The sequence below is a fragment of the Kitasatospora sp. NPDC059722 genome (genome assembly GCF_042733235.1).
Classification (GTDB): Bacteria; Actinomycetota; Actinomycetes; order Streptomycetales; family Streptomycetaceae; genus Kitasatospora.
In genome coordinates, this window is the sequence record NZ_JBHWGD010000038.1 from 6,725 (window position 1) to 61,748 (window position 55,024).

Here is a 55,024-nt window from a genome sequence, read left to right on the forward strand (position 1 = left end):
TTTGCCAGCTGCCACCACTTTTTATTCTTGTTGGTTGGGTTGGCGCGGTTGTTGTGGTTTTTCTCCGCCCGCCCCACGTCCACGCGGGGGGCCCCGGGCCGGTCGCTGTTTTCCCGCCCCCCGTTCTCGTCGCGGGCCTCAGCTCCGGTCAGCGCCGGCCGGCGGGGGCGTCTCCGGCGGCGGTGTGGCCGCGCCCGGCAGCCGGACGGTCGCGACGGTGCCGCCGTCCGGGCCGGCCGGTGCGAGCGCGACCTCGCCGCCGGCCGCGCGGACCGTGCGGGCGACGATCGCCAGCCCCAGGCCGGATCCCGGCAGTTGGCGGGCGGACGGGGAGCGCCAGAAGCGGTCGAAGACGTGCGGGAGGTCCTCGGCGGCGATGCCGGGGCCCTCGTCGCGGACGGCGAGTTCGCCGTCCGCCAGCGAGACGCCGATCCGGCCGCCGGGCGGGCTGAACTTCACCGCGTTGTCCAGCAGGTTGATCACGGCGCGCTCCAGCGCGTGCGGATCGGCGCGTACGTACCAGGGCGTCAGGTCGGCGCCGAACACCAGGCCGGGGCCGCGCAGTTCGGCCCGTTCGACGGCCCGGGCGGCGATGTCGTGCAGGGCGACGACGGGCAGCGGCTTCGCGCCGCGGGCGTCGGCGGGCCGGGACAGTTCGAGCAGGTCGCCGATGAGGGTGGAGAGTTCCGTCATCTGCGCCTTCATGTGGCCGAGGATCCGGGTGAGCGTCGCCTCGGGCAGCGGGCGGCCGGACTCCTGGCTGCGGATGAGCAGGTCGACGTTGGTGCGCATGGAGGCCAGCGGGGTGCGCAGTTCGTGGCCGGCGTCGGCGATCAGCCGGGCCTGGCTGTCCAGCGAACCGGCGAGGGCGGTGCTCATCGCGTTGAAGGCCTCGCCGAAGCGGGCGATCTCGTCGTGGCCGGAGACCTCGATCGTCACGCCCGGCTCCTGGGTGCGGGCGATGTGCTGGGCCGCGCGGGTGAGGCGGTCGACCGGGCGCAGGGCGGTGCGGGCGATCCACAGGGCGCCCGCGGCGGCGAGCGCGATGACGACGGCCGCGGCGCCGGCGGTGATCAGGGCGAGTTCGGTGAGCGCGTCCTGCACCGGTTCGAGCGGCTGGGCGAGCGCCACGGCGGCGGTGGAGGCGGCGTTGTCGAATATCACCGGACCGAAGCTGACCACGTAGACCCGCACCGGGGTGCCGTCGACGGTGTGGCCGTCGCGGAACAGCGAGGCAGCGTGCGGGCCGCTGCTCCCGCTCTGCGCGACGGGCAGGTCGTCCGGGGTGGCGACCACGGCGCGGGGGTCCTTCTGCGGACAGGAGGTGCCGTCGGCGACGATCACCGTGGGGACGGTGTCCCCCCTGGGCATCCAGGGCTGCCCGGCCGCGCCGTTGCACCAGTCGTTCAGCGCCTTGATCTGCGCGCCGCTCGGCGGCCGGTCGCCCGGCATCCACGCGTGCGACAGCGTCTGGTCGACCTGGTTGACCATCTCGTCGCGCGCGACGAACCAGCCGGCCACCGCGCAGGCCACGACCGCCAGCGAGACCGCGGCCGCGGTGAAGAGTGCGAGCCGGCCGCGGAGCGTCATCCGGCCGAACCAGTGGGCCGTGCCCGGTCTCTCCCTACCCGGTCTTTCCTTGTCCTCTGCCGTCATGGCTCCCATTCCCCCGGGTGTTCGTCCATCGTCGGGCCACGATCCACCGCGACCGTGAGACGGCGATGAGAGCCGGCTGACGTGGAGATCAAGACTGCGTCCGGTGGAGTGGCCGGAATGGTCGTTCGTTGACGATTTGTTCGGCGTGCGGGCCTTCGGCGTGCTGCGATGGCGCCGGTCGGGTGCGGTGGTCGGGTGCGGTGGTCGGGTGCGGTGGGCGGAGGCGGGCGGATGGCGGTCCAGAGCGGCGGGCGGGCGGTGGAGCGTGGGGTCGACCGGCTGAAGCCGGGGTCGGTGGGGCTCGTGGGGGTGGTGTTCATGGCGGTCGCCACCGCCGCTCCGATCACCGCGATGACCGGGAACCTGCCCATCGTCGTCGGGCAGGGCAACGGGGCCGACGCGCCCGCCGCGTACGTGGTGGCGACGCTCGTGCTCACCGTGTTCTCGGTCGGGTACGTGGCGATGGCCCGGCACATCACCGCGGCCGGTGCGTTCTACGGGTACGTCTCGCACGGGCTCGGACGCGTGGTGGGGATGGCGGCCGGGCTGCTCGCGCTGCTCGCGTACGTCGCCTTCGAGGCCTCCGTCGTCGGCTTCTTCGCGTACGCGCTGCGTGGGCTGGTGCGGGCGCAGCTGGGCGTGGACCTCGGGTGGGGGTGGTACGCGGCGGCCGGGCTGCTGGTGATCGGGGTGATGGCCTGGTTCGACCTGCACCTGACCGCGCGGGTGCTCGGGGTGGCGCTGGTGCTGGAGGTCGGGGTGCTGGGGGCGGTGTCGCTCGCGGTGCTGGCGGCCGGCGGCGGGCCGGACGGGATCGTCGGCGAGGTGGTGAATCCGCTGAACGCGCTGAAGGGGGTGGGGGGTTCGGGCGCCGCGGCGGCCGGGCTCGGGCTGTTCTTCGCGTTCACGTCGTGGGTGGGGTTCGAGTCGACGGCGATGTACGGGGAGGAGTCGCGCGATCCGAAGCGGGTGGTGCCGCGGGCGACGCTGGCGTCGGTGGTCGGGGTCGGGCTGTTCTACGTGTTCGTGTCCTGGATGATCGTGTCCGGCAACGGGGTGGAGCACGCGGTCGCGGTGGCGAGCGGTGCGGTGCCGGGCAAGGACGGGAACAGCCTGTTCTTCGACCCTCTGGGCGCGCACCTCGGGGCGTGGGCGGTGCGGGTGTTCCAATGGCTGGTCGTCACCGGGTCGTTCGCGTGCGCGATGGCCTTCCACCAGTGCGCGGCGCGGTACCTGTACGCGATCGGGCGGGAGCGCTTCCTGCACCCGGCGCTCGGGCGCACGCACCCGCGGCACGGTTCGCCGCACGTCGCCTCGGTGGTGCAGTCGGGGATCGCGGCGGGGCTGGTGCTCGCCTTCCTGGCGGCCGGTATGGATCCGTACCTGCACCTGTACACGCTGCTGGCGCTGCTGGGGACGATGGCGATCCTGATCGTGCAGACGCTCTGCTCGTTCGCCGTGGTCGGGTACTTCCACGTGCTGGGGAGGCACCCGGAGACCAGGCACTGGTTCCGGACGCTGACGGCGCCGGTGGCGGGCGGGGTGGCGATGGCGGGGGTGGTCGCGCTGCTGGTGGTGAACCGGGGCACCGCGGCGGGCGCGGCCGCCGGGACGCTCCTGTTCCGGTTGATCCCGTACCTTGTGATCGGCGCCTTCGCAGGCGGGATCGTGCTGGCGCTCGTCATGCGGTGGCGGCGGCCGGAGCTCTACGCGCGGATGGGGCGGATCGTGTTGGAGGATGCGGCGGAACGTGATTGACGGTCCGTCAGGTCTCTTTGGGGTTGACGGTTCTCAGGTGCGGTGGACGGGCAGCGCGTGCTGGGCGGCGGCCAGCAGGTCGTGCATGCGGTGGCCGAAGTCCTCGGTGTCGGTGGCCGGTTCGGGGAAGACCAGGCGGACGTCGCGGTGGCCGTGCGGGTGGTCCAGGCGCAGCACCAGGCCGTAGCGGTCGAGGGCGAGCGGGCGCACGGCGGGGCGGCCGGCGAGGAGTGCGGGGTCGAGCAGCCGGGTGAGGACGGCGAGCGCGTCGGCGTGGTCGTCGGCGAGGTGGGTGAGCAGGCCGGCCTCGGTGCGGGCGAGCGGGTCCGCGGTGACGAGGGCGAGTTCGGCGGCGGTGACGGCGCCGGTGCCGTACGGGGTGGACAGGACGGCGTGGGCGGTGTCGACGCGCAGGTGGACGCTGAGGCCGTCGTCGGCGAGGTGCGCCAGGCGCAGTCGGCCGGCGAGGGAGAGGCGGCCGCGGACCCGGTCGCGGACGGCGACGGGGGAGACATCGGTGACGTCGAGGACGACGGCGAGGCCGTCGGGCGCGTCGACGGCGGCGAGGGTCAGCGGGGCGTCGATGGGCGCGCGCAGCCGGAGCCGGGAGCCGTGGACCGCCACCGGGCTGGCGAGGTCGTGGTGCTCGCCGAGGGCGCGGACGGTGAGCGACGCGGTGGCCGTGAGCAGGCTGTGGACCCGCTCGGCGGTGGTGGGCTCGGCGGCCTCGTCGGCGGGGTGCTGGCGCGCGGTGGCCATGCGGACCTCCTGTTAGTTAGGTGAGCCTAACCTAAGGGTGGCGGGCGCCGGTGGCAAGCGGCGGGCCCGGACCGCGTGAAGCGTCCGGGCCCCGGCTGGCGGCCACTTCTTCCGCGGCGCGTCAGGAGACGACGGCCTGTGCGTCGATCTCGACCAGCATCGGCTCCTGCGGCAGCTCGACGAAGATCGTGGTGCGGCAGGGCTTCACGCCGCCGGGCTTGATGTTCTCCGCGATGAACTCGCCGTAGACCTCGTTCATCGGCGCGAAGTCGGCGCGCTTGGCGAGGTAGACGCGGAACATCACGACGTCCTCGATGCTCGCCCCGCCGGCCTCCATGATCGCCTTGACGTTCTCCAGCGTCCGCCGGGTCTGCGCCTTCACGTCCCCGTGGTACAGGTACTCGCCGGTGGCGGGGTCCTGCGGGCCCTGGCCGGAGACCTGGAGGATCGGGCCCTTGCGCACGCCCTGGGAGAACAGCCAGGCCGGGGCGGGTGCGCCGTCGGTGCGGATCTCGGTCTTGTCGCTCATGCTCATCCTCTGCTCATCATTTTGACGAAGTGTCAGATCTGTTCCGGTCGGCCGCAGTCGGCCGAGATGGCGCGGGTGGTGGCGAGCAACTGCGGTAGCAGGTCCAGCACTTGCTCGTACGAGAGGAGGACGTCCGGCACCGAGATCGACGCGGCGGCGACGACCCGGCCGCTCGCGTCCCGGACCGGTGCGGCCACGCAGTTGATGAAGGCCTCGTGCTCCGCGTGGTCCTGCGCCCAGCCCTGTGCGGCCACCCGCTCCAGCTCGGCGAGCAGCGCCTCGGGCGACGTGAGGGTGTTGGCCGTGTGCGGGGTGAAGTCGACGCCCGCCACGACCCGGCGCCGCTCGGGCAGCGGCAGGTCCGCCAGCAGCACCTTGGAGACGGCGGCGCTGTGCAGCGCGGCGCGCAGGCCGATCCGGGAGTACATCCTGACCGGGTGGCGGGAGTCGAACTTGTCGATGTAGACGACCTCACCGCCCTCGTACGCGGCCAGGTGGACGGTCTGGCCGGTGGCGGCGTTCAGCTCGGCCAGGTGCGGGGCGGCGATGCGGCGGATGCCGCGCTGCTCCAGGGCGAGGCCGGACAGGGCGAACAGGCCGGCGCCCAGGTGGTAGCGGTAGCCGGCGTCGCGGTAGACGAACCGTTCCGCTTCGAGGCTCTGGAGCAGGCGCAGCACGGTCGTCTTGTGCACGCCGAGCACCTCGGCCAGCTGGTCGAGGGAGCGCTCGCCCTCGCCGAGCTCGGCGAGGATGCGCAGGGCGCGGCTGACGGTCTGGCTCATCGGGCTCCGCTCGGGGTGGTCCGGCTCCGGTCCGGGGTGGTCGGGTCCGGGGTGGTCCGGTCCGGTGCGGTCCGGCTCGCCCGGGAGCCGAGCGCGGGGCTGCTGATGGCGCTCGCCGTGACGCGGGTGGCGGCCCAGGCGGCGGGGGCGGCGTCGAGCAGGGCGGCGACGACGGGCGCGGGCGGCAGCTCGGCCTGGTCGCCGTGGGTGGTGAGCGCGCAGGCCGCGCTCAGGTGGCCGAGGCGCAGCCGGCGGCGCTGGTCCAGGCCGCGGAGCGTGCCGGCGAGGTAGCCGGCCGCGAAGGCGTCGCCCGCGCCGGTCGCCTCGACGACCTCGACGGCGAGGGCGGGTTCGGTGACGGCGGAGCCGTCCCGGCCGAGCGCGGTGACGGCCCGGGCGGCGTCCTTGACGACGATGGTGGCGGGCGACGGGAATCGGCGCCGTAGGACGGCCGGGTCGCCGGTGCCGAACGCGGCCTCGGCCTCGTCGGCGCCGAGCAGCAGGACGTCGGCGGCGTCGAGCAGTGGTGGCAGGACGGCCGGGTCGCGGTCGCGCCAGAGTGCGGGGCGCCAGTTGAGGTCGAAGCTCACCAGGCGGCGGGGGCTCGTGGGGGTGTTCGGGGTCTTCGGGGCGTCCGGGCTCGTCGGGCGCGTCGGGCGCGTCGGGCTCGTGGGGTTGTTCGGGTTCGTCGGGGTGTCCGGGTGGCTCGGGCGTGGGCCGACGAGCAGGGCGCGCAGGAGGGCGAGGCAGTCGTCGGAGAGTGCGGCCGTGATGCCGGACAGGTGCAGCAGCCGGGCGCCGGCCAGCAGGCGGGCGGCCGTCGGATCGTCCAGCAGGGCGGGGGAGAGTGCGGCGGCGGCCGAGCCGCGGCGGTGGTAGTGCAGGCGGCTGCGGCCCGGGCCGAGGTCGTGGTGGTGGCCGGTGGATCCGCCGACCTCCTTGAGGTAGAGGCCCGTCGGCCGGTGCGGGTCCACCGCGACGGCCGAGACGTCGACCCCGCGGGCGGCCACCTCGGCGACCAGGCGGCGGCCGAAGCCGTCGTCGCCGACCCGGCTGATCCACGCGGTGGGCACGCCAAGCGCGGCGAGGGCCCCGGCGACGTTGGACTCCGCGCCGCCGACCGACAGCCGGAAGGTGTCCACCGCCTCCAGCGGGCCCGGGCGGTCCGGCAGCAGGACGGCCATCGACTCGCCCACGCAGACGGCGGCCGGCGGGCCGGGGCGCGCCGGGCCCGGGGTGTCCTGTGGCGGCATCTGCTGGGCTCCTCGTCTGCGACTGTGCCCGGGGCGCTGGCATCGGACCGGCTCCGACGGCTTTCGACGGCCTTCGACGGCTTTCGACGACTGAGGTCGGTTCCGCTCACCGTGGTCCGGGGGCGGTTCCGTTGACCGTGGTCCGGCGCCGATGCTAGAACCGTGATGCCAGCATGTGCAACCCTCGTTGCGCATGTTGCAACCTGGCTGATGGAGGAAGACAGTGGGGCAGACCTTCGCACGCGGCGCATTCGCCTGCGCCGGCACCGGTCCCGGCATCGACGCCGCCGCGGTCGCGGCGCTCGCCGACGAGGTGCTGGACTGGCGGTTCAAGGCGGTCCCGGCCGACGGGCACGGCCGTACCGTCCGGGACTGGCTGGCCACCGGGCCCACCCTGAGCGGGCTCGGCACCCCGCTGCTCACCCTCGACGCCGCCGCCCTCGACCACAACCTGCGCACCATGGCCGACTGGTGCGCCAAGGCGGGCGTCGCCCTCGCCCCGCACGGCAAGACCACGATGGCGCCCGCCCTCTGGAAGGCGCAGCTGGACACCGGCAGCCACGGCATCACCCTCGCCAACCTGCCCCAGGTCCGCGTCGCCCGCGCCTTCGGCGTCCAGCGGATCCTGCTCGCCAACACCCTGCTCGACCCGGTCGGACTGCGCTGGCTCGCCGGTGAACTCGACGCCGACCCGGAGTTCGGCTTCGTCTCCTGGGTGGACGGCGTCGAGAGCGTCCAGCTGATGGACGAGGCGCTGCGTGCCGCCGGGGCCGAGCGGCCCGTCGAGGTGCTCGTCGAACTCGGCGGCCCCGGTGGGCGGACCGGCGCCCGCGGCGTCGACGCGGCCTTCGAGGTCGCCGCCGCCGTCCTGCGCGCCCCGACCCTGCGGCTGGCCGGCGTCGGCGGGTACGAGGGCGCGCTCGCCCACGACGCGACGGCCGAGAAGCTCGCCACCGTCCGCGGCTACCTCAAGGCGCTCGCCGACCTGCACGGACGGCTCGCCCGCGCCTACCCCGACGACGCGCCGCCGATCGTCTCGGCCGGCGGCAGCGCCTACTTCGACCTGGTGGTCGAGGAGTTGGCCGCGCTGCCGGACGCGTTGACCGTGCTGCGCTCGGGCGCCTACGTCGCGCACGACGACGGCTTCTACCGCGGCATCTCGCCGCTCGTCCGGGGCGCCGGGGACGCTCCCTTCCGGGGTGCCCTGCACGGCTGGGCGCGCGTGGTCTCCCGGCCCGAACCGCAACTCGCCCTGCTGGACGCCGGAAAGCGCGACCTGCCCTTCGACGAGGGCATGCCGGAGCCGCAACTCGTACGCGGGGGCACCGGATTGACCGACACAGTGGCCCGGATCACCGCGCTCAACGACCAGCACGCGTTCCTGCGGGACGCCGGCGACCTCGCACCCGTCGGTGCGGTGCTGCGCCTCGGCGTATCCCACCCGTGCACCGCCTTCGACAAGTGGACCGCGATCCCCGTGCTGGACTCCGCGGACGCGGCCGAGCCCAAGGTCACCGGGCTGGTCAGGACGTTCTTCTGATGAACCAGGGCGAGGGCGGGGAGCCAGGCGGGGCGGTCGTCTTCCGTGGCGCGACCGTCGTCGACGGCACCGGCGCGGAGCGCTACCGGTCCGACGTCCGGATCGCCGACGGGCTGATCACCGGGATCGGGGCCGGGCCGGACGGCGGGCGCGGGGTCGGGCCGGACGGCGGGCGCGTCGTGGACGCCGACGGGCTCGTCCTCGCCCCCGGGTTCATCGACATGCACGCCCACTCCGACCTCGCCCTGCTACTCGAACCCGAGCACCCGGCCAAGGTCACCCAGGGCGTCACCTGCGAGGTCCTCGGGCAGGACGGACTGTCGTACGCCCCGGTGGACGACACCACCCTGCCCGCGCTGCGCCGCCAACTCGCGGGCTGGAACGGCGATCCGGCGGACCTCGACTGGGACTGGCGCGACGTCGGCGGCTACCTGGACCGCCTCGACCGCACCCGGGCCGCCGTCAACGCGTGCTACCTCGTCCCGCACGGCTCGCTGCGCATGCTCGCCATGGGCTGGGCCGACCGCGCGCCGACCCCGCTCGAACTCGACCGGATGCGCCAGGAGTTGGCGCGCGGGCTGCTGGCCGGGGCGGTCGGCATGTCCAGCGGGCTGAGCTACACGCCCGGGATGTACGCGGACACCGCCGAGCTGGTCGACCTGTGCACGGTGGTCGCGGCCTACGGAGGTTTCCACGCGCCGCACCAACGTTCCTACGGTGCGGGTGCGTTGGAGGGGTACGCGGAGATGGTGGAGATCTCCCGGCGGAGCGGGTGCGGACTGCACCTGACCCACGCGACGATGAACTTCGGCGTCAACGCGGGCCGGGCCGGGGAACTGCTGGACCTCGTCGACGCGGCGCTCGCCGACGGCGTGGACCTCACCCTGGACAGCTATCCGTACCTGCCGGGATCCACCACCCTGGCGGCCCTGCTGCCGAGTTGGGCCACCGAGGGCGGCCCGGCCGCGACCCTCGCCCGGCTCGCCGACCCGGCGGCGTGCGAGCGGATCCGGCACGCGGTGGAGGAGACGGGCAGCGACGGCTGCCACGGCGTGGTCACGGACTGGGCGACGATCCAGGTCTCGGGCGTCCGCTCGGCCGAACTGGCGGACGCGGTCGGCCGGACGGTCGCCGATCTCGCCGCCGAACGGGGGAGCGGCGGCACGGACGTCTTCCTCGACCTGTTGCGGCGGGACGAACTGGCCACGACGATCCTCCAGCACGTCGGCCACGAGGAGAACGTCCGGGCGATCATGCGCCACCCCGCGCACACCGCGGGCAGCGACGGGTTGCTGGTCGGCGCCCGTCCGCACCCGCGAGCCTGGGGCACGTTCCCGCGCTACCTCGGCCACTACGGCCGGGAGTTGGGCGTGCTCACACTGGAGGAGGCGGTGGCCCGGATGACCGGGCGGCCCGCCGCCAGGCTCGGGCTGCACCGGCGCGGCCGGATCGCGCCCGGCTACCACGCGGACCTGGTGCTCTTCGACCCCGAGCGGGTCCGCGACGCCGCCACCTTCGAGCAGCCCCGGCTGCCCGCCGAAGGCATCGAGCACGTCTACGTCAACGGCACCGCCGTCGTCCGGCAGGGCCGCACCACGGGCGCCAGGCCCGGGCGGGCCCTGCGCCGCACCGATCGAGGAGCCCGAGCCCTGTGACCTCCCCCGCGCCTTCCCCCCTCTCCGCTCTGAGCGACGACCGGGTCCTCGCCGTGGTCCGCGCGCCGCGGATCCCGGATGCCGCCGCGCTGTGCGCCGCGCTCGCCGACGGTGGCATCACCTGGACCGAATTCACGTACACCACACCGAATGTGACGGAGTGCCTGTCCGCCGCCTCCAAGGCCGGGTGGCGGGTCGGAGTGGGGACCGTCCTGACCGCGGAGCAGGCCGAACGCGGGGTCGCGGCCGGGGCGTCGTTCCTCGTCACCCCCGGCTGCCGGCCCGAGGTGGCCGCCGCCGCGCACGCCGCCGGGGTGCCGGTGGTGCTCGGCGCGCTCACCCCGACCGAGGTGGCCCACGCGGTCGACCTGGGCGCGGCGGCCGTCAAGATCTTCCCGGCGAAGGCGTTCGGGCCCGGCTACTTCAAGGACCTGCTCGGCCCGTACCCGGACGTCCCGCTGGTCGCCTCGGGCGGGGTGAACGCGGGCAACGCCGCCGCGTTCCTCGCCCACGGTGCGTTCGCGGTCTGCGCGGGCACGGACGTGGTGCCGCCGGACGCCGTCGCGGCGGGGGACTGGGCGGAGATCACGCGCCGGGCCCGGGCGTTCACGCAGGCCTGCGGACGGTAGGGCGGGGCGCGCGGTGGGCTCGCCGCCGGGGTCCCGGTCGCGAGGTCGGCGCGCTGGTGCGGCGCACTGTCGGGGCGGGCGGGATTGCGCGAGAATCGGGGGACCCGGCCCCGGACCCGGCAGGAGGACCCAGCCCATGACCTCGACCCGCCCCGGCCCCGACTGGCTGGCCGACGCCGTCCTCTACCAGATCTACCCCCAGAGCTTCGCCGACTCCGACGGCGACGGCATCGGCGACTTCGGCGGCATCGCCGAGCACCTCGACCACCTCTCCTGGCTCGGCGTCGACACGGTCTGGCTCAACCCCTGCTTCGCCTCGCCGTTCCGCGACGCCGGCTACGACATCACCGACTACTTCACCCCCGCCCCGCGCTACGGCAGCACCGACGGCCTGGTCGCCCTGGTCGAGGCCGCCCGCCGCAAGGGCATCCGGATACTGTTCGACCTGGTCGCCGGCCACACCTCCGACCGCCACCCCTGGTTCCTGGCCGCCGTCGACGACCCGGCCGACCATCGCTACATCTGGTCCGACCGGCAGACGGACGGCTTCGTCGCCTCGCCCGGCAGCCGTCCCGGCTTCTACCGGCCGAACTTCTTCGACTGCCAGCCCGCTCTCAACTTCGGTTATGCGCGCCCGAGTTCCGACGAACCCTGGCGCCAGCCGGTGGACGCGGACGGGCCGCGCGCCAACCGGGCGGCGCTGCGCGACATCATGTCCCACTGGCTCGGCCTCGGCGTGGCGGGCTTCCGCGTCGACATGGCGTACTCGCTCGTCAAGGACGACCCGGACCGGACCGAGACCGGGAAGCTCTGGACCGGCCTGCGCGACTGGCTCGACCGCACCCACCCGCAGGCCGCCCTGTTCGCCGAGTGGGGCGACCCGGCCGCCGCCCTCTCGGCCGGCTTCCACGCCGACTTCTTCCTCCACTTCGGCGGCGCCGACCGCGGCCTCCCGCTGCGATCCCTCTGGAACAACAACGGCGGCACGGTCGAGGAGTTCTGGCACCAGGACGCGTGCTACTTCGAGGCCGACGGCCGCGGCACGCCGCAGGTCTTCCTCGACGCGTGGCGCTCGGCCGCCGAGCTCACCGAGGACAGCGGCCACATCGTGCTGCCCACCGCCAACCACGACTTCTCCCGCCTTGCGACCGGTCCGCGCACCGCCGAGGAACTGCCCGCCGCCTTCGCGTTCCTGCTCACCTGGCCGACCCTGCCCGCCGTCTACTACGGCGACGAGATCGGCATGCGGTACGTGCCGGGCCTGCCCGACACCGAGGGCAGCGTGCTCGGCCCGCGCTACAACCGGGCCGGCTCGCGCACCCCGATGCAGTGGACGCCCGGCCCGACGGCCGGCTTCTCCGCCGCCGCACCCGAGCGGCTCTACCTGCCCGTCGACCCGGACCCGCACCGGCCGGACGTGCTCACCCAGCGCGCCGACCCGACCTCGCTGCTGCACACCGTCCGGCGGCTGATCGCGTTGCGGCGGGCGCACCCGGGGCTGGGTGCGTCGGGCGGGGTGGACGTGCGGTGTGCCGGGTACCCGCTGGTGTACACGCGGTCGGGGCGGTACCTGGTGGCCGTCAATCCGCGGCGGGAGCCCGGTGCGGTGCCGCTGGGGGAGGCAGTCCGGGCGCTGGACGCCCAGGGCGTGCGGGTCGTGGACGGGGAGCTGCGGGCGGACGGGTTCGGGTACGGGGTGTTCGAACTGGTGTGAGTCCGGGTGCTTCGGGGCCCGCTTCCGATCGACCTCGGATAGTTGTAAGCTACATCCATAGATGGTTGCATTTACCACCTTCATTGGTTGTATGTGCCACTTATCTCTTCACATAGCACAGTGTCACCGCGTCATCGGAGGACGGTACGAACGCCATGAGCAGCACACCCCGGAACCCCGCCGCAGCGCCCGCCCTGGGGCACTCGCTCAAGCACCTCGCCGTCCACCTGATCACCCCGCTGCTGATGTGCCTCGGCATGGCGCTCGCCTACCAGGGCGCCTTCCACCAGCCCGAACCGCACCACCTCAAGGTCGCCGTCGTCGGCACCACCCCGCAGGCGCAGGGCCTCGCGCAGGCGATCCGCGCGAAGGCCGGGGACGCCCTCGACGTCCGCACGCTGCCCGACCGCGCCGCCGCCGAGCAGCAGCTCAAGGACCGCGACCTGGTCGGCGCGTTCGTGCCGGACGCCCGCAGCCCCGAACTGATCGTCGCCAAGGGCAACTCGGACACCTCGGTCGTCGCCGCCACGGCGGTCTTCACCGGAGTCACCGACCGGCAGGGCGTCCCGCTGCACGTCACCGACCTCACGACACCCGCCAAGGGCGACCCGACCGGCCAGGGACTGTTCTTCCTCCTGGTCGCGCTGAGCATCGGCTCGTACGCGAGCGTCGCCGTGATCGGCGCGGCAGGCGCGGCGCTGGGCATGCGGATCCGGGCGCTCGTCGGCCTCGCGGTCTCGCTCGTCGTGAGCGTGATCGGGATCGTCACCGCAGGCCCGGTGTTCCACGTCGTCGACCACGACGCGGCGGCGGTGTGGGGGCTCGGCTGGCTCTACTCGGCGGGCGTGGTCTTCATCGGCATCGGTCTGCACACCTTCCTGAAGAAGTGGACCACGCTCACGATGATGGTCCTGTTCGTGATGCTCAACTTCACGACCTCCGGCGGCATCTACCGCCCCGAGCTGCAGAACGCCTTCTTCGGCACCCTGCACGGCTTCTGGACCGGCGCCGGCTTCCTGGAGGGGGCGCGCAGCATCCTCTACTTCGACGGCGGGGCCGGCCTGGGCGGGCACGTTCTGACGCTGGTGGTGTGGCTCCTGCTCGGTGGGGCGGCCATGGTGGCCGCGGCCCTGTACGAGCGGCGCGGGCGCCGTCCCCTGGAGGCTGCGCGGGGTGAGGAGGCGGACGTCGAGGCCGAGGAGGAGATGGAGGAGGCGGTCGCGGTCTGACCGCGGACGGATGAGGACTTCGCCCGGTGTCAGGGCATCGGCACCGGGCGGGGGATCGACGGCCCGCGCCCGGCCCTGGACAAGCCGGGTGTGGGCTGCTGCGTTCTCGTCGCCGTGGCCGCTATCGACTCAGGGTCTCTTGGCGGACGGCGGGCGGGTGAAGCAGCAGTCCCCGCACACGCCGGCGCCCGGGCCCACGCGGTAGTACAGGCAGCAGCTGCGGCGCTGGAACGCCGTGCCGTGCGGGCCCGTGCGGAGTGTGCCCGACCCGGCGAGTGGCGGCTGGTCCAGCAGCTCGGCGACCAACGTGCGGGCGGCGTCCGGGGCGTGACCGTCCAGGACGCGCAGAGTGCCGGCGAGGGCGGACGCGGAATTGCCGACCAGCAGTCGGGCGGAGAGCGGGACGACGGCGCGGACGGCGGCGGCGAGGGGCTCCAACTGGCCGTCGACGATGGCGTCGTGGATTTGCTGCGGGAGCGTCCCGGTGGCAGACGGGCCCTGCGGTGTCCGCTGTGGCGTCCACAGGTCCATCGGGCCCTGGTCGGGGATCCGCATCCACGCTTCCTCCAGTGACGGCACCGCCCCGAGCAGGACGGCCGCGCCCACGCCGACCGACCAGAACCGCGCGGCCAGGCCCAGGTGCAGGATCGACGCGGCGACCCGGAGCTCGGTGGTGCCGAGCCGCCGCGCCACGACTTGCACCCGCGCCGCCAGCGGTCCGTCCGGTCCGCCGTCGTACAGCTCCCGCAGCGGCCGGTAGCCCGGCGGCGGGGTGTCGTCGGCGGAGGTGGCCGTGCCGAGGGCGAAGTACGGGCCGACGGCGGCGAGCCGGCGGAGGTCGGCGGCGGGCGCGGGGTTCACCGGCCATCCCCTGCGTGGCCGGTGAACCCCGCGCCCTGGTCGGAGGGTTCGGAGGGTTCGGAGGGTTCGGAGGGTTCGGGGTGTTCGGCGCGTGCGGCGCGCTCGGCACGTACGGGGTGTGTGGCACGTACGGGGTGTGTGGCACGTTCGCCGTGCCGGTCGCCGGACGGGGTGGTGCGGGCGGTCATCGGGCGGGCCTCCGAGCTCGGTCGGGCGGCCCGGCGGGCTCAGCCCCGCACGGTGAAGCCGCCGCTGGTGGTGGGGAGGAACGCTACCGTGCCCTGGCAGTCGGACACCGGCGCGCCGAACATGCCCCACACCCAGCCGACCCGGCCCGCGTGCCGCCCGTTCCCCTGCACGGTGAGCGCCACCTTCGCGCCCACCGGCGTCCGGCCCGGGAACCACGGCGCCTCGCCGCTGGTCACCACGCCGGTCGCGATCGCCTCCCGGCCGCCGACGCCCAGGCAGGTGATGTCGCCCGAGAAGTCGGCGACCAGCCGGCCGTCGGTGTGGACGTGGGTGACGTGGAAGTGCCCGCGGGTGGTGCGGGGGTCGGTGTTGACGTCGGCGTGGGCGTCCACCTCGATCCGCACGGCGTCGCCCTCGAAGCCGGTGAACGTGGTGGTCAGGACGGTCCCGGCGGCGCCGTGGACGCTGACCGGCCCGAAGTCGTCGGAGTGGGTGTCGGAGGGCGTGCCGGCGGTGGCGCTCGCGGGCGCGGCGGCGGTGATCGTCGCGGCCAGGAGGCAGAAGGCGGCTGCGGCGGTGGCGAGGCGGCGGTTCATGGTCCGTCCTCCTGTGGGCGGGTTGCGTGTGGGCGGGTCGTGTGTGGGTGGGACGCGGTGGCAGGTGCGTCGGGAACCACTCTGCTCGGTGCGGGTCTGCCAAACCTCCCGCTGTGGAGTGGAGTTGCCTCCATCGGGAGGAGGAGGCCGAATCCCCCGGCATCCCCCGGGAGAGCTGCCCGTAGGCTCGCGTGTGTGCGTACCGATCTCCCGTCCGGCGTCGGCCGGTTCCGTCGTGTGCCGGCGCTGATGGCCGGGGTGGCTTTGCTGCTGCCCGTCGTGCTGGCGCACCCGGGCGAGCACGGGGCGGCGTTGCTCGTCGCCGTGATGGCGGCGGTGGTGACGGTGGCCGCGCTGCTTTCGTGGCCTGCTGGGCGGATCGCGCTCGCGGCCGGTGCGGGGGCCGTGGCAGGCCTGTCACTGCTGCTCGACGTCGGGTACTCCGGGCCGTACCGGCTGCCCGCGTTCTGGCTGCCGTTCGAGTGGCTCGCGCTGCTCGCGGTGCTGTTCCGGGTCGTGCGACGGGTGCCCGGGCGGTGGGTCGGCGTGGTCGGCGTGGCGGTCGGGTGCGCAGCTGCGCTCCTGCCACTGCGCTTCACCCTGCGGATGCCGCACGGCAGTTGGGCGGGGTCGCTGATCGCGCTCCTGCTGGCGCTGCTGCCTGCCCTCGGGGTGGCCGGGGCCTCCCTCTACCTGCGCGTGCTGGACGCCCGGCGGGAACGCGCCGTCGACCGGGCGCGCCGCGAGCAGCGGCTCGAAGTCGCCCGCGGGCTCCACGACTTCGTCGCCCACGAGATCACCGGGATCGTGCTGGAGGCGCAGGCGGGCCAACTCGGGCCGCAGGACGGGGAGGAGACGGCGGCCCTGTTGCGGCGCCTGGAGGAGGCGGGCCTGCGGGCGCTCGACTCGATGGACGAGATGGTCGGTGCGCTGCGTGACCCGCAGTCCGGCGAGGCCGTCCGGGAAGCGCGCCGGTTCGGGCCGGCCGACCTGCCCGAACTGGTCGCGCGCTTCGACTCGGCCGGGGGCACGCGCGCCACTGTCCACCTGCCGCCGGACCCGGATGCCCTGTTGGCAGCCGAGGCCGGGGCCACCGTGTACGCCGTCGTGCTGGAGGCGCTGACGAACGTCCGCCGACACGCTCCGGGGGCGGGTGCGGTGGTCGTTCGGGTGAGTGGCGCGGTGGGGACGGAGGTCGAGGTTTCCGTGACGAACGACGGCGGTTCTCCTGTGCGGCGGGGCCGCAGGCTGCTGCGCCGCCGCCCCGGCGCGGGCGGCACGGGCCTGGTCGGTCTCACGGCGCGGGTCGCCGCCCACGGCGGGACGCTCATGGCCGGGCCGCACGGAGTGGGTGGCTGGCGCGTCGTGTGCACGCTGCCGGGGCGGTAGCGAGGCGTGTGCTGGGCGCGGGAGGGGATGGCGGCCGGCGAACGGCGAACAGAAAACAGATGACAGATAACAGATGTTGAAAGTTGTCATCTGTTATCTGTTCGCCGTCATCCGTCCGGCCCCGCCCCCGCCCCCGCTCCGTCAGAGCTCGCGCCCGCCGCCGCGGGAGCCGCGCGGGCGGGTGAGCGTGAAGCGGTCGACGGGGACGAGGTCGCCGTACGGGCCGCTGACGGAGTAGTAGGTGACGTTGATGCTGGTGTCGCCGCCGCGTTCGCCCGGGTCGACCTCGAACGCCGCGAAGCCGTACGGGTTGTCGGCGTCGCGGAAGGCGGACCACGGCGCGTCCTCGATCACGTACACCGGCGGGCGCTTGCCGGTGGCGGGGTCGACCGCGCCGACGCCGGTGATGACGCGGGCCTTGGCCGGGCTGAAGAACAGGTGGTTCGAGGGGGCGGAGGTGCCGCCGCCGCCGATGACCATGTGGACGGTGCCCCGGGTGGTGTCGATCGTCCCGGTGTCGGTCGCGACCGGGATCGGCGTGCGGGTGTCGGTGGGCTGCTGGCCGCGGATCGGGTGGGAGCGCTCGTAGTGGTGCTCGTGGCCGCAGACGACGAGGTCGACGCCGTACCGGTCGAACAGCGGTACCCAGGATTCGCGGATGCCGAGGTCGGCGCCGTTGAACTTGTCGGCGGTGGAGATCACCACCTGGTGCATGCAGACGACGATCCAGTCGATCTCCGGGTCGGCGTCGGCGGCGGCCAACTCGCGTTCCAGCCAGCGCTGCTGGGCGCCGCCGGAGTAGCCGTGGACGTAGGAGTTGCCGGCGTCCTGGTAGGCGACGTCGTCGTTGTTGAGGCTGATGACGCGCACCGCGCCCGCCGTGAACGCGTACCAGAGGCCGCGTAGTTCGTCGTCGGAGCCGGAGGACGGCAGGTCGAAGTAGGCCTGGTAGGCGCCGTAGCCGATCGGGCCGTTGCCCTTCTCGTTCTCGTGGTTGCCGGCCGCCGGCATCCAGGGGCGGTGGCGAGCGGAGCGGGAGTTGTTCTCGAACCAGTCGGACCACGTGCGGACGCGGTCGGTGGCCAGGTTGGCGTAGCAGAGGTCGCCGTTGACCAGGTGGAACAGCGGCGCGACGCGCTCGACCCCGGCGGTGGTGTCGCCGGCGGCGAGGCTGCCGAGGTTGTCGTTGGCCCAGCCGTTCGCGGTCTGCTTGCCGAGGGTGGGGGTGCCCTGGTCGCCGAAGCTGGTGAAGGTGAAGGCGGCCCGGCCGCGCGGCGCGGTGCGCACGGTGCCGAGCTCCGGGGTGGCGCCGTCGTGGACGGCCGCGTACACGTAGTCCGTGTCGGGGCGCAGGCCGCTCAGCCGGGCGTGGTGCACCTGGACCTCGGTGCCGGACTGGGCGTCGCGGTAGGTGGTGGTCGACGCGTCCTCGCTGCGGCCGAAGCCGCCGTGCGAAGTGCCGTACATCACCCTGGGGTTGGCGACGGACGCGGTGGTGTGCCAGGACACCACGACCTCCCGCGAGGCGTCCGCGCCGAACTGGAGGTGCAGGCCCGCGACGCGCGGCGCACCGGAGCGGTCCGGCCGTTCCCACAGCAGTGGGGAGGCGGCGGCCGGTGTCGCCGCGACGCCGGAGAGGGACACGGCGCCGCCGAGTCCGAGGCCGGTGGCGCCGGCCAGGAGACCGCGCCTGCTGACGGGGGGACGTCCACTGGATGCGTTCATGCCCGCCAGCCTGACGGTCCGCAGGTGAACCGCGCCGGGTTTCCGGCGTGAACACTCCGGCCCGTCCGGCAACGGCACCCGCGTGGGAGACTGCCGGGCGTGACGAGTACGAACGGGGCTCCGGGGGAGCGGCTCATCCGGACGCTGATCGCGGACGATCAGGAGGCGGTCCGGCGCGGGGTGCGGCGGATCCTGGAGGCGCAGCCGGACATCGAGGTCGTGGGGGAGGCGGCGGACGGGGTCGCGGCCGTCGAGCTGGCCGCGCGGCTGCGGCCGGACGTGGCGCTGGTGGACGTCCGGATGCCGCGCATAGACGGGCTGGAGGTGACCCGGCGGCTCGCGGGGTCCGTGCACGTCGTGGTGCTGACCACCTTCGACCTGGACGAATACGTGTATCCGGCGCTGCAGTTCGGCGCGTCGGGGTTCCTGCTGAAGCGCTCGGGGCCGGCGCTGCTCGCGGAGGCGGTGCGGGCGGCGGCCGGGGGCGAGAGCCTGATCAGTCCGTCGGTCACCGTGCGGCTGCTCAGGCACGTGACGGCGCCGCGCCGGGGTGCCGGCCGTCCGGCGCCGGTGGTGGCGCTGACGGAGCGCGAGGTGGAGATCGCCGGGCAGGTCGCGGCGGGGCGGACGAACGCGGACATCGCCGCGGAGCTGTTCATCTCGGCCGGGACGGTGAAGACGCACGTGGCCAGCATCCAGCGGAAGCTGGGGGTGCGGAACCGGGTGGGCATCGCGGTGCACGCCTGGGAGATGGGGTTCGCTGTGCCCGGTCGGCAGGAGTGAGCCGGCAGGGGTGAGTCAGCAGGAGTGAGCCGGCAGGGGTGAGCCGGCAGGGGTGAACTCGGCAGGTGTGAGTCGTCAGGGGTGAAGTCGGCAGAAGGCGTGAAAGAGCGGTCCACGGAGCCGAGGGGCTGCTCCGTGGACGCGCGGAACCTGCGAGGCGGAGGGGCCTCCGGACATCGCGTCCTCCGGCCGTGGGTTGTTCGATCGTCGACCGAGGTAGTTCACAGCGGCAGACCCTGATCCGTCTCGATCTGTCGCCACTGCCTCCTGCGGTCGAACTTCCTCGTCTACCTCGCAGGTCCATCTCTCATCATGCGCTTCCCCGGCGCCGTGCACCAGGGTTTTTCCGCCCGAATTGGGACGATTTTCGCGGCGGGTGACCGCTACGACACGGGCCAGCCGTCCACCGTGGTGATCGTCCGCCGGTACGGCCCGTCGGGCCCGGTGCTGCGGTAGTCCTCGGTGCTGCCTCCGGTGCGGACGGTGCGGTCGCCGTCGTGGCGGTGGGCGGTCGGACGCAGCGTGTGGTCGACGGTGGCGACCGAGGTGACGTGGCCGCCGGTGGCCGCGGTGGCGGCGCGGTGGTAGCCGAGGTCCATCGAGGTCACCTGGTCGGTGTTGCCGGCCGCGTCGCGGGTGAGGCGGTAGGTGACGTCGAGCGGTTCGGACTCGTGGACGGTGGTGGTTCGGTGCGGGCCGCCGCCCCAGGTGGCGGTGGAGCGGGTGAGGTCGGTGCCGTTGTGCAGGGTCACGTCGTTGCCGCCGTCGCGCAGTTGCTGGGCCGAGCCGAAGGAGAGGTCGTCGCGGACCTCGGTGGTGACGCGCCCGTGCGAGGTCTGCACCCAGCCGCGCGCGAGGTCGTGGCGCCCGGCGCCGACCGTCCAGTCGCCGCTGCCGCTGCCGCTGCCTCCGTCGTGGTCGGCGAGGGTGGTGGTGACGGCGGCCTCGGGGGCGACGCGGTAGTCGGTGAGCTGTCCGGTGGTGCGGTCGGTGCCGTGGTCGGTGTCGGCGAAGAGGTTGACCTGGCCGGTCCAGGCGTCGTTGCTCTGCGCCTCGGCGGCGTTGACGGTGATCCCGACGCTGTGCGGGCGGCCGTCGAGGAGCAGGCCGACGTACGGGGTGAGGTCGATCCGGTAGGCGGGCAGGTCGAAGGCGAAGATGCTCGGGACGGGCCGCCACAGCAGCGGGTCCCAGCCGCCGGTGTAGATCACCGGGTAGGGCCAGACCGCGCCGGCGACCCGGCCGTCCACGGTGAGCCGCAGTTCGCGGAACGGGCCCTTGCCGCACGCGCCGAGGCCCGGGTTGGCGCTGACGAAGGCGTCGGGCGCGGAGGCGTACGCGAACTCCTCGCAGGCGCCGCCGCCGCGGGTGTAGACCTCGGCGGTGAGGCGTTCGAGGTTCTGCGGGAAGGTGACGTCCCGGGTGGCGGTGGGGGTGGCCTGCGTGAGCGAGAACGGGCCGGTGGTGAGGAGCCGGTCCGCGGTGTGCGGGGCGGGCCAGCGGTCCGAGGTGGTGTAGAAGGTGAGGCTCGCCGAGATCGTGTAGACGCCGGTGTAGGTGGCGTCCGTGACGTTGGCGAGGTCGAAGCTGAACGGCTGCGGGCCGCCGGCGAACAGCGGCGCGTAGCGGGTCACGTCGTGCTCGACGTTCCAGCGGATGCCGTCCTTCGACGGTTCCGGGGTGGAGGACAGCAGCACCTGGACGCCGCCGATCCGCACGCTGAAGATCCGGTCGAACTGCCGCCCGGCGACCTGGCCGTGGAGGTCCAGCACGACGGCGGACCACGGCCCGGCGCAGTCGGCGGGCGGGGTGAGGGCGGCGTCGTACGGGGTGTCCGGCGGGTTGCCGTAGCCGTTGCGGAACTCGCGCTCGTGCATGACCTCGACGGTGCACGAGCGGGTGTCGGGCCGGGTGAGCGGCTTCTCGGCGGTGTACGGGTCGTGGTAGCCGGAGCCGAAGTCGGCGTGCGCGGGGCCGGCGGCGGTGACGGCCGCGGTGAGGGTCAGGACGGCGGCGCCGAGTAAGCGGGCGGCGCGGCGGAGCAGGGGGCGGACGGCCAACGGGTGTCCTCGGGGCTCGGGTCGGGCGGCCCACGGCGTGGTGCCCGCGGGCCGGGTGGACGGTCCGCGCATCCTTCCGGCGGTGGCATGTGACCGTCAAGGTGTCCGCGGGGCCGTCAAGGTGCTCCCCGGGCCGTCAAGGCACATTTCGGCGAGGTCGGATTCAGCGGTCCGACTCCAGCGCCGCCGCCTCCTGCCGGATCAGGTCGCGCAGCGCCGCGAGCCGGGGCCGGCGGTCGTCGAGGCGCCACTGCATCTCCAGCGGCAGGGTGGCCCGGCCCTCCAGGCGGACGGTGGCGACGTCGCCGGTGAGGTGGCCGGTCATCGAGCCGGGGACGAGCGAGAACGCGCGGTTGCGGGCGAGCAGGTAGAGCCGGGAGCCGACGATCCGCGGCGGGCTGACCAGCACCGGCGGGTCCACGCCGCGGTCGGCGCACAGGCCGAGGACGTGGTCGTAGTAGCGCGGGTGCTGTTCGCGCGGCCACAGCAGCAGGGGCAGGTCGCGCAGTTCGGCGAGCCGGACGGCGTCCCGCCCGGCGAGCGGGTGGTCGCGGCCGAGCGCCACCCGGACCGGCTCGTCGGCGATCCGTTCCAGCCGGTAGCCGGGCACCTCGGCGAGGAAGCGGCCGAGGCCGATGTCGGCGAGTTCGGCGGCCAGGGTGGCGGACACCTGCCCGGTGTCGACCGCGAGTTCGGCCGCCACCAGCGCGGGCAGCTCCTGTTCGGCCCGGCTGATCACGGCCGGCAGGAGCCGGTTGACCACGCTCGGCGAGGCGACGATCCGGGCGGTGCCCAGCCGGGACTCCTCGTGCAGCCGCACCCGGGCCAGCAGCGCCCCGGCCTGTTCGAGCAGCCGGGCGCTCTCGGCGGCCATCACCTCGCCGGCCTCGGTCAGGCGGACCGACCGGCGGCTGCGGTCGAACAGCTCGACGCCGACCGTCCGCTCCAGCCGGGCGACCTCCTGGCTGACCGTCGGCTGCGAGACGTGCAGCCGCTCGGCGGCCCGGCCGAAGTGCAGCGTGTCGGCGACGACGAGGAAGACCTCCAGCTGACGCAAGGTGAAACCCATGGTCCGAAGCCTAGGTCAAACCCATAGTTCAAAGCCTATGGGAAGGGGCAGTACTCATTCTGGATCCCGATCCGAGCCGTCCGTACGCTGATCATCACCTTGCCCCGCCGCAGTGGCATGTCACAGAGAGCGTCCACCATGACCGGACTCACCGCGCCCAACTCCGAGGCCACCCCCAGCCCCGAGGCCATCCGGGTCTCCGACGAGGTCGCCCGGGCGGTCGCCGAGGGCACGCCCGTCGTCGCCCTCGAATCGACCATCTTCACCCACGGCCTGCCGCGCCCCCGCAACCTCGCCGTGGCACTGGAGGCCGAGGAACGGCTGCGCGAGGCGGGCGTCGTCCCGGCGACCATCGGCGTCCACGCGGGCGTGCCGACGGTGGGCCTGAGCACCGAGCAGATCACCGAACTGTCCGCCACGGACGGCATCGACAAGGTCAGCCTGCGCGACCTCCCGGTGGTCGCGGCGTTCGGCCGGCACGGCGGCACCACCGTCGCCGCCACCGCCTTCCTCGCCCACCGCGCGGGCGTCCGGGTGTTCTCCACCGGCGGCCTCGGCGGCGTGCACTTCGGCGCCTCCGAGAGCTTCGACGAGTCGGCCGACATGACCACGCTGGCCGCCACCCCGGTCACCGTCATCAGCGCCGGCGTGAAGTCGATCCTCGACATCCGGGCCACCCTGGAGCGCTTCGAGACCTTCAACATCCCGGTCATCGGCTACCGCACCACCAAGTACCCCGGCTTCTACGTCACCGACTCCGGCCACGAGATCGCCTTCCGCGTCGACTCGCCCGAGGAAGCCGCCCGCGTCATCGACGCGCGCGACGGCCTCGGCCTCCCGCAGGCCGTCCTGATCGCCAACCCGGTCGACCCCGCCGAGCAGCTCCCCCCGGAGGAGCTCGACGGCATCCTCGCCCGCGCCTGGGCCGAGGCCGACCGCCGGGGCGTCACCGGCAACGCGTCCACGCCGTTCCTGCTCGACTTCATCCAGCGCGACACGCAGGGCCGCAGCCTGGAGGTCAACGTCGAGGTCTACCGCGGCAACGTCCGCCTCGGCGGCGAGATCGCGACCGCGCTCGCCGCCGCGCGAAAGGCCTGAGCCGTGCTGGGGGTGCTCGGCGACCTCGTCGAGGACGTCGTCGTGTGGGTCGACGGCCCGCTGCGCCACGGCACCGACTCCGCCGCGCGGGTGTTCCGCCGGCGCGGCGGCAGCGCCGCCAACGTCGCGTGCTTCGCGGCCGGGCAGGTCCCGGCCCGCTTCATCGGCTGCGTCGGGGACGACCCGGTCGGCGACGGCGTCGTCGCCGAACTGACCGGCCACGGCGTGGACGTGCGCGTCGAGCGGCGCGGCCGGACCGGCAGCGTCGTGGTGCTCATCGACCGCGACGGCGAGCGCACCATGCTGCCCGACCGGGGCGCCGCCACGCTGCTGGACCGCGTGCCGGACGCGTGGCTGGCCGGCCTGAGCCACCTGCACGTGCCCGCCTACTCCTTCGACGGCGAGCCCGTCGGCCGCAGCGCCGTCGACGCGCTCGCCCGGGTGCGGCAGGCGGGCGGCACCACCTCGGTGGACGCCTCGTCGACGGGCATGCTGGAACAGTTCGGACGGGAGCGGTTCCTCGGCCTGCTGGCCGAGTTGGCGCCGACCTTCGTGTTCGCCAACCGCTCCGAGTCCGCCTACCTCGGACTGCTGGCCGACGGGACGCCCGGGCCGGAACGGGCCCGCCTCGCCGCCACCACGGTCGTCACCAAGGCGGGCGCCGACGCGACCACCGTCGACGTGCCGGGCGAGCCGCCGTTCACGGTGGCGGTGCCGCCGGTGGCCGACGTGCGCGACCTGACCGGCGCGGGGGACGCGTTCGCGGCGGGGTTCCTCGCCGGCTTCCTGGACACCGGCGACCTCCACCTGGCCGCCGGGCTCGGACACCGCAGCGCGGCGCGCGTGCTCGCCTCGCCGGGGGCGTCGTTCGGCTGACCTCCCCGGGCGGTCCTGGTGCGGCGGGGCCGCCCGGCGGTTCTCAGCGCAGCGCGTCCTTGCGGAGGAAGCGCTTCAGCCGTTGCCACGTCCAGGTGTTGACGACGTCCTCGGCGGTGAGCCACGCGCGCTGCGCCGTGCCGATGCCGAACCGCGGGTAGGCCAGGTGTGGCGTCGCGTGCGCGTCGCTGTCGATGCTGAAGCGCACGCCGTGCTTCTTCGCCCGCAGCACGTCCTCGTCGCGCAGGTCCAGGCGCTGCGGGGAGCTGTTGATCTCGATCGCCGTCCCGGTGCGCGCGGCGGCCTCGAACACCGCGTTCAGGTTGACGTCGATCGGGCCGCGCCGCCCGATCCTGCGGGTGGTGAGGTGGCCGATGACGTGCACGTACGGGTTCTCGCAGGCGCGGACCAGGCGGCGGGTCTGGGCGGCGCGGTCGAGGCCGAAGTGCGAGTGCACCGAGGCCACGCACACGTCGAAGCCGGCCAGGAACTCGGGCGGCCAGTCGACGCCGCCGTCCGGGCCGATGTTCAGCTCGGTGCCGTGCAGGAGGCGCAACTTCTTGTGCCGGGCCGCCAGTCGGCGCAGCTGCTCGCGCTGGGCGAGCATCTTCTCGTCGGTCATCCGCTGCATGACGAGGTCGGGCGCGTGGTCGGTGACGGCGTAGTACGCGTAGCCGCGGGCGGCGGCGGTGTCGATCATCTCCTCCAGCGTGGCCAGCCCGTCGGTCAGGTCGGTGTGCGTGTGGAGGTCGCCGCGCAGGTCCGACTCCTGGACCAGGTCCGGGAGTTCGCCGCGCAGTGCCGCCTCGACCTCGCCCCGGTCCTCGCGCAGCGGCGGCGCGATCCAGGGCAGGCCGAGCGCCGCGTACACCTCGTCCTCCGTCGCGGACACGACCTTGGCGCCCTCGGCCGCTCTTCCCTTGGTCCTGCCGTCGGTCTTGCCCTCCGCTTCGCCGCCCACCTCGAAGAGGCCGTACTCGGACAGCTTCAGGCCGGCCCGGACGGCCATCGTGCGCAGCTTGATGTTGTGCGCCTTCGACCCGGTGAAGTAGACGAGCGCCGCACCCCAGTCCTCCTCGGGCACCACCCGCAGGTCCACCTGGACGCCGCCGGTGGTGAGCACCGAGGTCTTGGTCGGCCCGCTCGCTATCACCTCGGCCACGTAGGGGAGTTCGGTGAGCGCGGCCATCAGCGGGGCGGAGTCCTCGGCGGTCGCGAGGACGTCGATGTCGCCGACCGTCTCGCGCATCCGGCGCAGCGAACCCGCGTACGCGCAGCGGGTGCAGCCGGGCACGGCGGAGATCGCGGCCACGAGCTGCTCGGCGAGCTCGGTCGCGGCGTCCAGCAGGGTGCGCCCGCCGGACTGCCGCATCAACTCGATGCCGTGCAGGATCTTCTCGCCGCTGCGCTCGCCGAAACCGGCCACGCCGCCGAGCCGGTCGCCGCGGATCGCCTCGGCCAGCTCGTCGACGGACGCGATCCCGAGGTCGCGGTAGAGGGCGAGGGCACGCTTCGGGCCGACGCTGGGGACGGCCATCATCTCCCGCACACCGGACGGGATTTCGGCGCGCAGCTGTTCCAGCGCGCCGATCCGACCGGTGGAGAGGTACTCGGCGACCTTCTCCGCGGTGGACTTGCCGACGCCGGGGATCTGCTGGAGGCCCTTGGCGTCCAGTCCGGCGACGTCCTCCGGGTGACCGCCCACCGCGCGTGCGGCCTTCTCGTAGGCGCGGGCCCGGAACGCGTCCCCGCCGGTGATGTTGATCAGGTCGGCGTACTCCTGGAGCAGCTCCCGCACCTGGTCGTTGAGCCGGGGCATGGGGCCAGTTTAGGGCGGGGGGTCGACGGCCCGCCTGTGCTGGTTTCCGGTCTCGTTCCCGGTGCGCTCGCTGCCGTGTTCTGCTCTGGTTCTCCGGTCGGTACCTGCCTCGTTCTCGGCTGGCTCTCCTGTCGGTGCCTGTCCCGTTCTCGGCCGGTTTGCCCGTTCCCCGCCGGTCGGGGGGTGCGCGACCGGCCGCTCGGCGGGGGAATGCGCCCGTTTCGCGCCCCCTGGCCCGATTGTCACCCGGGCGGAGGGGGCGCAGGCTGGGCGGGAGGGCCGGGGAAGCGGCCCGCTCCGGCCGGCCGCGGTGCTGACGACGGCCGCCGGTGATGTGCGAGGGGCAGGGCGATGACACGCGGGAAGCTCTGGGGCTACGTCGCGTCGGGGGCGCGGGTGCTCGGTGCCTTCGGCGGTTCCGACGGCCACGGGCGGCCGGGCGGGTTCGGGTGGTCCGGCGCGTTCGGCGCGTTCGGGCGGCCGGGCGGATTCGGGCGGTCGGGCGGCGCCCGGAGCGTGGGCACAGGCGGCCGGGACGGTGTCGCCGGAACGTTCCACCCGGGGGTGATGGCCGGGCCGCGGACGCTCTCGCGGCCGGAGCTGGTGCGCCTCGGCTGGACGGACCGGAAGACCGGGTGCGAGCCGCAGGCGCGGCACGTCCAGGTCGCCGAGGTGGTGCGCCGGGTGGTCCGCGGCGGCGGGCGGTCGGCGGCGGTGACGGTCCGCGTCGCGCCCGGGCTGCCGGTGGTGGCCGGGGACGCCCGGCGGCTGGAGGCGGCGCTCGGCGGGCTGGTCGACCACGCGGTCCGGCGCAGCCCGGTCGGCGAACGGGTGCTGGTGCGGGCGGAGGCGGTGGCCGCGCCGGCGCTGCCGGGGCTGGGGGCATTGGGCTTGGGCCTCGGGCCGGGCGCCGGTGGCGGCCCCGGCGGGTTCGGGCGGGCGCGCGGGCGGGTGGAGATCCGGGTCGCGGACCGCGGCGCGTGCGAGCTCCCGGAGGCGCGGGAGTGGCTGCTCGCGGGCGTGCGGCCGGACGGGCCGGTCGGGCCCGCGCTGCACGGCCTGGTGCTGTCGTCCGGCGGGCGGGTCGCGGTGGAGGCGACGCCCGGGGGCGGGCTGACGGTGGTCCTGATCCTGGCGGTCGCCCACGAGTGACGCGTCCGGTGGAGTTCGGTGACGCGCGGGGTGGAGTCCGGTCCGGTCCGCGGTGCCTCGCGTGGACCGCAAAGAGTTCTTCGCAAAAAACCCTTTGCAAAGAATTCTTTGCGGTCCTACGCTCATGCCATGACCGATGACCGTGGCTGGATGCACAGTGACGACCCGCACGCCGTACTCACCGCCAAGGGCATGCGCGCGATGGCCCACCCAGTGCGCATGCAACTGGTCGGGCTGCTGCGCAAGCAGGGCCCGTCCACGGCGACGAGGCTCGCCGAGCAGCTGGGGCTGAACTCGGGGGCCACGAGCTACCACCTCCGCCAGCTCGCCGCCGCGGGCTTCGTCGAGGAGGATCCCGGGCGCGGCAACGCGCGCGAGCGGTGGTGGCGGTCGGTGCACACGCTCACGGTCTGGACGGGGGAGGACCAGGCCGACGAAGAGCCGGAGACGGTCGTCGGGTACCTGCGGTCCGTCCTCGCCGCGCACACGTTGACCGGGCAGCGCGCGCTCAACGCCTTCGAGACGATGCCGCGCGAGTGGCGCAAGGCGGTCGACCTGAGCGATCTGGTGCTCCGCCTGACGCCGGAGGAGGCCGGGCAACTGGCCGACGACCTGGCCGCCGTGGTCGCGCGCTACCGGCGGCTGGACGCTGAGGGCCCGGTGCCCGGGGGCGCCGAGCCGGTGGCCGTCGTCGTCCACGTGCTGCCCGAGCCGAAGGCCACGGCGGACGCCGACCAGGTGGACGACCAGGTGGACGACCAGGAGGGGGAGCAAGGATGACCACCGCCGCCGTCGGCCCCGCACGGAGCCTCCGGCCGCTGGTCGGGGTGCTGGCCTCCTCGGCCGTCTCGCTGACGGGCACCCGGGTCTCGGCCGTCGCGCTGCCCTGGTTCGTCCTCGCGACGACCGGCAGCGCCACCATGACGGGTCTGGTCGCCTTCGCCGAGATGACGCCGTACGTGCTGGTCAAGGCGTTGACCGGGCCCCTGGTCGACCGTCTCGGCCCGCGCGTCGTCTCCTGGACGACGGACGCCGTGAGTGCCGTCGCGGCCGGACTGGTGCCGCTGCTGCACGCGCTGGGGCTGCTGCCGTTCGGGCTGCTGCTCGGGATGGTCGCGGTGATCGGCGCGATGCGCGGCCCCGGGGACCTCGCCAAGTCCGTCATGGTGCCGGAGGCGGCGGACCGCGCGCGGGTGCCGCTGGAGCGCGCCACCGGGCTCTCCGGCGTCACCGAGCGGCTTGCCTCCACGCTCGGCCCGGCGGTCGGCGGAGGGCTCGTCGCGATGGCGGGCCCGATGGCCGGCGTGGTGGTCAACGCGGCGGCGTTCGCACTGGGTTCGCTGATCATCGCCCTCGCGCTGCCGCGCGGGATGGGGCGGACGGCGGTGCCGGCCACCGGGGCCGGTGCTGCCGGACCGGGTGCGGTCGAACCGGGCATGGCCGGACCGGGCGGCGGCGGGTACTGGCGGATGTTCCGCGAGGGCTTCGCCTTCCTGCGCGCCGAACCGCTGCTGCTCACCGTCATCGTGACGATCGGCATCACCAACCTGCTGGACGCCGGCTTCGCGACCGTGCTGGTCCCGGTCTGGGCGCAGGACTCCGGGAACGGCCCGGCGGCGATCGGCCTCACCGGCAGTGCCATGGGGATCGCGGCGGTGGCCGGCAGCCTGATCGCGGCGGGCGTCGCCCACCGGCTGCCGCGCCGCGCCGTCTTCTTCGCCGGCTTCCTGCTCGCCGGGGCACCGCGCTTCCTCGTGCTCGCGTCCGGCGCCCCGCTGTGGACGGTGGTGGCGGTGTTCGCGGTGGCGGGTTTCGGCTCGGGCTTCCTGAACCCGATCCTCGGCGCGGTGCTCTTCGAGCGGGTGCCCCGCCCGCTCCTGGGCCGCGTCCATGCCCTCGGCGACTCCCTCGCCTGGGCCGGGATCCCCCTCGGCGGCCTCCTCGCCGGCGCGGCGGTGGCGCTGGTCGGGCTGATACCCGTGCTGGTCGCGTCCGGGGTCCTGTACTTCGCGACCACGGGCGCGGCCGGTCTCCGCCGGGAGTGGCGCGAGATGGACCGCCTGCGCGGCCGCGCCCCGGCGGTGGCGGACGAACCCGACCGGGCAGCGGAGCCCGCGCGGGGGTAGGCGGAGCCGTGCGGCAGGGGGAGGCGTCGGTGAGGGGCTGGGGGCTGTCAGTGGGGCGGCGCAGTATGCGGCTCGTACGAATCGGAAGGGGGTGCGGCCATGGCTGGCAGAGCGCTTGGCCAACTGAGGCAACTGCTGGGCGAGCCCGCGACGTGGGGGTCGGCGCAGCCTGAGCTCTGGGCGGCCTCGGAAGCCTGGCTCGGGTTCCGACTACCGACGGACTACAAGGCCTTCCTGGACCTCTACGGCTCGGGCACGGTCGACGAGTACCTGCAGTTGGAGCGGCCGATGGAGGGGAGCACAGAGGAGGCCGAGCGGCTCTGGAAGCACGGGTGGCCGCGAGGGCCGGAGGACTACGAGCGCTTTCCGTGGCCGTTCCATCCCGAGGCGGGCGGGCTCGTCCTGTGGGGGGCCGACGGACAGGCCAACACGTATTGGTTCCTCGCCGAGGAACCGGATCCGGACGACTGGCGGATCATCGTGTGGAGTGAGTGCGGCGAGTGGTTCGAGACCGCGGGGACGTTCACCGAGTTCCTGGTGCGGTGCTTCGACCGGGTGGACCGGCCGCCGTTCCTCGCGCACGACTGGCCCCGGAAGGACGCCCGCTACCACCCGGCGTCGGCGCGTACGGAGGGCGGCCCGCCCAGTGCACGAGCAGCACGCTGACCAGCGCCGCGAGGGCGCACCACGTGGAGAGGAAGGCGATCCGCCAGAGCAGGGCGCAGAGGGCGGCGGCCAGGCCGGTCAGGATTCCGAGGCGGCGCAGGTCGCGGTCGCCGCTGATGAGGAGGGAACCGATGGTGGTGAGGAGATAGCCGGCCAGGAGGACGGCCGGGTGCGGCACGCCGATGCCGTACGTCAGGGTGTGGCCGTGCTCGGTGGCCACGACCGGGTGGGCGGCGACGGCGATGGCGAGCGGGACGGTGACGACCGTGCCGAGCAGGGTGAGGCCCGACAGCACGCGACGGCGGTCCGGTCCGGCCGGGTGGCCCGGTTCGGTGCTCGCGCACCACACGGCGGCCGGGACGTACACGGGCAGGAGCGGCAGGGCGATCGCCGCCCAGGCGGTGCGCGCCCAGTCGGCGAGGGCGGCGGGCAGATCGCCGTCCGCGCCGAGCCAGACGACCGCCTCGATCAGTTGGTGCGCGCCCAGCACGAGCGGGAGCGCGGCGAGCGGCAGCCGCTGCGGGCGGCCGGAACGGCGGGCGCGGACCAGGCACGCGACTCCGAGGCCCACGATGACCCCACCGGCCACCGCGTCCGCCTGCGCGCTCCAGCACATCCGGCTGCCTAGCCTTTCGCCGGGCCGTCGGGCGGGCCGTCGAGTGGGCTGTCGGGTGGGCCGTCAACAGGGCCGTCCGCCGGGCCGTCGTCCGTCCGGTTGTCCGCTGGGCCGTTCACGTTGCGGCCGGTCGGGCCGACCGTCCGGCTGTCGGGGGTGCTGCTCGCGCCGCCGTCCGTCCGGATGCTCGCGCCGCCGTCCGTCCCGCCGTCGGGGGCACCGCTCTCCGGCGTGCCGTCGTCGAGGCGGTCGTCCGGGGGCGCGCCGATGCTCTCCAGGGTGTCGCGGACGGTGCCGGGCATCGCCGGGTGGCGGCCGATCACGATCACGCCGACCACGATCGCGACCAGTCCCAGGGACTCCCAGGCGAGTGCGCTCGGGGTCACCCGTAGCCGGTCGCCGAGGAAGCCGACCGCGCAGGCGATTCCGGCGATCGGCTGGGCGGCGGTGAGCGCGGGCAGGGACATCCGCAGCGGCGCGGCCTCGAAGGCGCTCTGCACGAGCAGCAGCCCGATGACGCCCGCCACGATCACGGCGTACGGCTGCCAGGTGCGCAGCACGGCGGAGAGCCCGTCGTGGTCGAGCCGTTGGGTGGTGGTGCGGGTCAGTGCGTCCTGCAGTCCATACAGGAGGCCGGCGGCGAGGGCCAGCAGCGTCGCCTCCTCGAAGAGCGGCAGTTTCCGGGCCGCCGACACCAGCAGCAGGACGAGCCCGACGACGGTGCCGACCACCAGCCAGTGCCGCATTTCCCCGGCGGGCGCTCCGCCCCCGGAGGGCTGCCCGGCCACGATGAACGCCGTCACCCCGAGCCCCAGCAACAGGACTCCGGCCCAGCCCGAGCGGCCGAGGGTCTGACGGGTCAGCATGCGGGAGAGGGCCATGGCGAACAGGAGGTTGGTCGCGAGCAGCGGTTCGACGAGCGACACCTCGCCCTTGTTGAGCGCGAGCGCGGAGAGGATCAGTCCGCTGACCATGAACCCGGTGCCGAGCAGCCATTCGGGCATCCGCATCAGGTCCAGCAGCAGTCGCCAGTGCAGCATGTCGGCACGTGGGGCCCGCTGCGCGGCGTGCTGCTGGAGGACGAACCCGAGGCCCAGGCAGCAGGCGGCGCTCAGAGCGAGGAGGAAGACCGCCACGGAGGGACCACCCGGTGTGTCGCTGCCCCGACGTCGCCGATCGCCGGTTGCCGGTCGCCGTTCGGCGGATCGCTGCCTGCGCCGCGTCGGCGGTCCTGGGGTCGGGCAGCGGTCGCGGCGCCTTCCGTCAGCCTACCGCCGGGGCGCCGACGGGGCCGTTCGACGGCGGGACGGTCCAGGCGCAACCGTCCAACGCGGGACCGTCCAGCGCAGGGCCGCCCAGCGCAGGCCCGCCCAGCGCGGGGGCGCCGGAGCCGGTCGGACCCGGAGCCGGCCCCCGCGCTTGCCGGGGTGGGCGCGGCGGGCGCACGCTGGTGTGAGCGGCCGCCCGCGGTGCACCGTCCGTGCCGACCGGGACAGGCGCGACGGGGGCCGGTGCCAGGAGGTGTGGCATGCACAACCAGTGGGACGTGGAGCTGAGCTTCGACGAAGACGGCGTGCACACGACGTGCGAGGCGAGGCTGACCGGCGCGAGGGCCCCGGGCCTCAGTGCGCACGGCGAGTCGGTGAAGAGCGCGGACGACCGTCCGCTCGCCAGGATCGGCGAGGAGGTCGCGGCCTCGCGCGCCCTGGAGGAGCTGTCCCGCAAGCTGCGGGTCCAGGCCACCGGGGAGATCGAGGACGAGGGGCACCGCCCCGGCTACCTGATCTACTAAGCCGATCCACTGCATCGGTGGCTGAACTCGCCCCCGGCGCAGCCGGGTTGGGCCGCCGCAGCGCCCGGGCTGGTGCTGCGGCGGCCAGGGGAGTCACACGCCCGCCGCCTTCCGCCGCGGCGGCGCCGGGACGAACACGACCGCGATCAGCGCCGCCACGGCCAGCAGTACGGCGGTGACGACGAACGCCCGGTCGTAGCCCGCCGCGAGCGCTGCCGGAGCGGAGTCACCGGCCGCCGCGGCGTGCCGCGTCGCCGCGACGGCGAGGGTGGAGAGCACGGCGAGGCCGATGCTTCCGCCGCACTGGCGCCCGGCGTTCAGCAGCCCGCTGACCAGCCCGGCCTCGCGCGGGTCGACGCCGGACGTGCCCATCGCCGTGTTGGCCACCATGCAGATCCCGACGCCGGCGCCGGCGACCACGGACGGCCCGACGAACGCCGTCAGATAGCCGGACGAGACCCTGAGCCCGCTGAACCACAGCATCCCGAGCCCGGCCAGCACCAGCCCGCCGGTGAGCGTCGCCCGCCCGCCGAAGCGGGCGCCCAGGCGGCCGGCCGTGATGCTGCCCGCCATCGTCCCGGCGCAGAACGGCAGGAAGGCGGCGCCCGCGGCGAGTGGCCCGTAGTGCAGCACGTTCTGCAGGTGCAGCGAGCAGAAGTAGAAGCCGGCCAGCATCGCCGCGCCGATCAGGGTGACGATCAGGCTCGCGACCCACGCCGTCCGCACTCGCAGCACGCCGAGCCGCACGATCGGCGCGGACGCGAACCGGGCCTCCCAGCCGAGGAACGCGAGGCCGAGCAGCACGGCGGTCCCGAGGGTGGCGATGGTCCGGGGCGAGCCCCACGGGTGTCGGTCGGTCGACATCAGCCCGTACACGAGCACGCTCATCGCACCGGTGCCGAGGGCGGCGCCGACCACGTCGAGTCGTCCCGCGCGCGGCGGCCGGGCGGTGGCGACGGAGCGCGACGCGAGGGCGGCGGCCACCAGGACGAGCGGGGCGTTCACGAAGAACACCCAGCGCCAGTCGAGCAGATCGGTCAGCACGCCGCCGAGCAGCACGCCGAGCGCGCTGCCGCCCGCCGTCACCATCGACCAGACGCCGAGCGCCCGGGCCCGGGCGGCGCCCTCGGTGAAGGTGACCATGATCAGGGTCAGGCCGATCGGGGCGAGGACGGCGCTCGCGACGCCCTGTCCGGCACGCGCGGCGATCAACTGCGCGGGCGTCTGCGCGAAGCCGCCGAGTACGGACGCCACGCCGAACAGGACCAGTCCCGCGAGCAGCGCCCGGCGGTGCCCGGCCAGGTCGGCGACCCGGCCGCCGAGCAGGAGCAGTCCGCCGAACGCGAGCGCGTAGGCGTTGACCACCCACGGCAGCGCGCTGTCGGCGAAGCCGAGGGAGCCGCCCATGGCGGGCAGTGCGATGTTCACGATGCTGGCGTCGAGCGTGACCATCAGCTGGCACAGGCACGCGGTGGCGAGGACGAGGGACTTGCGCGGGCCGCCGGGCCCGGGCGGCGCGGCGGTGGTCGTGGTCAACGGTGTGGAGAGGACTGATTCGGGCACGGCGACCACCGAATGCGAACGTTGTTCGCGTAAGGTAAGCCTTACTTGCATGGGTCGGCAAGCGCGCAGGTGGGAAGCCCGGTCCGGCGTGGCAGGATGACGGGATGCCAGGACGGGAGAGGCCAGAGCAGGAAGTGCCTGAGCGGGACATGCCCGAGCGGGGGAGGTCGGACCGGGAGGCGTCTGAGCGGAGGGCGTCACCGGACGGAGCACCGGCCGCCGAGCGAGGCCGGTACGGCCCACGGCGGCCCCGGCCGGGCCTCACCACCGCCGCCGTGGTCGCCGCCGGGCGCCGCGTGATCGAGCGGGACGGCATAGACGCCCTCACCATGCGCGCGGTCGCGGCCGAACTCGGCACCGCCGCCGCCTCGTTGTACCGGCACGTGGCCGACCGCGACACCTTGCTGCTCGCCGTACTGGAGGAGATCGCCGCCGGCCTCCCGGTGGACGTCCCCGGCGCGGAACCGACCGCCCGCCTGCTCCGCCGCCTGCTCGGCGCGCACGACTACATGGCCGGCCACGCCTGGGTGCTGCACGTCCTCATCCGCGGTGAACTCGTCGCCGAGAACGCCCTGCCGTTCAACGACGCCTGCCTCGCCGACCTGCTGGCCGCCGGGCTCCCGCCGGCCCGCGCGGCCTCCGCGTTCCGCTCCTGCTGGCAGCTGGTGCTCGGCGAACTCCTCTCCGAACACCCCGTCAGCCCGCCCCGCCGGCCCAATCAGCGCGCCGCCGCCTTCGCCGCCGCGGATCCGCAGGCGCTCCCCGCCCTCACTCGCGTCCACGCCGAGGTCCCCGACCGGGGCCCGGGCACTCGCTGTGCCGACCTCCAGGCCGCCCTCACCGCCCTGATCACCGGCCTGACCGCGGATTCGAAGGGCGCCCGGTGACCCACGAGCCCCTCGCCCCCGACCTGCGCGACGCGTGGGCGCACGGCCTCGCCGCCAATCCGGCCCTGCCCGACGCCTTGTGGCCCGCCCTCCTCGGCGCGTATCCCGCCCTCCTGTGGAGCCCCCGCCCGCCCGTGGCCGTGGCGGCCGCGCTCGCCCACCCCGAGTGGAAGGTCCGGGCCCGCGCGGCCGAGTCCCAGCCGGGCATCACCGCCGACCGGTGGGTGCGGCTGATCCTGGACGAGCCGGATGCCCGGCGCCGCTGGACCCTCACCGTCATGGCGGCCGACCGGGCCGCCGAACTGCCCGTCGACGTACTGCGGCAGCTCGCGACCGACCCCTCCGCCCGGGTCCGCGCCGAGGCGGCCCGCCTTCCCGGACTGCCCGTCGCGCTCGCCGTCCGGCTCGCCGGCGACGCGGACCCGGCCGTCCGCGCCGAGGCCTGCCCGGCGGCCTGGCCGCACCTGGGCGAGGAGGCCCGGCACTCACTGCTCGCCGACCCGGCCGGCCGGGTCCGTGAGGTCGCGCTGCTTCTGCACCACGCCGATCACCCGATGCCCCGCGACGTGCTCGCGCTCTTCGGGAGCCGCGACGTCGTACTCGCGACCTGCCGCCTCGAACCGGACCTGGCACGGGAGTCGGCCCGGACCTCTCCGGCCCGCGAGCGGGGGGCACTCGCCCGCAACCCGCACCTGCCCGCGGACGTCGTCGACCTGCTGGCCGAGGACGAGGACGAGGACGTGCGCTTCACGGTGTCCGTCCGGCCCGATCTGACCGAGGAGCGTCGCGCCGCCGTCCGCGTCGACCTTGAGGAGCACGAATACCATCATGCGCTCCCCTGGGTGCTGGCCCGGCAGGCCGACCCGGACGCGATGCGCGAACTGGCCGCCTCCGCCCACCCCACGATCCGCCGTAGCGTCGCCCGCGCCCGCCGGCTCCCGCCCGACGTCGTGACCCGGCTCGCCGCGGACGAGGACCGCGTCGTCCACCTCTTCCTCGCCGAGTCCTGCGACGACGCCCCCGCCGAACTCCTCCTGGACGTCTGGCGCTGGTGGACCGGCAGCCTCTCCCACCCCGACCGCCCCCACGGCCACCCGAACTTCCCCCGCACGGGCCTCCTGCGCTTCGCCGACGACCCCGACCCCCACATGCGCCGCCTGGCCCTCGACGACGAGGAATCGCTCCCCGCCCTCGTCGAGCGCTTCACCCGCGACCCGAGCCCCGAAGTCCGCCGCAGGGCGGCGACGGACCCGCGCCTGACGGAGGAAGCCGTCCGGCGCCTCCTGGACGACCCCGACGTGGACGTCCGCGCCGCCGTCGCAGCTCACCCCCGAGTCCCCGCCGAGCAGTTGGCGAGCTCGCTGCACGACCCGCGCACGGCCACGGCCGCCGCCCGCAATCCGAGCCTGCCCGCCGACGCGATGGCCGAGATGGTGGACCGGCTGACCCGCGCCGCCTGAGGCTCCCGGCGGCAGCCGGGGCCGGCGTCCGGCGTGGTCCACGAGTTCGTGCGCTACTCGCCCGCGTGATCGAGTATCAGCCCTTGGTCCGCGAAAGGAAGTCCGTCAGCCGCCGGTTGACCTCCTCCGCCCCGGCTGCCGGCAGGTTGTGGTGGGCCAGGCCCGGGAGGACGGTGACGGTGGCGTCGGGCAGGGCGCGGCGGGTGGCGTCCGCGACGCGGTGGGCGTCGTGGGCGCGGCTGCGTTCGGCGAACAGGGCGAGCGTCGGCGCGGTGAGCGTGCGCAGGCGGTCGGCGGTCGGGCGGGGGCCGGTGACGATGCGGGAGGCGGGGAAGTCGGCGTACCCGAGCGCGTACACCTCGCGGCAGTCGGCGTCGAGCCGGGGCGTGTCGCCGCTCTCCCAGGCGAGGTAGGCGCGGGCGCGGTCGGCGGTGCGGCGGGGGAGGAAGAGCGGCAGGGCGCGCAGCAGGTAGCCGGGGCGGAAGCCGGCGAAGACGTTGTTGGGGTCGAGCAGGGCGATGCGTCCGACCCGTCCCGGCGCGTGGAGCGCGTACTCGACGGCGGTCCAGGCGCCGTAGGAGTGGCCGCAGAGGTCGGCCTCCTGGACGCCGAGCCCGTCGAGGACGGCGTCCAGCCACGCCATGAGCCCGGGGACGCCGCCGAGCGCGGCGCCGTCGTGGACGCTGCGGCCCGGGTCGCCGATGAGGTCGACGGCGAGGACGCGGTGCCCGGCGGCGGCCAGGGCGGGGGCGATGGCGAACCACATGGCGGACGTGGCGCCGCCGCCGTGGAGCAGGACGAGGGGGTGGCCGTCGCGCGGGCCGCAGGCGTTGACCCGGGTGGTGCCGTGGGCGGTGCGGACGTCGACCGGCTCGACCGGGAGGGGCCAGCGGGCGAGGAGCGCGTCGTACGCGGCGAAGAACGGCGCCGTGCGCGCGGCCGACGCGGACGGTGAGGCAGGTGCGGTCGCAGACATGGCGGGCCTCCGCTGGGATGATGGAATCACTCGCTGCACAAGTATCTCGCTCAGCGAGAGAATACGGCACCTGGGGGTGCCGAGGAAGGAGGCCGGGGTTGTCCGATGTCGAGGAGCCGATGCGGCTGGTCCACCTGTTGCGCGGACTGACCGTCGAACTCGACCTGTTCGGGGCCGAGTTCGCGGCGCGCAGCGGGCTGCACCCGACCGATCTGCGGGCGCTGATCCACCTGCTGGACGCGGCCAGGGCCGGGGAGGTGGTCACCCCGGGCCGGCTCGGCGAGGCGCTGCGGCTCAACTCGGCGGGCACCACCGGGCTGGTGGACCGGCTGGAGCGGCTCGGCCTGATCCGGCGCGAACGGGACCCGGGGGACCGGCGCAAGGTGCGGCTGGTGGTCGAAGAGCGTGCGATGGAGCTCGGACAGGGCTTCTTCGGCGGGCTGATCGGCGACCTGGTGGGCGCCATGGGCCGGTTCGACGCGGCGGAGCTGGCGACGGCCCGGCGCTTCCTGCTGGCGATGACGGAGGTGGTGGCGGCGGCCCGCGGGGCGTGAGCCCGGAGCCGCCGGCGGGAGGGCCGGAACCCGGCCGGAACGGGGTGCCGGCCCGGGTCGGAACCCGGCCGGAACCTGGTTCGGAACCAGAGCCGGCACCAGAGTCGGAGCCGGTTTCAGAACCAGGTGTCGCCGTAGTGCGGCCCCGGGTGGCCCTCGCGCAGCAGGCAGATGTCGGCCTCGCGCGGTGGTTCGGCGCCCTCGAAGGGCGCCTCCTCGGGGCAGCGGGCGGCGACCTCGACGGCGTACTCCGGCCAGGACGCCCAGTGCAGGTCGTAGCCGACGCCCTGGACGAGCGCGGAGTGGGAGCCGCCGTGGCCGGCGGTGAGCTCGCAGCGCAGTCGCGGCTCCATCACGAAGGCGGCGCGCGGGACGTGGTTGAAGTGGTCCACGTCGGCCTGCGGGAGCGTGACGACGGCCGGGCAGTGGCGGTGTTCGACGAGGTCCGGGGGGCCGGCGAGGGCTGCGGGTCCGGCGGAGGTGGAGTCCGGTTGGCTCATGGCCGCCAGCATTCCACCGGCGGCCGGCGAGGGGCGGCGGAACCACCGTTCTGTACGCATCAGGCGGGCCAACTGTCGTGTCGTGTACGGGCAGTGGTCACTTGTGCGGGCCGGGTAGTGGAACGGGTGGGGCCAGTGGTGCCGAGGCGTCGCACGAGGCCAGGAGTCACGCGGACCCGAGCGACCAGCTGATCACCGACAGCGTCGCCATCGACACCAGCGTCGACCACAGCACCGCGTCCCGGGCGAGCGCCGTGCCCTGCCCGTACTCGCGGGCGTAGACGTAGACGTTCTGCGCGGTCGGCAGCGCGGAGAAGAGCACGACGGTCAGCAACTGGTGCGGCGGAAGGTGGAGTACGAAGGCGGCGACGGCGTACGCGGCCAGCGGCTGGACGAGCGTCTTGACCAGGACGGTCAGTCCGACCTCGGCGCGACGCGAACCGGCGTCCGCGGGCGGGCGGTTGTGCAGCGAGATGCCGAGGGCGACGAGGGCGGTCGGGACGCCGGCGCCGCCGAGGAGCTCGCAGGAGTGGTTCAGCTCGGCGGGCAGGTGCAGGCCGGTCGCGGAGGCGACGGCGCCGAGCGCGGTCGCCAGCAGGACGGGGTTGCGCAGCGGGAGGGTGAGCAGGGCGCGGAGCCCGGCGCCGCGGCCGTCGAGGACGGCGAGCACGGCGGGGGTGACGAACAGGATCTGGAACAGGACGACCGCCGCGACGAACGAGGCGTCGCCGAGGACCTGCATCGCCACGGGTATCCCGAGGTTGGCCGAGTTGACGTACCCGGCGGCCATGCCGCCGATCGCGAGCTCGCCGGGCTTGCGGTGGAACAGCAACCGTCCGGCGAGCAGTCCGAGGCCGGTCGCGAAGGCGGTGCCGGCGGCGAAGGCGAGCATCGAGGCGTTGGCGAACCGCTCCAGCGGGGTGCGGGCGATCATCAGGAACAGTGCGGCGGGCATCGCCACGTGGAAGACGAAGCGGCTGAGCACCGCCTCCGCCTGCGGGCCGAGCAGTCCGGACCGGCCGACGAGGTAGCCGACCCCGGTCAGGGCCCAGATGGGCGCGAATCCGGAGAGCAGGGGGTGCAGGGCGTGCATGGTTCCTCGGATCGCTCGTCGCCCGGGGCCGACGGGGGTCGCCTGCTGCGGCGCGGGCTGCCTGGTTCGGCGTGGGTCGCCTGGTCCGGCGGGGGTCGCCCGCCCGGGGCAGTAAACCAGCCGCGTCAAGCGGCCGATCATGGACCCGGTCGTTCGCGGCCCGGCTCCGTGGAGGCGCGGCCGCGGCCCCGCGATGTCGCGGCCCGGCCCCGGCGGTGTCACGGCCGGCCCCGTGGTGTCGCTGCCCCGGCCACCGCCGGTGTCGTGGGCGGGTCCTACGATGAGCCGATGGACTATCTGAGCCTGGCCGAGGTGGAGACGATCGCACGGCGCGCGCACGAGGGGCAGGTCGACAAGAACGGCCACCCCTACAGCGAGCACATCGCCGCGGTGGCGCGGGGGACGGCGGAGCGCGGCGGCAGCGAGGCGCAGATCGCGGCGGGCTGGCTGCACGACACCGTCGAGGACGACCGGCTGAGCCGCGAGTGGCTGGAGGGCGCCGCGCTGGCGGAGTCCACCAAGGCGATCGTGGACGCCCTGACCAAGCGGCCGGGCGAGCCGGTCGAGGAGTACACCGCCCGGATCCTGGCCACGCCGGGGGCGCTGCTGGTCAAGCGCGCCGACCTGGCCCACAACTCCGACCCGGCGCGGCTCGCGGTGCTGGACGCGGCGACGGCCGAGCGGCTGCGCGCGAAGTACGCGCGGATGCGCGAGCTGCTGGGGCTCACCGGCGAGCTCTGACGGCGGCGCCCGGAGGCCGGCGAGGGGGCGCCGGCCGGCGGGGGCGCGGAAGCCACGGAAGGGCGGACAGCACGGGCGGAAACCACGGAAGGGCCCGTGCCACGCGGATCGCGCGGGCACGGGCCCTTCCGGGTCACCCAGGTGGCCCCTGTCCGGCCCCCGGGGTGAGGGGGGAGTGGTGCAGGAGGCGGGTATGCGTCGGTGCTGCCGAGGGGGTCGGCTTAGTACCAGTGGTTGGCCTGCCAGAAGGTCCAGGCGGCGTTCGGGCTGCCGTAGCGGGTGTTCATGTAGTCCAGCGCCCACTTGATCTGCGTGGCCGGGTTGGTCTTCCAGTCCGCGCCCGCCGAGGCCATCTTCGAGGCCGGCAGGGCCTGGCCCAGGCCGTAGGAGCCCGAGCTCGGGTTGGTCGCGGTCACGTTCCAGCCGGACTCGTGGGAGATGATCTGGCTGAACGAGGCCAGCTGGTTCGCCGGGACGATCTGGGCGGCGATGGCCTGCGGGGAGGCGGTCGCGGCGTTGGCGGCGGCGGGCATCACGCCGGCGGCCAGGGCGGTCAGACCGGCCGCACCGGCGAGAACGGCGGCAGAGGTACGCATACGGAGCTTGAAAGCGGGCATGAAGAACAAGACCTCAATCAGGTTGGGCCGGGTCGCGCCCCGCCCAGGACCACGGCCGGACAGGGGCCGACGGTTGCGGGGCGCGACTCGGCGGTAAGCCGTTCACCGGCGGGACAGGAGCCGGTGCGGCTGACGACGAGAGCCATTGTTGCCAGACCGGATCGGCCACCGCCAAGACCCCCTCGGTACGATCCGCGGTCGTACATCGGCCGACCGCCATCGATTCGCAGGAGTGATCGCCGGGGCCGTTCGGACGCGCTCTGACCTGGCCGGATGTCCGGCCGTGGGCGAATTGTCGGGAACGGTGAGTGCGCCCCGGCGGCACTACTACGGCCCGTCGTCGACTGGGATTCCCTGTGAGCGCAGTCACCGTTTAGAACCGGGGTGACGTGACCCGGCGGCCCGCGACGGCCACTTTGCGTACAGACGATCTACCCTCCGGTGAGACCGGGGCCACACGCTCTCGGTCACCGAGAGCGAGGATCGCCCAGCCGACGGTGCCGAGCGGCCCGCGCGGCGAACCGTTCCGCCTCCGGAACCACCGCGAGCGCGCCGAGGGCCGTTCCGACGGCAGCCCCGAGCCGCTCACAGAACGTGTCCGGCTCCTCGGCGGCGTCGGGCCGTTCCGGCACCACCTCGTCCACCAGGCCCACCCGCGCCAGGTCGGCCGCGCCGATGCCCTGCGCCCGGGCCAGCTCGGCCGCGTGCGCGCCGTCGCGGTGGACGATCGCGGAGGCGCCCTCGGGCGGCAGTGGTGCGAGCCAGGCGTGCTCGGCGGCGATCACGCGGTCCGCCGGGAGCAGGGCCAGCGCCCCGCCGCCCGAGCCCTGGCCGAGCAGGACCGCGAGGACGGGGGTGCGCAGCGCGAGCAGGGTGGTCAGGCAGTGCGCGATCTCGACGGCGACGCCGTCCAGTTCGGCCTGCGCGGACAGTTCGGCGCCGGCCGTGTCCACCACCGTGAGCAGCGGCAGGCCGAGTTGCTCGGCCAGGCGGGCACTGCGGCGGACGGCCCGGAGGTCGGCCGCGGTGAAGGGGCGTTCGTGGTCGGGCGTCCCGCGCTCCTGGCCGACGACGAGCACGGGCTGCCCGCCGAGGATCGCGAGGGCGCGGACCAGCGCTCCGGACCGGCCTCCGGGGGCGTCCAGCAGGACGAGTTCCGCGGCGGTGCGGCGCAGCAGTTCGCGCGTGCCGGGGCGGTCGGGGCGGCGGGTGCGGCGGACGGAGTCCCAGGCGTCGGCGGGGGGCTGCGGTTCGGGGGCGTTCTCCCTATATACGCGCTCGCCCAGGTTCTCCCCTGCGTCGTCCCCTGGGTTCTCCCTATATAGGGGAGTGGTGGAAGCCGCGGGATCCGTGGAGAGAGGAGAGGGGCCGGCTGTCAGGACGGCGAGGGAGCGGCGCACCACCTCGCGCAGTTCCTCCGGCGGTACGACGGCGTCCACGAGCCCGCGCTCCGCCAGTGTCTCGGCGCGCTGGACGTCGGCCGGCAGCTCGACGCCGCGCAGCTCCTCGTACACGCGCGGGCCGAGGAAGCCGAGGCGGGCGCCGGGCTCGGCGAACACCAGCTGGCCGAGCGTGCCCCAGGAGGCGAAGACGCCGCCCATGGTCGGGTTCCGCAGGTAGGTGAGGTAGGGGAGGCTGGCGGCCCGGTGTGCCTGGACGGCGGCGGTGATGCGCAGCATGCAGAGGAAGGCGGCGGATCCCTCCTGCATGCGGGTGCCGCCGGAGACCGGCAGGGCGAGCAGTGGCAGCCGCTCGGCGGTGGCCCGCTCGACGGCCCGGGTGATCCGCTCGGCGGTGCCGACGCCGATCGAGCCGCCGAGGAAGCCGAACTCGGAGGCGACGAGCGCCACCGGCCGCCCGTCGATCAGGCCGGTGCCGGTGAGGACCGCCTCGTCCAGGCCGGTGCGCTCGCGGGCGCGGGCGAGCGAGGCGCGGTAGCCGGGGTCGGCGGGGTGGGGGTCGGCGGGCTCGTCCCAGGTGCGGAAGCTCCCGGCGTCGACGAGCAGCCCGATCAGCTGGTGCGCCGTCAGTGCTGTTCCCGTGCCCATGCCCGCCCCCACTGGTGATCGTCCTGCGCTCTGCGCACTCTATGCGGCCCGAGCGGGCCGGGGCGGAAGCGTCGCGAAGGTGTGAGCAAGTCGGGGATGCGCGCAGGGGATGGACGTCGGAGACGCACGCCGGAGATGCACGCCGGGGCCCAGCCGGGAATGCATGGGGAACGCACGGTTCCGGTGGGGCGGGGGCGGTTCGTGAACGGTCTCTCGGAGGGTGCTCGGAGTGTTACCGAAACGGTCGGAGACTTCGTCAAGTCGCCTGCTGGGCAGGCAAGTTACCGGTGGGTAAAAAGTTGGCTCAGGCCTTCCGGATGGGCCGGTGGCTCGCCAGACTGTTTGTCATGACCCGCACTCTACGCGCGTGGAAGACCCGCGCTGCCGCCGTCACCGCCGTCGCCCTGATGACCCTCGCGCCCGTCGCCGTCGCCACCGAGGCGCACGCCGACGTGAGCGGCTCGGTCTGCCTCTCCGCGCTGCCGCCGGAGGCCACCGACACCCTCAACCTGATCGCCACCGACGGTCCGTTCCCGTACTCCCAGGACGGCGTGGTGTTCCAGAACAGAGAGCAGGTGCTCCCGAGCCAGTCCTACGGCTACTACCACGAGTACACCGTCATCACGCCGGGCGCCCCGACCCGCGGCGCCCGCCGGATCATCACCGGCCAGGCGACCCAGGAGGACTACTACACGGGCGACCACTACGCCACGTTCTCGCTGATCGACCAGACCTGCTGAGACCGTTCAACTGAGACCGTTCTCCTGAGGCCGTTCAACTGAGGCCGGTCTCCGCGTGACCAAGGGCCCCGGCGGCTTGCCTGCCGCCGGGGCCACCGGCCTTGCCGGGTAACGGAGTTCGACGTCGGGCCGGTCAGCGCTCGGACGGTCCCCAGTCGGCCACCGCGAGCTCGTCGCCGACGCGCAGCGTGCCCGGGCGCAGCACGGCGAACTTGGCGCCGAACACGACCCCGCCGTCCGCGGCCCGCCGGTAGCGGGCCAGGGTGCGCAGCGGCTCCGGGCCGGCCTTGGCGCCGGTCGACTGGTCGACGAGCGTCACGGCGCACCGCACGGCGAGTTTGGCGTAGGCCAGTTCGGCCCCGCCGATCGTGAGCCGGCGGGCGAGGTCCTCGGTGTGCGGCTCGGTCCAGCCGGTCACGACGATGTTCGGACGGAACCGGTCCGCCGCGAGCGGGGGTTCGCCGGTGCGCGCGTTGTAGTCGTCCAGTGACTCGCGGGAGAGCAGGTGGACGGCGCAGCTGTCGGCGTACCCGGAGGTGCCGGGGACGAGCCCGTCGGTGACGCGGTCGTGCTCCGGCGGCACGCGCACCAGCCGGCCGTGTGCGCCGAGCACGTCGGACAGCCAGGCGGCCGGGGCGTCGCCCTGGTCGATGCCGCGGAACGGCGCGCCGAACAGCTCGACCGGGCGCCGCGGCCCTTCGGTGTCCACGGGCACGGTGAGCGCCTCGACTCCCGGCGCCTCCAGCGTCAGCCGGCCGCCGTCCGCGGAGACGGACGGGCGGACGGTGGCGAGGGCCCGGTCCCGCCGCTGGGAGCGGAACACCCCGTCCTCGTCCACGACCATGAACGCCCGGTCGTGCGTCAGCCCGGCGGTGGTCAGCTCGGCCTGCTCGACCGCGATCCCCGCGCACCCCTTGATCGGGTAGTACCTCAACTCCGCCACAGCGGCCATGACTTCCCCCGTCGTCCCGTTCGTTTCCGGCCAGCGTAGTTGATCATCGATGGCCGTCCGGGACGGCCCGGCGCAGGTTGGGAGTGGCCCCGGCGGCGGTCTTCCCAGGGACGGCCCCGGCGGCGGCCCAGGCATCAGGGGCGCGTACGGAACGTCCGTCGGCGCGTCAGGGCTCCGTCAACGGGGATCCCTTCGGCTCCTCCGGCCGTTTTGCATGTGACGACACGGGCGGCGCGCGTACGAAGCGCACGGGCCGCCCCCGAGCGGAAGGCGGACGGGCCATGGCGGGCAGCGGCAAACCCGGGGCGGCGGGCTTCGGCGACGGCGATCACTTCGGCGATCACTTCGGCGACCGCAGCGGCGACCGGATCGTCGTCGGCCTCAGCGGATCCCTCGGCAGCCTCGCCGCCCTCCACCATGCCGTCGCCGAAGCCCGCCGCACCGACGCCGAGGTCCTCGCCGTCCACTGCTGGACCCCGGCCGGCGGCGAGTCCGCCTACCGCCGCACCCCCTGCCCGCCCATGCTCACCGCCGGCCGCGACACCGCCGTCGCCCGTCTCCGCCAGGCCCTCGACGAGGCCTTCGGCGGCGGCTACGCCGGAGTGCGGCTGCGCTGCCTGGCCGTCCGCGGCGAAACCGGCCACACCCTGGTGCGCTGCGCCGACCGCCCTGGCGACCTCCTCGTCCTCGGCGCCGGCAGCCGCGGCCGGCTCGGCCGCCTGCTGCACCCGTCCGTCACCGCCTACTGCGTGCGGCACGCGACGTGTCCGGTGCTGGCCGTGCCCAAGCCGCCGCTCCAGCGGGAGCTGGAGGCGCTGGAGCGCAGCCACGGCGTGAGCCTCGCGCCGGCCGGGCAATAGGCCGGCACCGGGTCAGGGCGCGGCGATCCGGGCGGCGGCGTCCGGCCAGTGCGGGAGCATCTCGCCGTCCCGCTCGTCCATCATCACGTGCTCCTCCCACCACGCGCGCCCGTCGAGCCAGTCGGCCAGCCACCGGGCGAGGGACGGGCAGTCCTCGAACCAGGTGTCCGCCGGGTCCTCGGGCCCGGCGTTCGGCTCGTGGAGGAGGACGGGGGCGCCGGGGCGCGGGCAGTCCACCACGGCCGACATCGCGCAGCCCCAGTCGAGCACCGACACGACGCCGACCGGCCGGCCCCCGGACGCGGTGCGGCGCGGGTTGGCGGCCACGATCCGGCGCAGCGGCCAGAGCAGGTGACCGTCCGGGCCGTATCCGCCGTCGCCCACCTCGCGGTAGAGCCGGACGAGCAGCGGCGGGAGGGCGAGGCCCAGGGCCGCCTCCACCGCCGCGACCGACTCGGCCGTGGCGGGCGCGGCCGGCGGGGTGCCGTCCGCGACCGCCCGTCGGCGAACGCGCGCGATCAACTCGTCCTCGTCGACCGGCATTCCGTCCATGGTGAGGATCGTGGCACGGCCCTACGACAGTCCGGCCGCCTCCGCGAGCACGGCGGCGACGCGGCGGCCAGCGTCCAGTGCGCTCCCCGCGGTGGCGGGCACGCAGCGCTGCGCCTCGGGGCTGTACTGCGTCATCACCGTGCCCGCGTGGTCGGTGGGGAGTTCGAGCAGCTCGGCGGAGGTGGCCACGCCGGCCAGCACTCGGGTGTGCTCGGGCCCCAGCACGTCGTCCTCGGTGCCGTGCACCAGCCAGAGCGGGACGGGGGAGGGCGCCTCCGCCAGGAGCTCGACCGGCACGACGCCGTTCGTGACGGCCGGGCGGGCGTAGCTGGAGGAGATGCCCACCGCGGCGATCGGCCGTGGTCCGGCGGGAGTGCCGGGGCTGATCGCCACGGCGACGGCCTCCCGGCCGCCCAGCGACCAGCCGGCGAGGACGAGCCGGTCCGGGTCGCCGCCGAATTGCGCGGCGGCGTCACGTGCGTGCGCGAGGGAGGCGAGCAACTCGGCCCGGCCGCCGTCCTCCCGGTCCGAGCGCCAGTCGGGCACGAACACGAGCAGCCCGTGCCCGGCGGCCTCCCGCGCGAGCGGCCGCAGGACGTCCCGCTCGTCCGGCCCGCGGCCGTGCCACAGCAGGACGACGGGCACCGGCCCGGCCGTCCCGGCCGGCGGGCGGTGGACGTCCACCGGCCTCCCGTCGGCGTACTCGACGACGTCGAGGCGATCGAATTCCATGCTGGTCATGCGGTGTTCCCCTCCGGTTCGGGCCATGGCCGCCGACCTGGTACTGTACTTCTCGTCGCGAGGGAGATGATCTCTCGTCAGGCGTCAGTGGTGCTACCAGAGCACGTCCTACTTTCAGTAGGGAGAGTCCGTGCGATCCGGGCCTGGCGCTCTATTGTCGGGCGAGGTCCGGTACCTTTCGGGTATCGGGCCTTGTTCGTTTTTCCGGGGGTTTTCCGGTGGTGTGGGGCGGGTTTCGCGGCAGGGATTTCGACCTGCTAGTGTTCTTCTTGTCGCGAGGGAGATGATTCCTCGTCAGGCGTCAGTGGTGCTACCAGAGCACGTCCTACTTTCAGTAGGGAGAGTCCGTGCGATCCGGGCCTGGCGCTCTATTGTCGGACGAGGTCCGGTGCCCATTCGGGTGCCGGGCCTCGTTCGCTTTTCCGGCGAATTCCCCCGGTCACGCCGGCTGGCGGTCGGAGCCCAGTTCGCGGGAGATCCGCAGGCCGGCCTGGGCGACCACCGGGCCGAGGGCGCGGACGCGGGCGGCGGTCATCCGGGACGTCAGGCCGGAGACGGACAGGGCGGCGGTGACCTCGCCGGTGTGGTCGAAGATGGGCGCGGCGACGCAGCGGACCTCGGGTTCGTTCTCGCGGTCGTCGATGGAGTAGCCGCGGGCCCGGATCCGGGCGAGGTCGGCGCGCAGCCGGGTCTCGTCGGAGATGGTCCAGGCGGTGACCGGGCGCAGGCCGGCGGCGACGACCTCGGTGACGGCCTCGTCGGGCAGCCAGGCGAGGATCGCCTTTCCGGTGGCGGTGCAGTACCCGGGGGCCCGGCTGCCGACGCGGGAGGCCATCCGCACGTTGGTCTCGTCCTCGACCTTGTCGAGGTAGACGATGCCCGGCGCCTGCCAGACGGTCAGGTGGACGGTCTCGCCGGCCTCGCGCTGGAGGCGGCGCAGGTGTTCGGCGGCGACGCTGCGCAGGTCGAGGGTGGAGAGGTAGGCCTGGCCGAGCCGCAGTGAGCCGTGGCCGAGGCGGAACCAGCCGGTCTCGCGGTCGCGTTCCAGCAGGTGCTCGTCGAGCAGCGGGCCGGCCAGGCGCAGCACGGTGCTCTTGTTGAGGTCGAGCGCCTCGGCGAGCTGGGCGAGCGGGACGCCGCGTCCGTCGCCGTGGTCGCGGACGTGGCCGAGGACGGCGAGGGCGCGGCGCAGCGACGAGGACTGGTTGCGTTCGGGCGCGGGCTTCCTGGGCCCTGCTCCTGGGTCCGTCATGGCTCAGAACGTACCCGTTCGCGCGCGGATCGCCGCGTTCTCGACACAACGTTGTGCAGTGCAAAACTTCGTGAACCGCCTCTTGTTGGCCGCGAGCGGCCGCGCCTAACGTCCCTGCCATCGAGCAGGCGACGGCATCCCCCGCCCGTCGGAACCCGCCCTGCCGTACCCCCGCAACCCACCCACCACCGGCCCCGGTCAGGGCCTGCTTCGACGTGCCCGTCCCCAGCGGCGCACGTCCCGGCGGCAGCTGCCGGGAGGGGAGGTCTCCACCATGCGACTCATCGGACGGACGGCCGCGGCCGCCGTGCTCACGGCCGGGTGCCTGGCCGCGGCGGCCTGCGCGCCGGGCACTTCGGCGCCGGCCGGTGCCGGGGCCGACGACCGGACGGGCGCCTTGCGGGTCTGGTTGTTCAACGAGGCCGGCAACGCCGCGAAGGAGGCCGTGGTCGGCCGGGCCGTGGCCGAGTTCCAGGCCTCCCACCAGGGCGTCACCGTCGACGTCGGCTACATCGACACCGACGCCTCGGCCCGCGCCGCGAAGATGAAGGGCGCGTTCAACGACCCCGGCAGCGCCCCCGACCTGGTCGAGTTCGGCAACACCGACCTGCCGGGCTACGTCGCCGCGGGCGGTCTCGCCGACATCGGCGCCGACCTGGCCGGGTGGCAGAGCAAGGGTGACCTCGACCCGGTGATCGCGAAGACGGCCGTCGTGGACGGGAAGACGTACGGCGTGCCGTGGTGGGTCGCGGTGCGCTCGCTGTACTACCGCACCGACCTGTTCACCGAGGCCGGGCTCGCCCCGCCGACCTCCTACGCCGAACTCGTCGCCGCCACGCGGCTGGTGTCCGGCCTCGCGGGCGCGGTCAAGGACTGATCGTTCCGCTCACCGGTGGACGAACGCGTGGGCCTCGCGGGCGAGTCCGTCCCAAGTGAGGGCGGAGGCCGGGTCGAGCGCGAACCACTCGCGCATCGGACGGCCCTTGCCCGCGTCGAAGTGCTCGCCCTCCCCGGCGTCGACGAGCTCGTCCACGCGGGCGCGGGGGAGCTTGAGGACGAGGCGGCCGGCCGACAGCATCGCGAAGATGTGGCCGTCGGCCTTGAGCGCGTCGGAGCCGAAGCGGCGGCCGGTGCCGGGCGGCTCCACGCCGTCCAGGCGCGTCAACTCCTCTACCAGGGAGGCGAATCGCTCCTCGGGAGTCGTCTTCTTCGTCATGCAGGTCTCCTCGCCGTGCCGGTCTCCTCGTCGTGCCGGATTCCTCGTCGTGCCGGTTTCCTGGTCGCGCCGGCTTCCTCGTCGGGTCAGGCCGCCTCCGCGGACTCGTCGGGCGGGACGGCGACCAGGGTGAACACCGCGCCGCCGTCGTCCCGGACCAGCGACGAGCGGCCGAACGGCGTCGGCTCCGGGCCGGAGAGGACGGTCCCGCCGAGGGCGCGCACCCGGTCGGCGGCGCGGTCCGCGTCGTCGGTCGCGAACGAGGTCAGCCACGCGGCGCGGGCGTCGTCCGAGGGCGAGGGCCCGATCCCGCCGGCCGGGAGGCCCTGGGCGCGGAACACGGTGTAGCCGTCGCGGGGGTGGTCGTGGGTGAGGCCGAACACCTGCCGGTAGAAGGCGCGCGCGGCGTCCGGGTCGGGGGACAGGTGCTCGTTCCAGGTGAGCGTGCCCGGTTCGTTGACCAGCCCCGCGCCCGGGACCGGCCCGCCCTGCCAGAGCCCGAAGCGCGCGCCCTGCGGATCGGCGGCGAGCGCCGCCCGGCCCTGGTCGGGCACGTCGTACGGCTCGCGCAGGAGCCGCCCGCCGGCCGCGCGGACGGCGGCGGCGCTGCGGCGGACGTCGGGGGTGGCGAGGCAGGTGAGCCAGGCGGGCGGCTCGGACGGCGGCCCGACGGCCGCGACCTGGGCGCCGTGCAGCGTGGCGACGGCCTCGGCCGGGCCGGTCGGGACGAAGTCCCAGCCGAACAGCCCGCGGTAGAAGCGTCGCGCCCGCTCGACGTCGGGCACCGCGAGCGCCACCCAGCAGGGGACGCCCTCGCGGTACCTGCCCGCCTTCGGCATGCCGCCTCCTGCGCTCGGGCCCGCGTTCGGGGACCGTCCCCTCCGGCCAGCCTCCACGCCCGGTCCGCCGACGGCAACCGGGGTTCAGGCCACGCCGCGCGGCCGGAACTGGACGCTGATCCGCGGGCCCACCGGCCGCGCCGTCTTCGGGATCGCGTGCTCCCAGGTCCGCTGGCACGAGCCGCCCATCACGACGAGGTCCCCGTGCCCGACCGGGTGCCGCACGACGGCTCCCCCGCCGTACCGGGGCCGCAGGAGGAGGGCGCGCGGCTCGCCGACCGACAGGATCGCGACCATGGTGTCCTCGCGGTTCCCGCGCCCGATCCGGTCGCCGTGCCAGGCGACGCTGTCCCGCCCGTCGCGGTAGTAGCACAGGCCCAGGGTCCGGAAGGGCTCGCCGAGCTCCTCGGCGTAGTGCGCGCTCAGCGCCTCGCGCGCCTCGGCCAGCACCGGGTGCGGGGCCTCGGCGCCCTCGGGGTAGGACGCGAGCAGCCGCGGGACGTCCACCATGCGCTCGTACATCTCGCGGCGCTCCGCCCGCCAGGGCACCTCCGCCGCCAGCTGTTCGAACACCCGGTCGGCCCCGCGCAGCCACCCCGGCAGCACGTCGAGCCACGCCCCGTCCCCGAGCACCACCCGCCGCACGCCCCGCAGCGGCCCGAGGCGGACGTCGTCGCCGGGGTCGTCGAACAGCGAGGGCTGGAGGTGAACGGTGCTGGGCATGGCACCAGCGTACGCCCCGATTCGAACGCCTGCTCGAATATGAGGGCCGGCGGGGTCAGCCGTTGCGGTGGAGGTCGCACTGCTGCTGGATCGCGCTCGGGGCGTCGCTGCTCACGATGGAGACGTGGGGCGCCGGGCCGACGGCGGGGGCGTCCTCGGTGGTGCAGACGAGCTGCTGGATGGCGGTGGTGCTGAGCGAGGCGGTCGGCCAGGACAGGCGCAGCGTGACGGCGCCGGGGGTGGCGGTGGCCTGGACCTTGCCGGTGGCGGGCAGGTCGCTGTAGAGGCCGGTGCGCCGTTCGGCCTGGTCGGGGCCGGTGAGCAGGCTGTCGAGGGTCTGCTGGAGGTCCTCGCGTCGGCCGCCGGGGCGGATGGCGAGCCGGATGCCCTGCGGGCCGGGGAAGTAGAGCCGGGTGCCCGGTTCGATGCCGGTGGCGGGCAGGCCGCTGCGGACCGGACCGGTGCTCGGGATCGAGCAGCCGCACGCGAGCAGGAGCAGCGCGGCGGCGGTCAGGCGGCGGGCGGCCGGGTGGCGGCGGGCCTGGTGGGGGACCTGGCGAGGGGCCTGGCGGCGGGCGGTCGTCACTGGTCCTCCGAAGGGGTGCCGAGGGGCAGGACGAGGGTGAACACCGCTCCGCCCGCGGGGGAGTTGGCGGCCTCGATGATGCCGCCGTGCAGGCGCGCGTTCTCCTGGGCGATGGCGAGGCCGAGCCCGCTGCCCTCGGAGCGGGCGCGGGACTTGTCGGCCTTGTAGAACCGGTCGAACAGGTGCGGGAGTTCGGCGGGCGGGATGCCCGGGCCGCGGTCGGTGACGGTGAGCACGAGCTCGCCGTCGGCCTCGCGCAGGCCGAGGCGCACCGGCGGGCGGCCGTGGCGCAGCGCGTTGCCGGCGAGGTTGGCGACGATGACGTCGAAGCGGCGCGGGTCGAGCCGCACCGGCAGGGCGGCGGGCAGGTCGGTCTCGATCCGCTCGGACCAGCCGCGCAGGTCGAGGGTCTCGCGCACGGCCGAGGCCGCGTCGACGTCCTCGGTGCGCAGCGGGGCGGCGCCGGCGTCGAGGCGGGAGATCTCGATGAGGTCGTTGACGAGGCGGGTGAGCCGCTGGGTCTCGTTGCTGATCATGCGCAGTGCGGTGCCGGTGTCGGGCGGGAGCTGTTCGGCGTCCTCGTCGAGGATGTCGGTGACGGCGAGCATGGCCGCGAGCGGGGTGCGCAGTTCGTGGGAGACGTCGGCGGCGAACCGGCGGCCCTGGCTCTCGATGGCGCGCAGTTCCTCGATGGTGCCCTGGAGGGTGCGGGCGGTGTGGTTGAACGTCTTGGAGAGCTGGGCGAGTTCGTCGTGGCCGGTGACGGTGAGCCGGGTGTCGAGCCGGCCCTGGGCGAGGGCGCGGGCGGCGTCGCCGAGGGCCCGGACCGGGCGCAGGACCTGCCGGGCGGCGAACAGGGCGAGTCCGGCGGCGAGGACGGCGGCGAAGACGCCGGCGCCGGCGGCACCGGCGAGGACCTCGTCGGCGGCGGCCTGTTCGCGGTCGAGGGGGAGGACCGCGTAGACGGTGAGGCCGGAGGGGGTGCCGGAGCCGGGCGGCGTCCTGGTGGGGACGCCGGTGGTCACGCCGGACGGGGCGTAGGTGACGGGCACCCCGGCGGCGAGCCACGGGTGGCCGTCGGCCGCGAAGCGCTGGAACGCGGCGCGGCCGGAGCCGACGGTGGCCTGCAGGCCGGGCGGGACGGCGACGGGCTGGGTCCACTCGGAGTGGATCGTCCCGTAGGAGGCCAGGACGCGCCAGTCGCGGAAGCCGTTGGTGCCGGACAACTGCCCTGCCAGGCGGTCGAGTTCGGCCTGGGTCGGCGGGAAGGGCAGGGCGGGGGAGAGGACGTCGATGCGCCGGCGCAGCTCGTCGAGGGTGGTGTCCTGGGTGAGGTCGAGGGTGGAGTTGGTCGCGGCCCGGTAGGTGAGGGCGGCGGTGGCGAGCGCACTGATGGCGGCGACGGCGAGGAACGCGGCGAGCATGCGCGGGCGCAGCCCGGCGACGGCGCGGCGCAGGCGCAGCAGCCGGTGCCGTCCGGGCCGGGACGGCCGTCCGGCGCCGGGGTGTTCGGCCTGGGGCGGCCCGGCGGCGGTTCTGCCGGAGGGGTCGTCGGCCGGCGGGTTCCGGCGGGCGCCGTTCACAGCGGTCCGAAGCGGTAGCCGAAACCGCGGACGGTCTGGACGTAGCGGGGCGCGGCCGGGCTGTCCTCGATCTTGGCGCGCAGCCGGTTCACCCCGGCGTCGACGAGCCGGATGTCGTCCTGGCGGCCGAGGCCCCACACCGACTCCAGGAGCTGCTCGCGGCTGAACACGCGGCCGGGCGCGGCGGCGAGCTCCAGCAGCAGGCGCAGGTCGCCGGCGGCGAGGAGCAGGGGGACGCCGTGCTTGGTGACGGTGAGCGCGGCGCGGTCCAGGACGAGGTCGCCGAGCGTCTCGCGGACGGGCTCGGGGCCGGGGCCGCCGGCGCGGCGGAGCACGGCGCGGATCCGGGCGTCCAGGACGCGGGACTGCGCGGGCTTGACCACGTAGTCGTCGGCGCCGGCCTCCAGGCCGAGGACGGTGTCGACGTCGTCCCCGAGGGCGGTCAGCATGATCACCGGGGTGGGGCCGTCGGCGCGCAGGCGGCGGCACACCTCCAGGCCGTCGATGCCCGGCAGCATCAGGTCGAGCACCACGATCTCGGGCGGCTCCCGGTGGGCCTCGGCCAGCCCCTCCTCGCCGGACGCGGCGGAGCGCACGGCGTGGCCCTGGCGGCGCAGGCCCAGCGCGAGCGCGTCGCGCACCGACGGGTCGTCCTCGATCAGCAGTACTCGTGGCATGTCTGCCAGTATCGGCGCTGGTCAGGCGTGCTCCGGACCACGGCGCGGGACGGGCGGCCAGTTGTTGCGAAACCTGTCGCACGTTGTTGCGAAACGGTCATACGCGGCTCACAGGGCCCGCAAGCGCGCGGCCGAGGGTGGTGGTCGTCCACCCCCTGACGAGGAGCAGCACCGTGCGCCACCACGACGAACCCCGGACCCCCGAGACCGCTCCGAGCAGTTGGTACCCGCGCCTGGACCCGGCGGGCCGGCCACATGCCCGCCGCACCGCCGTCCTGCGCGCGGTGACGGCGGGGGCGGTCGTGGTGACGCTGCTGGGTGCCGCCGGGGTGCTGATGAAGGGGCCCGACCCGCTGTCCCGGCTCACCGGTTCCCCGGTCGCGCCGTCCGGGCCCGAGCCCTCCGCCACCGCGCCGGACGCCTCCCTGCCCGCGCCGACGGTGGACATGAGCATCTCGCGCGAGTCCGAGGACGGGGGGAGGACCGTCAACCTCACCATCGACGACGGGCCCGACCCGCAGTGGACCCCGCGCGTCCTCGACGTCCTCGCCCGCAACGGGGCCAAGGCCGTGTTCTGCATGCTCGGACCGAGCGCCACCGCCCACCCGGAGCTCGCCCGGCAGGTCGTCGCGGCCGGCCACCGCCTCTGCGACCACAGCGTGAGCCACGACACCGCGATGGACCACAAGGACGTCGCCCACCAGGAGAAGGAGATCGTGGACGGCCTGCGGATGATCCAGGACGCCACCGGCGGCGCCCCCGTGCCGTACTACCGGGCGCCCGGCGGCGCGTTCACGCCCGAGAGCCGCCAGATCGCCGCCGCCCACGGCATGCGGCCGCTCGGCTGGAACGTCGACACCCGGGACTTCGAACGCCCCGGGGTCGAGCGGATCGTCGAGACCGCGAAGGAGCAGCTGCGGCGCGGCCCGACGGTCCTGCTGCACGACGGCGGCGGGAACCGGGCGCAGACGGTGGAGGCGCTGGAGCGGCTCCTGCCGTGGCTGCGGGCCAACGGGTACGCCTTCAGCTTCCCCAAGCGGTGAGCGGGAGGGGAACCGAACGGGGGTCAGGCCTTGGAACCGGGTACGGCGGCGTCGGGCGTCCGGCCGTCCTGCGCCTGCTGGGCGCGGGCGGCGAGGAGCCGGGCGAAGACGGTGAGGGCGGGCGCGTCGGCCGCGGTCGCGTCCGCGCCGGAGTCGCCGACGTACAGGAGCGTCGTGCCGACCCGGACCAGGGCCTCCATGCCGTCCGCGCCGTGCGACCTGGCGGCGCTCTGGTCGCCGATCGACGGGAGCGGCACGGCCGCGGCCGCACCGGTGCCGCCCACCCGCTCCAGCATCGTGCCGAAGGCCCGGCCGGCCGTCGCGGCGGTCGCGAACGTGACCACGATGAACTTGGCGCTGTGCCGCGGACCGGCGCGGAACGTCACGGTGGCGTAGGCGAGTTGCTGGTCGCAGGCGTCCTGGACGAAGCACGGGACGCCGTCGCCCGCGCTCGTCCCGGACTGCGGCGCGGTCTCGATCCGCCAGCCGCCCGGCATCGC

Annotated in this window: 51 protein-coding genes and 2 pseudogenes (1 of these 53 only partly in view); 23 read left to right on the forward strand and 30 right to left on the reverse strand. The window is 74.6% G+C overall.

Features of this window, described 5'->3' with window-relative positions:
* Positions 1-138: 138 nt before the first annotated feature.
* Complete coding sequence (locus ACFV4F_RS23470; protein WP_380505157.1) at positions 139-1,590, reverse strand: sensor histidine kinase; 1,452 nt, start codon at positions 1,588-1,590, stop codon at positions 139-141.
* A 297-nt stretch (positions 1,591-1,887) separates the two neighbouring features.
* On the opposite strand from ACFV4F_RS23470, the gene ACFV4F_RS23475 reads away from it, so the two are divergent.
* Positions 1,888-3,414, forward strand: a complete 1,527-nt coding sequence (locus tag ACFV4F_RS23475; RefSeq protein WP_380505160.1) for an APC family permease — start codon at positions 1,888-1,890, stop codon at positions 3,412-3,414.
* Positions 3,415-3,447: 33 nt separating this feature from the next.
* Here ACFV4F_RS23475 and ACFV4F_RS23480 read toward each other — a convergent pair whose 3' ends face one another.
* The 4 genes from ACFV4F_RS23480 to ACFV4F_RS23495 all read right to left on the reverse strand — a co-directional run bounded on the left by ACFV4F_RS23480 (position 3,448) and on the right by ACFV4F_RS23495 (position 6,737).
* Entirely contained in the window at positions 3,448-4,173 is a 726-nt protein-coding gene (locus tag ACFV4F_RS23480; RefSeq protein ID WP_380444901.1) for a DUF2470 domain-containing protein, read from the reverse strand.
* 121 nt (positions 4,174-4,294) lie between these two features.
* Positions 4,295-4,702 (reverse strand): RidA family protein, encoded by a 408-nt coding sequence (locus ACFV4F_RS23485; protein ID WP_380505163.1) that lies wholly within the window; start codon positions 4,700-4,702, stop codon positions 4,295-4,297.
* A 32-nt stretch (positions 4,703-4,734) separates the two neighbouring features.
* Complete coding sequence (locus tag ACFV4F_RS23490; RefSeq protein ID WP_380444903.1) at positions 4,735-5,484, reverse strand: IclR family transcriptional regulator; 750 nt, start codon at positions 5,482-5,484, stop codon at positions 4,735-4,737.
* Positions 5,481-6,737 carry a sugar kinase gene (locus tag ACFV4F_RS23495; RefSeq protein ID WP_380505166.1) on the reverse strand — a complete coding sequence of 419 codons (1,257 nt, stop codon included), beginning with the start codon at positions 6,735-6,737 and terminating at the stop codon, positions 5,481-5,483. The genes ACFV4F_RS23490 and ACFV4F_RS23495 overlap by 4 nt, the downstream gene beginning before the upstream one ends.
* Positions 6,738-6,960: 223 nt before the next feature.
* Between ACFV4F_RS23495 and ACFV4F_RS23500 the strand changes: the two genes are divergently transcribed.
* From ACFV4F_RS23500 to ACFV4F_RS23520, 5 genes are all read left to right on the forward strand, one after another.
* Positions 6,961-8,277 (forward strand): alanine racemase, encoded by a 1,317-nt coding sequence (locus ACFV4F_RS23500; RefSeq protein WP_380505169.1) that lies wholly within the window; start codon positions 6,961-6,963, stop codon positions 8,275-8,277.
* Positions 8,277-9,932 carry an amidohydrolase family protein gene (locus ACFV4F_RS23505; RefSeq protein WP_380505172.1) on the forward strand — a complete coding sequence of 552 codons (1,656 nt, stop codon included), beginning with the start codon at positions 8,277-8,279 and terminating at the stop codon, positions 9,930-9,932. The genes ACFV4F_RS23500 and ACFV4F_RS23505 overlap by 1 nt, the downstream gene beginning before the upstream one ends.
* Entirely contained in the window at positions 9,929-10,561 is a 633-nt protein-coding gene (locus tag ACFV4F_RS23510) for a bifunctional 4-hydroxy-2-oxoglutarate aldolase/2-dehydro-3-deoxy-phosphogluconate aldolase (RefSeq protein WP_380505175.1), read from the forward strand. The genes ACFV4F_RS23505 and ACFV4F_RS23510 overlap by 4 nt, the downstream gene beginning before the upstream one ends.
* A 136-nt stretch (positions 10,562-10,697) precedes the next feature.
* On the forward strand, positions 10,698-12,275 hold the full coding sequence (locus tag ACFV4F_RS23515; protein ID WP_380505178.1) for an alpha-amylase family glycosyl hydrolase: 1,578 nt from the start codon (positions 10,698-10,700) through the stop codon (positions 12,273-12,275).
* A gap of 155 nt (positions 12,276-12,430) precedes the next feature.
* Positions 12,431-13,504 (forward strand): hypothetical protein, encoded by a 1,074-nt coding sequence (locus ACFV4F_RS23520; RefSeq protein ID WP_380505181.1) that lies wholly within the window; start codon positions 12,431-12,433, stop codon positions 13,502-13,504.
* 129 nt (positions 13,505-13,633) lie between these two features.
* On the opposite strand, the gene ACFV4F_RS23525 is transcribed toward ACFV4F_RS23520, so the two are convergent.
* Complete coding sequence (locus ACFV4F_RS23525; protein ID WP_380505184.1) at positions 13,634-14,365, reverse strand: (2Fe-2S)-binding protein; 732 nt, start codon at positions 14,363-14,365, stop codon at positions 13,634-13,636.
* Between the two features lie 227 nt (positions 14,366-14,592).
* Positions 14,593-15,150, reverse strand: coding sequence for a hypothetical protein (locus ACFV4F_RS23530; protein ID WP_380505187.1), 558 nt, complete (start codon positions 15,148-15,150; stop codon positions 14,593-14,595).
* A gap of 195 nt (positions 15,151-15,345) precedes the next feature.
* On the opposite strand from ACFV4F_RS23530, the gene ACFV4F_RS23535 reads away from it, so the two are divergent.
* Positions 15,346-16,539 (forward strand): sensor histidine kinase, encoded by a 1,194-nt coding sequence (locus tag ACFV4F_RS23535; protein ID WP_380505190.1) that lies wholly within the window; start codon positions 15,346-15,348, stop codon positions 16,537-16,539.
* A gap of 141 nt (positions 16,540-16,680) precedes the next feature.
* Here ACFV4F_RS23535 and ACFV4F_RS23540 read toward each other — a convergent pair whose 3' ends face one another.
* The gene (locus ACFV4F_RS23540; protein WP_380444913.1) at positions 16,681-18,264 is read right to left on the reverse strand and encodes a purple acid phosphatase family protein; all 1,584 of its coding nucleotides are present in this window, start codon (positions 18,262-18,264) and stop codon (positions 16,681-16,683) included.
* A 99-nt stretch (positions 18,265-18,363) separates the two neighbouring features.
* Here ACFV4F_RS23540 and ACFV4F_RS23545 point away from each other — a divergent pair, with 99 nt between their 5' ends.
* Positions 18,364-19,047 carry a response regulator gene (locus ACFV4F_RS23545; protein ID WP_380505192.1) on the forward strand — a complete coding sequence of 228 codons (684 nt, stop codon included), beginning with the start codon at positions 18,364-18,366 and terminating at the stop codon, positions 19,045-19,047.
* A gap of 383 nt (positions 19,048-19,430) precedes the next feature.
* On the opposite strand, the gene ACFV4F_RS23550 is transcribed toward ACFV4F_RS23545, so the two are convergent.
* Complete coding sequence (locus ACFV4F_RS23550) at positions 19,431-21,107, reverse strand: peptide-N4-asparagine amidase (RefSeq protein WP_380505195.1); 1,677 nt, start codon at positions 21,105-21,107, stop codon at positions 19,431-19,433.
* A 163-nt stretch (positions 21,108-21,270) separates the two neighbouring features.
* Positions 21,271-22,176 carry a LysR family transcriptional regulator gene (locus ACFV4F_RS23555; RefSeq protein ID WP_380505198.1) on the reverse strand — a complete coding sequence of 302 codons (906 nt, stop codon included), beginning with the start codon at positions 22,174-22,176 and terminating at the stop codon, positions 21,271-21,273.
* Positions 22,177-22,314: 138 nt separating this feature from the next.
* Here ACFV4F_RS23555 and ACFV4F_RS23560 point away from each other — a divergent pair, with 138 nt between their 5' ends.
* Together ACFV4F_RS23560 and ACFV4F_RS23565 are read left to right on the forward strand one after the other, a co-directional pair.
* Positions 22,315-23,274, forward strand: a complete 960-nt coding sequence (locus ACFV4F_RS23560; RefSeq protein WP_380505200.1) for a pseudouridine-5'-phosphate glycosidase — start codon at positions 22,315-22,317, stop codon at positions 23,272-23,274.
* 3 nt (positions 23,275-23,277) lie between these two features.
* Positions 23,278-24,150, forward strand: a complete 873-nt coding sequence (locus tag ACFV4F_RS23565; protein WP_380498644.1) for a carbohydrate kinase family protein — start codon at positions 23,278-23,280, stop codon at positions 24,148-24,150.
* A 43-nt stretch (positions 24,151-24,193) separates the two neighbouring features.
* Here the strand turns inward: ACFV4F_RS23565 and polX are convergent, their stop codons facing one another.
* Positions 24,194-25,969 (reverse strand): DNA polymerase/3'-5' exonuclease PolX, encoded by a 1,776-nt coding sequence (polX, locus tag ACFV4F_RS23570; protein ID WP_380505203.1) that lies wholly within the window; start codon positions 25,967-25,969, stop codon positions 24,194-24,196.
* A gap of 351 nt (positions 25,970-26,320) precedes the next feature.
* On the opposite strand from polX, the gene ACFV4F_RS23575 reads away from it, so the two are divergent.
* The 4 genes and pseudogenes from ACFV4F_RS23575 to ACFV4F_RS23590 all read left to right on the forward strand — a co-directional run.
* Positions 26,321-27,121, forward strand: coding sequence for a hypothetical protein (locus ACFV4F_RS23575; RefSeq protein ID WP_380505206.1), 801 nt, complete (start codon positions 26,321-26,323; stop codon positions 27,119-27,121).
* 129 nt (positions 27,122-27,250) lie between these two features.
* Positions 27,251-27,901: an ArsR/SmtB family transcription factor gene (locus ACFV4F_RS23580; protein WP_380505208.1), complete on the forward strand. Its 651-nt coding sequence runs from the start codon at positions 27,251-27,253 to the stop codon at positions 27,899-27,901.
* Complete coding sequence (locus ACFV4F_RS23585) at positions 27,898-29,247, forward strand: MFS transporter (protein ID WP_380505211.1); 1,350 nt, start codon at positions 27,898-27,900, stop codon at positions 29,245-29,247. Before ACFV4F_RS23580 ends, ACFV4F_RS23585 begins: the two co-directional genes overlap by 4 nt.
* 99 nt (positions 29,248-29,346) lie before the next feature.
* A pseudogene (locus tag ACFV4F_RS23590) lies at positions 29,347-29,724 on the forward strand (hypothetical protein); the annotation flags it as partial.
* 46 nt (positions 29,725-29,770) lie between these two features.
* Here ACFV4F_RS23590 and ACFV4F_RS23595 read toward each other — a convergent pair.
* Positions 29,771-30,529, reverse strand: coding sequence for a DUF6629 family protein (locus ACFV4F_RS23595; RefSeq protein ID WP_380505214.1), 759 nt, complete (start codon positions 30,527-30,529; stop codon positions 29,771-29,773).
* 296 nt (positions 30,530-30,825) lie between these two features.
* Positions 30,826-31,665 (reverse strand): annotated as a pseudogene (locus tag ACFV4F_RS23600) (DMT family transporter); the annotation flags it as partial.
* Positions 31,666-32,057: 392 nt separating this feature from the next.
* Here ACFV4F_RS23600 and ACFV4F_RS23605 point away from each other — a divergent pair.
* Entirely contained in the window at positions 32,058-32,321 is a 264-nt protein-coding gene (locus ACFV4F_RS23605) for a dsRBD fold-containing protein (RefSeq protein WP_380444924.1), read from the forward strand.
* Between the two features lie 93 nt (positions 32,322-32,414).
* Here ACFV4F_RS23605 and ACFV4F_RS23610 read toward each other — a convergent pair whose 3' ends face one another.
* A complete protein-coding gene (locus ACFV4F_RS23610) occupies positions 32,415-33,884 on the reverse strand; it encodes an MFS transporter (RefSeq protein WP_380505217.1) in 1,470 nt (489 codons plus the stop codon).
* Between the two features lie 275 nt (positions 33,885-34,159).
* Between ACFV4F_RS23610 and ACFV4F_RS23615 the strand changes: the two genes are divergently transcribed.
* Entirely contained in the window at positions 34,160-34,771 is a 612-nt protein-coding gene (locus tag ACFV4F_RS23615; RefSeq protein WP_380444926.1) for a TetR/AcrR family transcriptional regulator, read from the forward strand.
* Positions 34,768-36,231: a PE-PGRS family protein gene (locus ACFV4F_RS23620; protein WP_380505220.1), complete on the forward strand. Its 1,464-nt coding sequence runs from the start codon at positions 34,768-34,770 to the stop codon at positions 36,229-36,231. Before ACFV4F_RS23615 ends, ACFV4F_RS23620 begins: the two co-directional genes overlap by 4 nt.
* 76 nt (positions 36,232-36,307) lie before the next feature.
* Here ACFV4F_RS23620 and ACFV4F_RS23625 read toward each other — a convergent pair whose 3' ends face one another.
* Complete coding sequence (locus tag ACFV4F_RS23625) at positions 36,308-37,207, reverse strand: alpha/beta fold hydrolase (protein WP_380505223.1); 900 nt, start codon at positions 37,205-37,207, stop codon at positions 36,308-36,310.
* 119 nt (positions 37,208-37,326) lie between these two features.
* On the opposite strand from ACFV4F_RS23625, the gene ACFV4F_RS23630 reads away from it, so the two are divergent.
* Positions 37,327-37,761: a MarR family winged helix-turn-helix transcriptional regulator gene (locus ACFV4F_RS23630; protein WP_380505290.1), complete on the forward strand. Its 435-nt coding sequence runs from the start codon at positions 37,327-37,329 to the stop codon at positions 37,759-37,761.
* A 116-nt stretch (positions 37,762-37,877) separates the two neighbouring features.
* On the opposite strand, the gene ACFV4F_RS23635 is transcribed toward ACFV4F_RS23630, so the two are convergent.
* Positions 37,878-38,261, reverse strand: a complete 384-nt coding sequence (locus ACFV4F_RS23635; protein WP_380505226.1) for a hypothetical protein — start codon at positions 38,259-38,261, stop codon at positions 37,878-37,880.
* Positions 38,262-38,427: 166 nt separating this feature from the next.
* Entirely contained in the window at positions 38,428-39,354 is a 927-nt protein-coding gene (locus ACFV4F_RS23640; RefSeq protein WP_380498633.1) for an AEC family transporter, read from the reverse strand.
* Between the two features lie 288 nt (positions 39,355-39,642).
* Here ACFV4F_RS23640 and ACFV4F_RS23645 point away from each other — a divergent pair, with 288 nt between their 5' ends.
* Entirely contained in the window at positions 39,643-40,095 is a 453-nt protein-coding gene (locus tag ACFV4F_RS23645; protein ID WP_380444931.1) for an HD domain-containing protein, read from the forward strand.
* Between the two features lie 221 nt (positions 40,096-40,316).
* On the opposite strand, the gene ACFV4F_RS23650 is transcribed toward ACFV4F_RS23645, so the two are convergent.
* Together ACFV4F_RS23650 and ACFV4F_RS23655 are read right to left on the reverse strand one after the other, a co-directional pair.
* Positions 40,317-40,691 (reverse strand): transglycosylase SLT domain-containing protein, encoded by a 375-nt coding sequence (locus tag ACFV4F_RS23650; RefSeq protein ID WP_380505229.1) that lies wholly within the window; start codon positions 40,689-40,691, stop codon positions 40,317-40,319.
* A gap of 488 nt (positions 40,692-41,179) precedes the next feature.
* The gene (locus ACFV4F_RS23655) at positions 41,180-42,760 is read right to left on the reverse strand and encodes a carboxyl transferase domain-containing protein (RefSeq protein ID WP_380505232.1); all 1,581 of its coding nucleotides are present in this window, start codon (positions 42,758-42,760) and stop codon (positions 41,180-41,182) included.
* 347 nt (positions 42,761-43,107) lie between these two features.
* Here ACFV4F_RS23655 and ACFV4F_RS23660 point away from each other — a divergent pair, with 347 nt between their 5' ends.
* Positions 43,108-43,500, forward strand: a complete 393-nt coding sequence (locus ACFV4F_RS23660; protein WP_380445497.1) for a ribonuclease — start codon at positions 43,108-43,110, stop codon at positions 43,498-43,500.
* 133 nt (positions 43,501-43,633) lie between these two features.
* Here the strand turns inward: ACFV4F_RS23660 and ACFV4F_RS23665 are convergent, their stop codons facing one another.
* Positions 43,634-44,452: an MOSC domain-containing protein gene (locus ACFV4F_RS23665; RefSeq protein WP_380505235.1), complete on the reverse strand. Its 819-nt coding sequence runs from the start codon at positions 44,450-44,452 to the stop codon at positions 43,634-43,636.
* 281 nt (positions 44,453-44,733) lie between these two features.
* Between ACFV4F_RS23665 and ACFV4F_RS23670 the strand changes: the two genes are divergently transcribed.
* Positions 44,734-45,312 (forward strand): universal stress protein, encoded by a 579-nt coding sequence (locus ACFV4F_RS23670; RefSeq protein ID WP_380445499.1) that lies wholly within the window; start codon positions 44,734-44,736, stop codon positions 45,310-45,312.
* Positions 45,313-45,324: 12 nt separating this feature from the next.
* Here ACFV4F_RS23670 and ACFV4F_RS23675 read toward each other — a convergent pair whose 3' ends face one another.
* The 3 genes from ACFV4F_RS23675 to ACFV4F_RS23685 form a co-directional block, all read right to left on the reverse strand.
* Positions 45,325-45,864, reverse strand: coding sequence for an SMI1/KNR4 family protein (locus ACFV4F_RS23675; protein ID WP_380505238.1), 540 nt, complete (start codon positions 45,862-45,864; stop codon positions 45,325-45,327).
* Positions 45,865-45,885: 21 nt separating this feature from the next.
* Positions 45,886-46,605 (reverse strand): alpha/beta hydrolase, encoded by a 720-nt coding sequence (locus ACFV4F_RS23680; protein WP_380505241.1) that lies wholly within the window; start codon positions 46,603-46,605, stop codon positions 45,886-45,888.
* A 439-nt stretch (positions 46,606-47,044) separates the two neighbouring features.
* Positions 47,045-47,857 (reverse strand): IclR family transcriptional regulator, encoded by an 813-nt coding sequence (locus tag ACFV4F_RS23685; protein ID WP_380491612.1) that lies wholly within the window; start codon positions 47,855-47,857, stop codon positions 47,045-47,047.
* 274 nt (positions 47,858-48,131) lie between these two features.
* Here ACFV4F_RS23685 and ACFV4F_RS23690 point away from each other — a divergent pair, with 274 nt between their 5' ends.
* A complete protein-coding gene (locus ACFV4F_RS23690; RefSeq protein WP_380445503.1) occupies positions 48,132-48,734 on the forward strand; it encodes an extracellular solute-binding protein in 603 nt (200 codons plus the stop codon).
* A gap of 9 nt (positions 48,735-48,743) precedes the next feature.
* Here ACFV4F_RS23690 and ACFV4F_RS23695 read toward each other — a convergent pair whose 3' ends face one another.
* From ACFV4F_RS23695 to ACFV4F_RS23720, 6 genes are all read right to left on the reverse strand, one after another.
* Positions 48,744-49,073 carry a hypothetical protein gene (locus tag ACFV4F_RS23695; RefSeq protein WP_380505243.1) on the reverse strand — a complete coding sequence of 110 codons (330 nt, stop codon included), beginning with the start codon at positions 49,071-49,073 and terminating at the stop codon, positions 48,744-48,746.
* 86 nt (positions 49,074-49,159) lie between these two features.
* Positions 49,160-49,912 carry a VOC family protein gene (locus ACFV4F_RS23700; RefSeq protein WP_380445505.1) on the reverse strand — a complete coding sequence of 251 codons (753 nt, stop codon included), beginning with the start codon at positions 49,910-49,912 and terminating at the stop codon, positions 49,160-49,162.
* Positions 49,913-49,996: 84 nt separating this feature from the next.
* Positions 49,997-50,635 (reverse strand): alpha-ketoglutarate-dependent dioxygenase AlkB, encoded by a 639-nt coding sequence (locus tag ACFV4F_RS23705; RefSeq protein ID WP_380505245.1) that lies wholly within the window; start codon positions 50,633-50,635, stop codon positions 49,997-49,999.
* A gap of 55 nt (positions 50,636-50,690) precedes the next feature.
* Complete coding sequence (locus ACFV4F_RS23710) at positions 50,691-51,221, reverse strand: GerMN domain-containing protein (protein ID WP_380505247.1); 531 nt, start codon at positions 51,219-51,221, stop codon at positions 50,691-50,693.
* On the reverse strand, positions 51,218-52,804 hold the full coding sequence (locus tag ACFV4F_RS23715) for a sensor histidine kinase (RefSeq protein ID WP_380505249.1): 1,587 nt from the start codon (positions 52,802-52,804) through the stop codon (positions 51,218-51,220). The genes ACFV4F_RS23710 and ACFV4F_RS23715 overlap by 4 nt, the downstream gene beginning before the upstream one ends.
* Positions 52,801-53,481: a response regulator gene (locus tag ACFV4F_RS23720; protein ID WP_380491629.1), complete on the reverse strand. Its 681-nt coding sequence runs from the start codon at positions 53,479-53,481 to the stop codon at positions 52,801-52,803. The genes ACFV4F_RS23715 and ACFV4F_RS23720 overlap by 4 nt, the downstream gene beginning before the upstream one ends.
* A gap of 173 nt (positions 53,482-53,654) precedes the next feature.
* Here ACFV4F_RS23720 and ACFV4F_RS23725 point away from each other — a divergent pair, with 173 nt between their 5' ends.
* Positions 53,655-54,524 (forward strand): polysaccharide deacetylase family protein, encoded by an 870-nt coding sequence (locus ACFV4F_RS23725; protein ID WP_380505252.1) that lies wholly within the window; start codon positions 53,655-53,657, stop codon positions 54,522-54,524.
* 23 nt (positions 54,525-54,547) lie between these two features.
* On the opposite strand, the gene ACFV4F_RS23730 is transcribed toward ACFV4F_RS23725, so the two are convergent.
* Positions 54,548-55,024 carry the 3' portion of a hypothetical protein gene (locus tag ACFV4F_RS23730; protein ID WP_380505254.1) on the reverse strand. 546 nt of this gene lie beyond the right edge of the window, so the window shows 477 of its 1,023 coding nt (coding positions 547-1,023); its start codon lies beyond the right edge, outside the window; the stop codon is at positions 54,548-54,550.

Coding starts and splice junctions, on each gene's coding strand:
- ACFV4F_RS23595 (WP_380505214.1), bottom strand. CDS start 30,529: ATGTGCTGGAGCGCGCAGGCGGACGCGGTGGCCGGTGGGGTCATCGTG.
- ACFV4F_RS23680 (WP_380505241.1), bottom strand. CDS start 46,605: ATGACCAGCATGGAATTCGATCGCCTCGACGTCGTCGAGTACGCCGAC.
- ACFV4F_RS23695 (WP_380505243.1), bottom strand. CDS start 49,073: ATGACGAAGAAGACGACTCCCGAGGAGCGATTCGCCTCCCTGGTAGAG.
- ACFV4F_RS23660 (WP_380445497.1), top strand. CDS start 43,108: ATGACCCGCACTCTACGCGCGTGGAAGACCCGCGCTGCCGCCGTCACC.
- ACFV4F_RS23650 (WP_380505229.1), bottom strand. CDS start 40,691: ATGCGTACCTCTGCCGCCGTTCTCGCCGGTGCGGCCGGTCTGACCGCC.
- ACFV4F_RS23675 (WP_380505238.1), bottom strand. CDS start 45,864: ATGGACGGAATGCCGGTCGACGAGGACGAGTTGATCGCGCGCGTTCGC.
- ACFV4F_RS23645 (WP_380444931.1), top strand. CDS start 39,643: ATGGACTATCTGAGCCTGGCCGAGGTGGAGACGATCGCACGGCGCGCG.
- ACFV4F_RS23580 (WP_380505208.1), top strand. CDS start 27,251: ATGACCGATGACCGTGGCTGGATGCACAGTGACGACCCGCACGCCGTA.
- ACFV4F_RS23665 (WP_380505235.1), bottom strand. CDS start 44,452: ATGGCCGCTGTGGCGGAGTTGAGGTACTACCCGATCAAGGGGTGCGCG.
- ACFV4F_RS23540 (WP_380444913.1), bottom strand. CDS start 18,264: ATGAACGCATCCAGTGGACGTCCCCCCGTCAGCAGGCGCGGTCTCCTG.
- ACFV4F_RS23555 (WP_380505198.1), bottom strand. CDS start 22,176: ATGGGTTTCACCTTGCGTCAGCTGGAGGTCTTCCTCGTCGTCGCCGAC.
- polX (WP_380505203.1), bottom strand. CDS start 25,969: ATGCCCCGGCTCAACGACCAGGTGCGGGAGCTGCTCCAGGAGTACGCC.
- ACFV4F_RS23495 (WP_380505166.1), bottom strand. CDS start 6,737: ATGCCGCCACAGGACACCCCGGGCCCGGCGCGCCCCGGCCCGCCGGCC.
- ACFV4F_RS23625 (WP_380505223.1), bottom strand. CDS start 37,207: ATGTCTGCGACCGCACCTGCCTCACCGTCCGCGTCGGCCGCGCGCACG.
- ACFV4F_RS23700 (WP_380445505.1), bottom strand. CDS start 49,912: ATGCCGAAGGCGGGCAGGTACCGCGAGGGCGTCCCCTGCTGGGTGGCG.
- ACFV4F_RS23685 (WP_380491612.1), bottom strand. CDS start 47,857: ATGACGGACCCAGGAGCAGGGCCCAGGAAGCCCGCGCCCGAACGCAAC.
- ACFV4F_RS23705 (WP_380505245.1), bottom strand. CDS start 50,635: ATGCCCAGCACCGTTCACCTCCAGCCCTCGCTGTTCGACGACCCCGGC.
- ACFV4F_RS23655 (WP_380505232.1), bottom strand. CDS start 42,760: ATGGGCACGGGAACAGCACTGACGGCGCACCAGCTGATCGGGCTGCTC.
- ACFV4F_RS23575 (WP_380505206.1), top strand. CDS start 26,321: ATGACACGCGGGAAGCTCTGGGGCTACGTCGCGTCGGGGGCGCGGGTG.
- ACFV4F_RS23605 (WP_380444924.1), top strand. CDS start 32,058: ATGCACAACCAGTGGGACGTGGAGCTGAGCTTCGACGAAGACGGCGTG.
- ACFV4F_RS23530 (WP_380505187.1), bottom strand. CDS start 15,150: ATGAACCGCCGCCTCGCCACCGCCGCAGCCGCCTTCTGCCTCCTGGCC.
- ACFV4F_RS23470 (WP_380505157.1), bottom strand. CDS start 1,590: ATGACGCTCCGCGGCCGGCTCGCACTCTTCACCGCGGCCGCGGTCTCG.
- ACFV4F_RS23490 (WP_380444903.1), bottom strand. CDS start 5,484: ATGAGCCAGACCGTCAGCCGCGCCCTGCGCATCCTCGCCGAGCTCGGC.
- ACFV4F_RS23585 (WP_380505211.1), top strand. CDS start 27,898: ATGACCACCGCCGCCGTCGGCCCCGCACGGAGCCTCCGGCCGCTGGTC.
- ACFV4F_RS23485 (WP_380505163.1), bottom strand. CDS start 4,702: ATGAGCGACAAGACCGAGATCCGCACCGACGGCGCACCCGCCCCGGCC.
- ACFV4F_RS23635 (WP_380505226.1), bottom strand. CDS start 38,261: ATGAGCCAACCGGACTCCACCTCCGCCGGACCCGCAGCCCTCGCCGGC.
- ACFV4F_RS23475 (WP_380505160.1), top strand. CDS start 1,888: ATGGCGGTCCAGAGCGGCGGGCGGGCGGTGGAGCGTGGGGTCGACCGG.
- ACFV4F_RS23720 (WP_380491629.1), bottom strand. CDS start 53,481: ATGCCACGAGTACTGCTGATCGAGGACGACCCGTCGGTGCGCGACGCG.
- ACFV4F_RS23640 (WP_380498633.1), bottom strand. CDS start 39,354: ATGCACGCCCTGCACCCCCTGCTCTCCGGATTCGCGCCCATCTGGGCC.
- ACFV4F_RS23520 (WP_380505181.1), top strand. CDS start 12,431: ATGAGCAGCACACCCCGGAACCCCGCCGCAGCGCCCGCCCTGGGGCAC.
- ACFV4F_RS23690 (WP_380445503.1), top strand. CDS start 48,132: ATGCGACTCATCGGACGGACGGCCGCGGCCGCCGTGCTCACGGCCGGG.
- ACFV4F_RS23515 (WP_380505178.1), top strand. CDS start 10,698: ATGACCTCGACCCGCCCCGGCCCCGACTGGCTGGCCGACGCCGTCCTC.
- ACFV4F_RS23480 (WP_380444901.1), bottom strand. CDS start 4,173: ATGGCCACCGCGCGCCAGCACCCCGCCGACGAGGCCGCCGAGCCCACC.
- ACFV4F_RS23505 (WP_380505172.1), top strand. CDS start 8,277: ATGAACCAGGGCGAGGGCGGGGAGCCAGGCGGGGCGGTCGTCTTCCGT.
- ACFV4F_RS23670 (WP_380445499.1), top strand. CDS start 44,734: ATGGCGGGCAGCGGCAAACCCGGGGCGGCGGGCTTCGGCGACGGCGAT.
- ACFV4F_RS23560 (WP_380505200.1), top strand. CDS start 22,315: ATGACCGGACTCACCGCGCCCAACTCCGAGGCCACCCCCAGCCCCGAG.
- ACFV4F_RS23630 (WP_380505290.1), top strand. CDS start 37,327: ATGCGGCTGGTCCACCTGTTGCGCGGACTGACCGTCGAACTCGACCTG.